General features: G+C 60.9%; 58 protein-coding genes (1 of these 58 cut by a window edge). 30 read left to right on the top strand and 28 right to left on the bottom strand.

Going from position 1 to position 55,309, the window contains the following annotated elements:
- Positions 1-971, top strand: partial view of a UV DNA damage repair endonuclease UvsE gene (uvsE, locus tag ACLEJQ_RS08785; RefSeq protein WP_440794075.1) — the 3' portion only. It extends 67 nt beyond the left edge of the window; 971 of the gene's 1,038 nt are visible here — the last part of the coding sequence; its start codon lies beyond the left edge, outside the window; its stop codon occupies positions 969-971.
- A gap of 114 nt (positions 972-1,085) precedes the next feature.
- Positions 1,086-1,586, top strand: coding sequence for a nuclear transport factor 2 family protein (locus ACLEJQ_RS08780; RefSeq protein WP_440794073.1), 501 nt, complete (start codon positions 1,086-1,088; stop codon positions 1,584-1,586).
- Between the two features lie 11 nt (positions 1,587-1,597).
- Here ACLEJQ_RS08780 and ACLEJQ_RS08775 read toward each other — a convergent pair whose 3' ends face one another.
- Together ACLEJQ_RS08775 and ACLEJQ_RS08770 are read right to left on the bottom strand one after the other, a co-directional pair.
- A complete protein-coding gene (locus tag ACLEJQ_RS08775; protein WP_440794071.1) occupies positions 1,598-2,413 on the bottom strand; it encodes a DUF1206 domain-containing protein in 816 nt (271 codons plus the stop codon).
- An 89-nt stretch (positions 2,414-2,502) separates the two neighbouring features.
- A complete protein-coding gene (locus tag ACLEJQ_RS08770) occupies positions 2,503-2,817 on the bottom strand; it encodes a DUF2388 domain-containing protein (protein ID WP_440794069.1) in 315 nt (104 codons plus the stop codon).
- A gap of 201 nt (positions 2,818-3,018) precedes the next feature.
- Here ACLEJQ_RS08770 and ACLEJQ_RS08765 point away from each other — a divergent pair, with 201 nt between their 5' ends.
- Complete coding sequence (locus ACLEJQ_RS08765; RefSeq protein ID WP_440794067.1) at positions 3,019-3,810, top strand: MipA/OmpV family protein; 792 nt, start codon at positions 3,019-3,021, stop codon at positions 3,808-3,810.
- Here ACLEJQ_RS08765 and ACLEJQ_RS08760 read toward each other — a convergent pair whose 3' ends face one another.
- From ACLEJQ_RS08760 to ACLEJQ_RS08750, 3 genes are all read right to left on the bottom strand, one after another.
- The gene (locus ACLEJQ_RS08760; RefSeq protein ID WP_440794065.1) at positions 3,811-5,097 is read right to left on the bottom strand and encodes an ATP-binding protein; all 1,287 of its coding nucleotides are present in this window, start codon (positions 5,095-5,097) and stop codon (positions 3,811-3,813) included. It abuts the gene before it with no gap.
- Entirely contained in the window at positions 5,098-5,805 is a 708-nt protein-coding gene (locus tag ACLEJQ_RS08755; protein ID WP_440794063.1) for a response regulator, read from the bottom strand. It abuts the gene before it with no gap.
- A 92-nt stretch (positions 5,806-5,897) separates the two neighbouring features.
- Positions 5,898-6,830 (bottom strand): helix-turn-helix transcriptional regulator, encoded by a 933-nt coding sequence (locus ACLEJQ_RS08750; RefSeq protein ID WP_440794061.1) that lies wholly within the window; start codon positions 6,828-6,830, stop codon positions 5,898-5,900.
- Positions 6,831-7,392: 562 nt separating this feature from the next.
- Here ACLEJQ_RS08750 and ACLEJQ_RS08745 point away from each other — a divergent pair.
- From ACLEJQ_RS08745 to ACLEJQ_RS08720, 6 genes are all read left to right on the top strand, one after another.
- Positions 7,393-8,742, top strand: coding sequence for an MFS transporter (locus ACLEJQ_RS08745; protein WP_440794059.1), 1,350 nt, complete (start codon positions 7,393-7,395; stop codon positions 8,740-8,742).
- A gap of 111 nt (positions 8,743-8,853) precedes the next feature.
- Positions 8,854-9,546, top strand: coding sequence for a fumarylacetoacetate hydrolase family protein (locus tag ACLEJQ_RS08740; RefSeq protein ID WP_440794058.1), 693 nt, complete (start codon positions 8,854-8,856; stop codon positions 9,544-9,546).
- Positions 9,547-9,586: 40 nt separating this feature from the next.
- Positions 9,587-10,345, top strand: a complete 759-nt coding sequence (locus tag ACLEJQ_RS08735; protein WP_440794056.1) for an SDR family oxidoreductase — start codon at positions 9,587-9,589, stop codon at positions 10,343-10,345.
- Positions 10,346-10,377: 32 nt separating this feature from the next.
- Positions 10,378-11,334: a 2-hydroxyacid dehydrogenase gene (locus ACLEJQ_RS08730; RefSeq protein ID WP_440794054.1), complete on the top strand. Its 957-nt coding sequence runs from the start codon at positions 10,378-10,380 to the stop codon at positions 11,332-11,334.
- A 173-nt stretch (positions 11,335-11,507) separates the two neighbouring features.
- Positions 11,508-11,795, top strand: a complete 288-nt coding sequence (locus tag ACLEJQ_RS08725; RefSeq protein ID WP_440794052.1) for a type II toxin-antitoxin system Phd/YefM family antitoxin — start codon at positions 11,508-11,510, stop codon at positions 11,793-11,795.
- Positions 11,785-11,925: a type II toxin-antitoxin system RelE family toxin gene (locus ACLEJQ_RS08720; RefSeq protein ID WP_440794050.1), complete on the top strand. Its 141-nt coding sequence runs from the start codon at positions 11,785-11,787 to the stop codon at positions 11,923-11,925. The genes ACLEJQ_RS08725 and ACLEJQ_RS08720 overlap by 11 nt, the downstream gene beginning before the upstream one ends.
- A gap of 47 nt (positions 11,926-11,972) precedes the next feature.
- Here ACLEJQ_RS08720 and ACLEJQ_RS08715 read toward each other — a convergent pair whose 3' ends face one another.
- A complete protein-coding gene (locus ACLEJQ_RS08715; RefSeq protein ID WP_440794048.1) occupies positions 11,973-12,938 on the bottom strand; it encodes a DMT family transporter in 966 nt (321 codons plus the stop codon).
- Positions 12,939-13,161: 223 nt separating this feature from the next.
- On the opposite strand from ACLEJQ_RS08715, the gene ACLEJQ_RS08710 reads away from it, so the two are divergent.
- Positions 13,162-13,746, top strand: a complete 585-nt coding sequence (locus ACLEJQ_RS08710; protein WP_440794046.1) for a GNAT family N-acetyltransferase — start codon at positions 13,162-13,164, stop codon at positions 13,744-13,746.
- Entirely contained in the window at positions 13,737-14,534 is a 798-nt protein-coding gene (gene dapF, locus ACLEJQ_RS08705) for a diaminopimelate epimerase (protein ID WP_440794044.1), read from the top strand. Before ACLEJQ_RS08710 ends, dapF begins: the two co-directional genes overlap by 10 nt.
- An 81-nt stretch (positions 14,535-14,615) precedes the next feature.
- On the opposite strand, the gene ACLEJQ_RS08700 is transcribed toward dapF, so the two are convergent.
- Positions 14,616-15,137 carry an NUDIX hydrolase gene (locus tag ACLEJQ_RS08700; protein ID WP_440794042.1) on the bottom strand — a complete coding sequence of 174 codons (522 nt, stop codon included), beginning with the start codon at positions 15,135-15,137 and terminating at the stop codon, positions 14,616-14,618.
- 211 nt (positions 15,138-15,348) lie between these two features.
- Positions 15,349-15,957, bottom strand: coding sequence for a LysE family translocator (locus tag ACLEJQ_RS08695; protein ID WP_440794040.1), 609 nt, complete (start codon positions 15,955-15,957; stop codon positions 15,349-15,351).
- Between the two features lie 112 nt (positions 15,958-16,069).
- Between ACLEJQ_RS08695 and ACLEJQ_RS08690 the strand changes: the two genes are divergently transcribed.
- From ACLEJQ_RS08690 to ACLEJQ_RS08660, 7 genes are all read left to right on the top strand, one after another.
- A complete protein-coding gene (locus tag ACLEJQ_RS08690; protein WP_440794038.1) occupies positions 16,070-16,933 on the top strand; it encodes a LysR family transcriptional regulator in 864 nt (287 codons plus the stop codon).
- A gap of 551 nt (positions 16,934-17,484) precedes the next feature.
- On the top strand, positions 17,485-19,677 hold the full coding sequence (locus ACLEJQ_RS08685) for a response regulator (protein ID WP_440794036.1): 2,193 nt from the start codon (positions 17,485-17,487) through the stop codon (positions 19,675-19,677).
- Positions 19,678-20,335: 658 nt separating this feature from the next.
- Positions 20,336-20,746: a glycine zipper domain-containing protein gene (locus ACLEJQ_RS08680; RefSeq protein ID WP_440794034.1), complete on the top strand. Its 411-nt coding sequence runs from the start codon at positions 20,336-20,338 to the stop codon at positions 20,744-20,746.
- 283 nt (positions 20,747-21,029) lie between these two features.
- Entirely contained in the window at positions 21,030-21,188 is a 159-nt protein-coding gene (locus ACLEJQ_RS08675; protein ID WP_440794032.1) for a hypothetical protein, read from the top strand.
- Between the two features lie 29 nt (positions 21,189-21,217).
- Positions 21,218-21,418, top strand: coding sequence for a hypothetical protein (locus ACLEJQ_RS08670; protein WP_440794031.1), 201 nt, complete (start codon positions 21,218-21,220; stop codon positions 21,416-21,418).
- Positions 21,419-21,507: 89 nt separating this feature from the next.
- On the top strand, positions 21,508-21,894 hold the full coding sequence (locus tag ACLEJQ_RS08665) for a hypothetical protein (RefSeq protein ID WP_440794029.1): 387 nt from the start codon (positions 21,508-21,510) through the stop codon (positions 21,892-21,894).
- A gap of 181 nt (positions 21,895-22,075) precedes the next feature.
- Positions 22,076-22,771, top strand: coding sequence for an HAD-IA family hydrolase (locus ACLEJQ_RS08660; protein ID WP_440794027.1), 696 nt, complete (start codon positions 22,076-22,078; stop codon positions 22,769-22,771).
- A gap of 67 nt (positions 22,772-22,838) precedes the next feature.
- Here ACLEJQ_RS08660 and ACLEJQ_RS08655 read toward each other — a convergent pair whose 3' ends face one another.
- On the bottom strand, positions 22,839-23,585 hold the full coding sequence (locus ACLEJQ_RS08655; RefSeq protein ID WP_440794025.1) for a 3-oxoacyl-ACP reductase family protein: 747 nt from the start codon (positions 23,583-23,585) through the stop codon (positions 22,839-22,841).
- Between the two features lie 126 nt (positions 23,586-23,711).
- Between ACLEJQ_RS08655 and ACLEJQ_RS08650 the strand changes: the two genes are divergently transcribed.
- Positions 23,712-24,635, top strand: a complete 924-nt coding sequence (locus ACLEJQ_RS08650) for a LysR family transcriptional regulator (protein ID WP_440794023.1) — start codon at positions 23,712-23,714, stop codon at positions 24,633-24,635.
- A gap of 144 nt (positions 24,636-24,779) precedes the next feature.
- Here ACLEJQ_RS08650 and ACLEJQ_RS08645 read toward each other — a convergent pair whose 3' ends face one another.
- The 3 genes from ACLEJQ_RS08645 to ACLEJQ_RS08635 all read right to left on the bottom strand — a co-directional run bounded on the left by ACLEJQ_RS08645 (position 24,780) and on the right by ACLEJQ_RS08635 (position 28,294).
- Positions 24,780-25,508 (bottom strand): aspartate/glutamate racemase family protein, encoded by a 729-nt coding sequence (locus ACLEJQ_RS08645; RefSeq protein WP_440794021.1) that lies wholly within the window; start codon positions 25,506-25,508, stop codon positions 24,780-24,782.
- A 61-nt stretch (positions 25,509-25,569) separates the two neighbouring features.
- On the bottom strand, positions 25,570-27,099 hold the full coding sequence (locus tag ACLEJQ_RS08640) for an NCS1 family nucleobase:cation symporter-1 (RefSeq protein WP_440794020.1): 1,530 nt from the start codon (positions 27,097-27,099) through the stop codon (positions 25,570-25,572).
- Positions 27,100-27,550: 451 nt separating this feature from the next.
- The gene (locus ACLEJQ_RS08635) at positions 27,551-28,294 is read right to left on the bottom strand and encodes a phosphoadenylyl-sulfate reductase (protein WP_440794018.1); all 744 of its coding nucleotides are present in this window, start codon (positions 28,292-28,294) and stop codon (positions 27,551-27,553) included.
- 174 nt (positions 28,295-28,468) lie between these two features.
- On the opposite strand from ACLEJQ_RS08635, the gene thrH reads away from it, so the two are divergent.
- Positions 28,469-29,086, top strand: a complete 618-nt coding sequence (gene thrH, locus ACLEJQ_RS08630; RefSeq protein ID WP_440794016.1) for a bifunctional phosphoserine phosphatase/homoserine phosphotransferase ThrH — start codon at positions 28,469-28,471, stop codon at positions 29,084-29,086.
- Positions 29,087-29,195: 109 nt separating this feature from the next.
- Here thrH and pabB read toward each other — a convergent pair whose 3' ends face one another.
- From pabB to rloA, 4 genes are all read right to left on the bottom strand, one after another.
- Positions 29,196-30,539: an aminodeoxychorismate synthase component I gene (gene pabB, locus ACLEJQ_RS08625; RefSeq protein ID WP_440794014.1), complete on the bottom strand. Its 1,344-nt coding sequence runs from the start codon at positions 30,537-30,539 to the stop codon at positions 29,196-29,198.
- A gap of 170 nt (positions 30,540-30,709) precedes the next feature.
- Positions 30,710-31,696 carry an alpha-L-glutamate ligase-like protein gene (locus tag ACLEJQ_RS08620; RefSeq protein WP_440794012.1) on the bottom strand — a complete coding sequence of 329 codons (987 nt, stop codon included), beginning with the start codon at positions 31,694-31,696 and terminating at the stop codon, positions 30,710-30,712.
- On the bottom strand, positions 31,696-33,228 hold the full coding sequence (rloB, locus tag ACLEJQ_RS08615; RefSeq protein ID WP_440794010.1) for an osmotic stress tolerance membrane protein RloB: 1,533 nt from the start codon (positions 33,226-33,228) through the stop codon (positions 31,696-31,698). Before rloB ends, ACLEJQ_RS08620 begins: the two co-directional genes overlap by 1 nt.
- A 5-nt stretch (positions 33,229-33,233) precedes the next feature.
- Positions 33,234-33,770, bottom strand: a complete 537-nt coding sequence (rloA, locus tag ACLEJQ_RS08610) for a retropepsin-like aspartic peptidase RloA (protein ID WP_440794008.1) — start codon at positions 33,768-33,770, stop codon at positions 33,234-33,236.
- 281 nt (positions 33,771-34,051) lie between these two features.
- Between rloA and ACLEJQ_RS08605 the strand changes: the two genes are divergently transcribed.
- The 5 genes from ACLEJQ_RS08605 (at position 34,052) to prpF (ending at position 40,891) form a co-directional block, all read left to right on the top strand.
- On the top strand, positions 34,052-34,765 hold the full coding sequence (locus ACLEJQ_RS08605) for a GntR family transcriptional regulator (protein WP_440794006.1): 714 nt from the start codon (positions 34,052-34,054) through the stop codon (positions 34,763-34,765).
- Positions 34,762-35,652, top strand: a complete 891-nt coding sequence (gene prpB, locus ACLEJQ_RS08600; protein WP_440794004.1) for a methylisocitrate lyase — start codon at positions 34,762-34,764, stop codon at positions 35,650-35,652. Before ACLEJQ_RS08605 ends, prpB begins: the two co-directional genes overlap by 4 nt.
- Positions 35,653-35,707: 55 nt before the next feature.
- A complete protein-coding gene (gene prpC, locus ACLEJQ_RS08595) occupies positions 35,708-36,835 on the top strand; it encodes a bifunctional 2-methylcitrate synthase/citrate synthase (RefSeq protein ID WP_440794002.1) in 1,128 nt (375 codons plus the stop codon).
- A 200-nt stretch (positions 36,836-37,035) separates the two neighbouring features.
- Positions 37,036-39,627 carry a Fe/S-dependent 2-methylisocitrate dehydratase AcnD gene (gene acnD / locus ACLEJQ_RS08590; RefSeq protein WP_440794000.1) on the top strand — a complete coding sequence of 864 codons (2,592 nt, stop codon included), beginning with the start codon at positions 37,036-37,038 and terminating at the stop codon, positions 39,625-39,627.
- Positions 39,628-39,697: 70 nt separating this feature from the next.
- On the top strand, positions 39,698-40,891 hold the full coding sequence (gene prpF / locus ACLEJQ_RS08585; protein WP_440793998.1) for a 2-methylaconitate cis-trans isomerase PrpF: 1,194 nt from the start codon (positions 39,698-39,700) through the stop codon (positions 40,889-40,891).
- A 260-nt stretch (positions 40,892-41,151) separates the two neighbouring features.
- Here the strand turns inward: prpF and ACLEJQ_RS08580 are convergent, their stop codons facing one another.
- From ACLEJQ_RS08580 to soxR, 10 genes are all read right to left on the bottom strand, one after another.
- The gene (locus ACLEJQ_RS08580; RefSeq protein ID WP_440793996.1) at positions 41,152-42,054 is read right to left on the bottom strand and encodes a metal ABC transporter solute-binding protein, Zn/Mn family; all 903 of its coding nucleotides are present in this window, start codon (positions 42,052-42,054) and stop codon (positions 41,152-41,154) included.
- Positions 42,055-42,954: a metal ABC transporter permease gene (locus ACLEJQ_RS08575; RefSeq protein WP_440793994.1), complete on the bottom strand. Its 900-nt coding sequence runs from the start codon at positions 42,952-42,954 to the stop codon at positions 42,055-42,057.
- Complete coding sequence (locus tag ACLEJQ_RS08570) at positions 42,954-43,706, bottom strand: metal ABC transporter ATP-binding protein (RefSeq protein WP_440793992.1); 753 nt, start codon at positions 43,704-43,706, stop codon at positions 42,954-42,956. Before ACLEJQ_RS08570 ends, ACLEJQ_RS08575 begins: the two co-directional genes overlap by 1 nt.
- Entirely contained in the window at positions 43,703-44,632 is a 930-nt protein-coding gene (locus tag ACLEJQ_RS08565) for a metal ABC transporter solute-binding protein, Zn/Mn family (RefSeq protein WP_440793990.1), read from the bottom strand. Before ACLEJQ_RS08565 ends, ACLEJQ_RS08570 begins: the two co-directional genes overlap by 4 nt.
- A gap of 34 nt (positions 44,633-44,666) precedes the next feature.
- Entirely contained in the window at positions 44,667-45,242 is a 576-nt protein-coding gene (locus tag ACLEJQ_RS08560) for a DUF6162 family protein (protein ID WP_440793988.1), read from the bottom strand.
- On the bottom strand, positions 45,239-45,565 hold the full coding sequence (locus ACLEJQ_RS08555; RefSeq protein ID WP_440793986.1) for a hypothetical protein: 327 nt from the start codon (positions 45,563-45,565) through the stop codon (positions 45,239-45,241). The genes ACLEJQ_RS08560 and ACLEJQ_RS08555 overlap by 4 nt, the downstream gene beginning before the upstream one ends.
- A complete protein-coding gene (locus ACLEJQ_RS08550; protein WP_440793984.1) occupies positions 45,562-46,104 on the bottom strand; it encodes a thiamine pyrophosphate-binding protein in 543 nt (180 codons plus the stop codon). The genes ACLEJQ_RS08555 and ACLEJQ_RS08550 overlap by 4 nt, the downstream gene beginning before the upstream one ends.
- Positions 46,101-47,315, bottom strand: coding sequence for a PepSY-associated TM helix domain-containing protein (locus ACLEJQ_RS08545; protein WP_440793982.1), 1,215 nt, complete (start codon positions 47,313-47,315; stop codon positions 46,101-46,103). The genes ACLEJQ_RS08550 and ACLEJQ_RS08545 overlap by 4 nt, the downstream gene beginning before the upstream one ends.
- Positions 47,316-47,628: 313 nt before the next feature.
- A complete protein-coding gene (locus ACLEJQ_RS08540; protein ID WP_440793980.1) occupies positions 47,629-48,087 on the bottom strand; it encodes a VOC family protein in 459 nt (152 codons plus the stop codon).
- Between the two features lie 104 nt (positions 48,088-48,191).
- Positions 48,192-48,644, bottom strand: coding sequence for a redox-sensitive transcriptional activator SoxR (soxR, locus tag ACLEJQ_RS08535; RefSeq protein ID WP_440793979.1), 453 nt, complete (start codon positions 48,642-48,644; stop codon positions 48,192-48,194).
- Positions 48,645-48,739: 95 nt separating this feature from the next.
- On the opposite strand from soxR, the gene ACLEJQ_RS08530 reads away from it, so the two are divergent.
- The 5 genes from ACLEJQ_RS08530 to ACLEJQ_RS08510 all read left to right on the top strand — a co-directional run bounded on the left by ACLEJQ_RS08530 (position 48,740) and on the right by ACLEJQ_RS08510 (position 53,382).
- The gene (locus tag ACLEJQ_RS08530) at positions 48,740-49,105 is read left to right on the top strand and encodes an antibiotic biosynthesis monooxygenase (protein ID WP_440793977.1); all 366 of its coding nucleotides are present in this window, start codon (positions 48,740-48,742) and stop codon (positions 49,103-49,105) included.
- A gap of 115 nt (positions 49,106-49,220) precedes the next feature.
- Entirely contained in the window at positions 49,221-49,487 is a 267-nt protein-coding gene (locus ACLEJQ_RS08525; protein ID WP_440793975.1) for a hypothetical protein, read from the top strand.
- A 100-nt stretch (positions 49,488-49,587) separates the two neighbouring features.
- Positions 49,588-50,202, top strand: a complete 615-nt coding sequence (locus ACLEJQ_RS08520) for a LysE family translocator (RefSeq protein WP_440793973.1) — start codon at positions 49,588-49,590, stop codon at positions 50,200-50,202.
- Positions 50,203-50,361: 159 nt separating this feature from the next.
- Positions 50,362-51,528, top strand: coding sequence for a cysteine desulfurase family protein (locus tag ACLEJQ_RS08515; protein ID WP_440793972.1), 1,167 nt, complete (start codon positions 50,362-50,364; stop codon positions 51,526-51,528).
- Between the two features lie 45 nt (positions 51,529-51,573).
- A complete protein-coding gene (locus ACLEJQ_RS08510; RefSeq protein WP_440793970.1) occupies positions 51,574-53,382 on the top strand; it encodes an aminopeptidase P family protein in 1,809 nt (602 codons plus the stop codon).
- A 247-nt stretch (positions 53,383-53,629) separates the two neighbouring features.
- Here the strand turns inward: ACLEJQ_RS08510 and ACLEJQ_RS08505 are convergent, their stop codons facing one another.
- Both ACLEJQ_RS08505 and rhtA read right to left on the bottom strand, forming a co-directional pair.
- Entirely contained in the window at positions 53,630-53,911 is a 282-nt protein-coding gene (locus tag ACLEJQ_RS08505; RefSeq protein WP_440793968.1) for a hypothetical protein, read from the bottom strand.
- A 167-nt stretch (positions 53,912-54,078) separates the two neighbouring features.
- Positions 54,079-54,966: a threonine/homoserine exporter RhtA gene (rhtA, locus tag ACLEJQ_RS08500; protein WP_440793966.1), complete on the bottom strand. Its 888-nt coding sequence runs from the start codon at positions 54,964-54,966 to the stop codon at positions 54,079-54,081.
- Positions 54,967-55,309: the final 343 nt, after the last annotated feature.

Genomic DNA, 55,309 nt, shown 5'->3' with positions numbered 1-55,309 from the left:
AGTTGAAGGGCATCGAGGGGCCGTTCAATCCTCGTACCACCACGTTACGCTGGATGGAGACTGTGGCGCCCCACGTGGCTCGCGATAAGCTCATCGAGATCACGAATCACAATCTCGATGCCCAGTTGCGCTTGATCGCCTATGTTGCCGATCTCCCGCCCACCCTGCGCATGCTGCGATTGAGCAGCGACTTGCTGCCGTTCTACAGTCATCCCAAGGTGCGTGGGTTCTATCAGGATCCGGTGGTCCGGCAACCACTGGAGGATCGCTTCGCCGCGATCGGCGAGCTGGCGCGTTCGGCAGACGTCCGGTTGTCGTTCCATCCGGGACAATATTGCGTGCTGGGCTCGGACAAGCCAGCGGTGGTGGAAAACAGTGTTGCCGAGTTCGAATACCACGCCGACATGATCAGGATGATGGGTTTCGGCCGGCGTTTTCAGGATTTCAAATGCAACGTCCACATCGCCGGACGCTTGGGGGGCGAGGGGATTCGTTCGATTTGGCCGCGGCTTTCAGAGGTGGCGCGTAACTGCATTACCTTCGAGAACGAGGAAAAAACCTATGGCGTGGACGACTGCCTTCAACTGGCCGATCTTGCGCCTGTGGTGTTGGATATCCACCACTGCTGGATCAACGAGAACGACTACATCGCGCCCGACTCGCCACGAGTCGAACGCATCCTGGAAAGTTGGCGTGGGGTCCGGCCCACCATGCACTACTCGCAACCGCCAGAGAGCCTGCAAGCGCTGGGTTTTGACGCCGATCAGCGCCTGGAGATGGACGCCTTGCTTAAAGTGGTCTCCAAGCGCGACCTGTATGCTCACAGTGCACAAATGTGGAACCGTTGGACCAACGAGTACGCGCTGCTGTTTCTTGACCGTTTCGACATCATGCTGGAAGCCAAAGACAAGAACCTGGCGGCGCTGGCGTTCTATGAACGATTCGTCACGGCCCGTCGCCACGTCACGTGAGCGGTCTTCGCCAAACAGCATCAGACAAACGCGCAGCAGTATCGAGCAAAAATTTCCGGACCCGGGCCGTTAAGGTTTCCCTACTGAAATTTCTTTGAACGGTGAGTAAACATCATGACCTTCTGGATGAGTTCGGCGATGCGTCTTCAGGTTTTTGCCTTGTGCCTGGCGCTTTCAATAAACCCTGTTTCAGCCTCGCAATCCGCTACCCAGGACACCAACGCGCAACGAGTCCATCAGGCGTTCAGCAACTGGCAGCAAGGCACAGGTACGGTGTTCGACCTACTGGCGCCGGACGCTGTGTGGACGGTGGCCGGATCGAGCCCGGTCTCGGGCGTGTACCGCGGCAAGGCGGATTTGCTCGATAAAGCCGTACGGCCTATCACTGCGCGACTGGCAACGCCTATTTCCCCCACTGTCCAGAGCATCGTGGCCCAGGATGACGTGGTGGTCGTGCTGTGGAGCGGGAAAGCGACCGCGCTGGACCAGCAGCCCTACAACAACACCTACTTGTGGCACATGACGTTCAAGGACGGGCAGATCCGCGCCGTAACGGCTTTGCTGGATACCTATGTACTCGACGATCTGATGCGCCGGGTCACGCCTGCACGGTAAGTGTGGCAGGGCTATGTCCCTGGCACGCCAGGGACATCCATGTTTATTCTGCGCCAGGCGGCTTCGGCAAAGCTGTACACGGAAAACGCAATCAGCCCCAACGCCATCACCATCAACACCACGCCGCCCGCCGGCAGATTCTGCAGCGCATCGAGGGCGTCTTTCAGGCCGGGCGGGTCCATGGCTTTATACGCCGAGCCACTGACTGCCAGCAGCACGGCGATCTCGATGAAGACCACGCCGCGGGCAATGAGGCCGAACCGCGAGACCGGACGCACGTAGCGCATGACGTCCTCGTCGGCCTCGAAGTATTTCTCGAAGGTGGCTTTCCAGCCTTTGATGATGTGAGCGATCCCCACGCCGAAAGGAATCAGTGCGATCAGGTAGAGCAGCAGGTTCGAATGATCCCAGGACAGCAGACGCGCCAACAGGTCTTGAGTCTGCCCACCGCCCGAGTCGCCGGAGCTTTTGAGCCCGCTGATAAGCAAGCTCAGCGCAAAGAACGCCAGTGCACCGTTGATCAAACCGCCCGCCAGCAAACCTGCGCGAATCACCAGCCCCTTGAGTTCTTTACCGTGATGGTCCACATCCCGGGTGGCCTGCAAGACCCGCCAACCGGCAAAGGCCAGTAACCCGGCCACCACCAGACCAACCAAGGCATGCCCGAATGGTTGGCTGAGCAGCAGCTCCAGGCTGCTGTGGCTGTCTTTCGGTTTGCTGGAATCGCGGGCCGCCAGCAGGGCAAAGAGACCGATGATCAGGTAGATGACGCCTCGGGCGGCATAACCGCCCCGTGCAAGCAGGACGAGGCTCTGGTGTGGGGACATGCTTCAAGCTCCAGAGAAGTGTTAAAGGAGCAGACCGATAGCGCAGCGAGGGGTTCGATCAGGTTCTGCCCCTCGCCGGCAGGCGCGTGTCAAAGCGCCAGAATCGCACTCGCCAATTGCTGGTCGGTGACGTTGGGATCTTTCAGTACATCGCGAATCCGGGCAAACGCGGCCTCCATGCGAGCGCCGCGGATCTCGCCGTTGCTTGCGACGAAGGCGGCCGCATCGTCTTTGGCCGCCAATACAATCTTGTCGTCCTTGAACGAGCTGCTGGTGCCTTTGCTGGCGCTCATGCTCAGGCTTACGGTGAGGTCGGTGGTCATGACGAAACTGGTGGCCTGAGCCTGGGCGCCGGTCAGGCAACACACCAGGCACAGCAGGCGAAGCGGGTATACGGTTTTCATATGAAGCTCGAAGCGTTGCAAATGGGACGCGCACCCTAACAAGCGTGATCGCGCGGCAACTTCATGAGCTTTGCAAAGTATTGTTAAAAAGCGCGTGGCGCCGCTATTTACAGTCTTTGACAATTTCCCGACAAAGCTGCCAAAGATTCCCGTCCAACCCCCGCCTAGCATGGGCGCATCTCAACCCCATCGGATGCCACCATGTCTCTATCGCTTCGTTTGTTGTGTCTGTCTTGCACCTGGCTGCTCCTGCCCGCGACCGCTGTACGCGCCGAGGACTGGCATTACACGCTAAAAGCCGGTGCCGCCAGCGCGCCGCGTTACAGCGGTGCCAGTGAGCGCGCAGTGGTGCCGTTGCTCGGCGTGGGAGTGACCAGTCCCGGTGGCTTCTTCCTGGACATCGAAAAGGGACTGGGGTGGGCTTACGAAGATGACGATTTCGGACTCAGCGCCTACGTCAACGGCAGCGCCTCGCGCAAGGATCGCCGCTCCGGATTCAAAGGCTCGGACAGGCTCAACGGCATGGGCTCCATCAAATCCCGGCCCGTGGTCGGCCTCGATGGCACCTATCACATGGGCCCGCTGATCCTGGGGGCCAACTTTGAACATGCGTTGGAGGAGGACGAAGACGAGCCGGACACCGGTTCAGCCTACAACCGGCTGAAACTGAGCCTGAGCCTGCCACTGTACAAGGGCCGTTTCGGTGAGCTGGTCGGCAGCATCAATAGCCAGTTCGGGGACACGGATTACCTGCGCACCTGGTACGGCGTCAGCGAGGCCCAGGCGTCGCGCAGTCGATTCCGCACTCACGACGCCAGTGGCGGCATGTTCAGTCGCGGAGCCGAGCTGACCTGGACATTGCCGATTGACGAGCGCTGGAGCCTGTCGGCCGTCGCGACGGCGGACTATCTGGCCAATGATGCGGCTGACAGTCCGATCGTCGAACGCCGTTTGCAAACCTCGTTAGCCGCGCAGGTGATCTACGCCTTCTGATTACCGCCGCGCCGGCCAGGCCATGCGCAAGGACGCGCCGCCCCAGGCTGACTCCGAGACTTGCACTTGCCCACCGTGGGACTGTGCCACACGGCGCACCAGGGCCAGTCCCAGGCCGAATCCTCCGGTGCGCCGGTCGCGACTGGTGTCCAGGCGCGCGAAGGGCTCGAAGATCTTTTCTCGTCCGTCGACCGGTACGCCGGGTCCATCATCGTCGACAAGCAACTGATATTGCCCCGCGTCGCACAGCAATGACACGTGAACGTTTGCTTGAGCGTAGCGAATGGCATTTCGCAGCAGGTTGATCACCGCCCGGGCCATGAAGCGTGGCTCAATATCGAAGGTCTCGACCTGACACTCCACCAGCCGGACCTCCACCCCGGCGGCCTCGGCTTCCAACGTCACGCTGGCCACCACACTGTCCAGCCAACTCCCGGCTTCGATGGGTTGCAGGCTGATCGCTGTCGCACCGTGCTCCAGGCTGGCGTAGGTGAGCAACTCGGAAACCATGTCCTCCAGCTCGCCGAGGTCGGCATACATGTCCTCGATCAGTTCCCGGGCATTGGCCGGATCGGGCAGTTGCTTGAGTTGGTCGAGTTCAAAGTTCAGTCGTGCGATGGGTGTGCGCAATTCATGGGACACGGCATTGGTCAGCTCCCGCTGATTGGCGATCAGGCCCTCGATGCGTGCCGCCATCAGGTCGAAATGCCCGGCCACTTCGCTGATGCTTGAGCGCCGGGACATGCCGATGCGCACCGACAAGTCATTGTTGCCAAAACGTTGTGCGGCCAGGCGTAGCCTCTCCAGGTCTCGCCAATGAGGACGCACCCAGAAGAACAGCACCACACCCACCAGCAGCGCCAGCATCAGGTAGGCGGCCGCGATATAGAACGTTACGAGACTGGGCTCCAGCGGCAGCTTGAGGCTGAGCAATTGGTCGCCGCCATCGATGGGACTGAAAATGCGCGTGTACTTGTCCCGCAGCACCAGCTTGCCCTCGGCCAGCAAGGCTTTTTCACGTTCGCTCAGGCCCAACTGGTCGCTTTGCACCAGCGACAGCTCGATGCCGTAGTCGGCGCGCAGGGCGGCCAGTCGCTGTTGCCGTTGTTCGCCTTGCAGCCCGCGCAGTTGCTCGACCAGCGCGTGCGCCTGGCCGCGATACGTTTCGCGGTTGTAGGCTTGCATCTGCTCATCCAGCAGGGCATCGAACGTGTGCTCCACCGCTTGCATCGCCGCTATCAGGCCGACCGCCAGCACCAGGTACAGGCCCAGGAAAAGCCGCAGCATTCAAAGCTCCCAGGCAAAAGGATTGAACAGGTAGCCCTTGCCCCAGATAGTCTTGATGCACACCGGTTCACGCGGGTTGTCCTTGAGCTTGCCGCGCAGTTTGCTGATGTAGACGTCGACGCTGCGGTTCATGCCGTCGAAGGCAATACCGCGCATCTGGTTGAGAATGTCGTCGCGCGACAGGGTCGCCCCGGCGTTGCCCGCCAGCAGCCAGAGCAACTCGAACTCCATGGTGGTGAGCTCTATCAGCTCGCCGGCCAGGCGCACTTCGCGACGGGTACGGTCGATGCTCAGGCGGCCGAATTCCATGACATTGCCGACATGGTTCTGGGGTGTATGTCGGCGCTGCAAGGCGCGCAGGCGGGCAAGCAGGACCGGCGGCTTGATCGGCTTGATCACGTAGTCGTCGGCGCCGGACTCCAGGCCGAGGATATGGTCCAGGTCATCTTCCCGTGCAGTGAGAATCACCACGGGAGTATCGCTCAGCGCACGGATCTCGCGACAGATGTGCAAGCCGCTCTGGCCCGGCAGCATCAGGTCGAGCACCACCATCGTCGGTTTGAACTCGACAAATGCAGCCAGCGCCAGATCGCCTCGATGCACTTCACACACTTCAAAGCCATGTTGGCCGAGGAAATTGGCGATCAGCCCACAGAGCTTTTCGTCGTCCTCCACCAATAGCACCTTGCCCGAACCCGAGTCTTCCATTGCCAACTCCCACCCTGAACCAAGAGCGGGGCATTATGGCGTCCAGCCTGTGTCACGACTATTGCGCAGCTGCAATAAATCGTCGTGGATGGCTAGGTGTTCAACGGTGACTGTGGCGTGTCCGGATTGAGCTGCTGACGCCTGAACTGCCCCGGCGGCTGTCCATGGATCTGGCGAAAACGCCGAGAAAAATAAGCCTCATCGGCGAACCCGCACAACCTTGCCACTTCGCCCACCGGCCGTGTCCCATTGAGCAGGTAATTACGCGCCGCGTGCATCCGCCGTTCGAGCACCAGTTCGGTGAAGGTCTTGCCGATTTCCTTGCGCAACCAGTGGGTCAGGTAGGTTGGCGCCAGGTAGGTGGCGGCCGCGACTTTGATCAGGTTCAGGTCGGGGTCGGCGATGTTCTTGCGCAGATACTCGGACATCCGGCTCAGCGCATCGCGCCGGCTGACCTCGGCGGCGTTTTCCTCGGCCAGCCGCTTGAGTGGCTCGGCGTACAAGGCGCAGACGCTGCCGATCAATTGCAGCAACAAGCCTTTGAGCATTTCCCGGGTGCCAAACTGGCGGTTCACGTCCAGCACCCGCATCTGTTCGATCAGCGCACAGACCTTGCTGAAATCCTCGTCGCCCAGGATGAAGTCCAGGTGTTCCTGGAAACGGAAGGGCGACAGCTCCGGTGCCAACAGAATCGAGACTTCTTCCAGGTCCATCGGGTCGCATTGCAGGTGCGGCAGCAGGAAGGTCTGGGAAAAATTGATCACCATGAAATTGCTGTCGACCGGGTGCGGGATCACATGCACCCGGTGAGGCAGGATAAAGGCCAGGGTGTTGCGCGGAAACGGACGTTCGACGTTGCCGATGTGTTGCACGGTATCGCCACCGAGGTTGATCTGGATCTGGAAGTACTCGTGGCGATGGGGGCTGGTTTCGGCGCGCCGACCCTTTTTGTCGCGGATGTAGAAGTCAGTCAATTCGCTGCGTTGCTGCATGACGTAGGTGGGGACGCGGCTCGGTGATGACATCTCCTGGAATCCTCTGTGGGGGGCAGGGTGATGACGGGATTGTGAAGGCGCATCTTGTCGATTATCAAGGGGTTATACGACGACGAGTCTGGCGTGGCATTTTCTCCCCACGGCGGGCCGAAGGCGGGTGTCCAAAAACTGCTTGCCGGCTAAGAGTTAAAATTCATATTAAAAACAATAAGTTATGTATGTATGAAAAAAGCCGGTCGAATGCCTTCGGCTTTGACTTTTTTTGGACAGGTTTCTCCACCGCTGTTTTCACTGGGAAAAATGATCTAACGCCTTGGTTGATTTTGAGTGGTTGTACGACCACTGTGGCGCCACGCAACCCCAACCCTGTCCAAAAACAATCCAAAGGTGCGCACATCATGATCCTGTTCCCGCTCGTGGCTGACCCTCCCGACCGCTCCCTTGGCAGGCCCTGTTGCAAGGCGTTTTCCAACCCCTGACAGCGCCGTTCGCGCCGCTCATTCCAGTAGCAAATGTTTTGCCCCGGCATCGAGGGCAATGGTTTCGGCTGCTCGTAGACATTTCGACGCCCCTAACAATAACGAGGTTTTTCATGTCGAATTCCCACACCTCCCAGACCACCGCTGCGCCGGCGATTGCCGGCGCCCTGGACGCAGCCGTGCCGACACGCCTGCCATCGCGTCGGCGTTGGTTCATGCTGTCGCTGCTGTTGATCGCGACGATCATCAACTACATCGACCGGGTAAACATTTCGATTGCGGCGCCGTTCCTGTCCAAGGACCTGGGCCTGGACAAAATTGAAATGGGCCTGATCTTTTCCGCATTTGCCTGGACCTACGCCATCGCATTGGTGCCCGCCGGCTTCATCGCCGACCGGTTCGGTTCCCGGTTCACCTACGGGGTGTCGCTGATCAGCTGGTCGACGGTCACTGTGTGCCAGGGCTTCGCCACCGGCTTCGCGTCGCTGTTCGGGCTGCGGCTGGCGGTGGGTGCGATGGAAGCACCGGCGTTCCCGGCCAACAGCCGTGCGGTCACGGTGTGGTTCCCGGCGCGGGAGCGTGGCATGGCCAGCAGTATTTACGTCTGCGGCCAGTACCTGGGCACGGCGCTGTTTACCGGTGCGCTGCTCTGGCTGGCGACCACCTTCGACTGGCGCCATGTGTTCTACAGCACCGGTGCGCTCGGCATCGTTTTCGGGGTGGCCTGGCTGTACCTGTACCGCGACCCGATGGACTGCAAGAAGGTCAGCAAGGAAGAATTGAAATACATCGAGGCCGGGGGCGGGCTGGTCAAGAGCAGCCAGGAGCGCACCCGGTTCAACTGGCGGCAGATCGCCGAGCTGTTCAGCTACCGGCAGGTCTGGGCGATTTGCATCGGTAAGTTCGCCAGCACCTCGGCCCTGTATTTCTTCCTCACCTGGTTCCCCACCTACCTGTTCGAAGAGCGCCAGCTGACAACGATCAAGGCCGGGATCTTCGCTGTCATGCCGTTCGTGGGCGCGACGGTGGGCATCCTGCTGGCGGGGATCGTTTCCGACTTGCTGATCCGCCGTGGCTACTCGATGTCCTTCGCCCGCAAGTTGCCGCTGGTGGTCGGGTCGATGCTGGGCATGTCCATCGTCCTGGTGAATTTCACCGATTCGAACGCGATCTGCATCGCTGTGCTCACCATTGCCTTTTTCGCCCAAGGCATCGCTTCGTCCTCCTGGGCGGCGGTGTCGGAAGTGGCGCCCAAGGAACTGATCGGCTTGACCGGCGGCATCACCAGCCTGGCGGCAAACATCGGCGGCATTGTCACGCCCATCGTGATCGGCGCGATCGTTCACAAGACTGGCTCGTTCGCCTTGGCCTTCTGGTTCATCGGAGGCGTGGCGCTGATCGGCACCTTGTCTTACTCGTTGCTGCTGGGGCGCCTGTATCGCATTGAGCTCAAGGCGCGCTGAGCCCGAGTAGCTGAACAAGAAAACGGATTAATCCAACACGAGGCGGCATTCCTCCAACTTCACACAGGCTTGCCGCCGTACGCTGATATTTCCAACAGGACTTTTACCAGGATGAACATGCTCGAATACGTCTTTACTCCGGACCTGCCAGTGACCTTGCCCGTAGTCGGCACCGAGCAGCGTTTTCCCGTCGGCCGGGTCTTTTGTGTCGGCCGCAACTATCCATGGCCGGACACCCAGGGCCAGTCCCGACAACCACCGGTGTTCTTCATGAAGCCGGCAAGCTGTGTGGTGGACGCGGTCGGGGAGGTGGCGTATCCGCCGGTCAGCGAGGAGTTCGTGCACGAAGTCGAGCTGGTCGTCGCCATCGGCGAGGGCGGCGCCAACATTCCTGAAAGCCAGGCGCTGGCTTACATCTGGGGTTACGCGGCGGGCCTTGACCTGACCCGACGTGATGTCCAGCGCCTGGCCAAGCGCAACGGCCTGCCCTGGGAGGGCGCCAAGGTGTTCGACGGTGCCGCGCCGATGACGCCCATCGTACCGGTTTCGCGAGGGGGGCATCCCGAGGGTGAGTTGTGGTTGAACGTGAACGGCGAAGAGCGCCAGCGCGACAGCCTCGACAGCCAGATCTGGTCGGTCAGCGAAATCATCAGCCGTATCTCGCAGTCGGTGGCGCTGCGGGCCGGCGACCTGATCATGACCGGCAGCCCGGCGGGCGTCGATCTGCTGTTGCCAGGAGATGTCATCACCGCGGGCATCGACGGCATCGGCCAATTGGAAATGCGCGTCGGTCCACGACCTTGAGCCCGGCGCGGGTCTTAGTGAATTGAAGAAGGAAAACAACATGTCCGACACATTGAAAGTGGCGCTGGTGACCGGTGCCGGCAGCGGGATTGGTCGCGCCGTGGCCCTGGGTCTGATGGAAGATGGCTACACACTGGTGTTGGCCGGCCGCCGGCCTGAGCCGTTGCAGGCATTGGTGGAGTTGGCGGCCGGGCAGGGCCGCGAAGCCCTGGCGGTGCCCACCGATGTGCGCGATCCGGCCAGTGTCGATGCGCTGTTCGCCAGCATCGCCGAAGTCTATGGACGCCTCGACGTGATGTTCAACAACGCCGGGGTCAACGCACCCGCCGTGCCACTGGATGAACTTACGTTCGAACAGTGGCGCAACGTGATCGACACCAACCTCAACGGGGTTTTCCTCTGCGCCCGTGGCGCCTTCGGCCTGATGCGCCGACAACAGCCCCAGGGCGGGCGCATCATCAACAATGGTTCGATCTCCGCGCATACGCCACGACCGCTCAGCAGCGCCTACACCGCTAGCAAACACGCGGTGCTGGGGCTGACCAAATCCCTGGCCCTGGATGGGCGTGAATACAACATCGCTTGCAGCCAGATCGACATCGGCAACGCCCTCACCGAAATGTCGGTGCGCATGACCAAAGGCGTGCGCCAGGCCAACGGCACCATCGCGGTAGAGCCGATGGTCGACGTCAAGCACGTCGCCGATGCGGTGTGCTACATCGCCGGCCTGCCGCTGTCGGCCAACGTCCTGAACATGACGGTCATGGCCACGGCCATGCCTTTTGCCGGCCGCGGTTGAGTCGGCGTTTTCATTCGCTACATGAGGTTTTTATGAAGCCAGAAGTCTTACAGCTCAGTCCGATCCTGATCCCGGAAATCAACACCCGGCTCAACGAGCTATTTACCATCCGTCGCTACTTTGAACAGACTGACAAAGCGGCGTACGTGCAGGAGCACGGTGCCAACATCCGCGGCGTCATCACCGGCGGGCACACCGGTATCAGCCAGGCGCTGATGGCCCAACTGCCGAAACTGGAAGTGGTCGCGGTCAACGGCGTAGGCACCGATGCCGTGGACCTGGCCTACGCCAAGGATCGCGGCATCCGCGTCACCGCCACCATCGGCGCGCTGACCGAAGACGTCGCCGATCTCGCCATCGGTCTGCTGATCGCCGTTTGCCGCGGCCTGTGCACCGGGGATCGCTACGTACGCTCCGGCCAATGGCCCCAGAGCCCGACCCCGCTGGCACCGCTGCCATTGGCCCGCCAGGTGTCCGGCATGCGCATCGGCATCGTCGGCATGGGCCGGGTCGGCCGCGCTGTCGCCACCCGCGCCGCCGCGTTCGGTTGCCCCATCAGCTATACCGACCTGCAGTCGATGAACGACCTGAACCACACCTTCGTCGCCGACCTCAAACAACTGGCCCGCGACAGCGACGCCCTGATCCTGGCCGCCGCCGCCGACAAGGGCGAAGCCATCATCAACGCCGAGGTGCTGCAGGCGCTGGGCAAGGGCGGATACCTGATCAACGTCGCGCGGGGCAAACTGGTCAACGAGACCGACCTGGTGGCGGCACTGACCGCTGGCGACATCGCCGGAGCGGCGCTGGATGTGTTCGTTGATGAGCCAAACGTGCCCGAGGCGTTGTTCGACAACGAGCAAGTGGTGCTGCAACCGCACCGCGCCAGTGCAACGTTGCAGACCCGCACGCGGATGGGGGAGATGGTGGTGGCGAGTCTGGTGGATAGCTTTGCGGGGAAGGTTCCGCAGGGGTGTGTGGTGGGTTGAATATTTAGCCGTTGTAGCGAGGTGCCTCGACTTCTGCCCTTGCGGGTGGAGTCGAGGCATGTGTTGCGCAGAGCGAGAAAGGGGTGAGGTCTTAGGTGGTGCGATGGTCCGTGCTTGCCCGTCGCATCAAAAAAAGTCCAAAATAACGACCTATTTCTGAAGGAGACATCTCCATGCAACTCGTTCTGGCTGATGTGGCCGTCAGCGTATCCGAGCTCAAAAAAAATCCTTCCTCGGTCCTGAGCGGTGCTAATGGGGCGCCCGTGGCTGTATTGAACCATAATCGGGTCATGGGCTACATGGTACCGGCAAGTGTCTACGAGGCGATGGTCGAGCGTTTGGATGAGCTGGAACTGGCACAGGTCGTAAAGGCGCGGCTCGAAGCCAACGAAACGCCTGTCCGAGTGTCTCTTGATGAACTCATTAGCGAGGCTGAGGCAGATATCGCTGATGGGCGTTGATTACGGTGTCGAGTGGGATCCGAAAGCCCTGAAGGAACTTAGAAAACTGGACGGCGCTATTCGTCTGCAGCTTCTGAAAAAGCTTCAGGAGCGCCAGAGTCATCCCCGGGTGCCAGGCGACGCGCTTTAAGCCATCACGATGGAGGCAAGCGCCATTGGTGAAGTAGCGCCCACTGGTCAGGCCGAAGAACGGAGTTTTGATTCAGCGGCGTTCCGGATGATACGAACCGCCATGACCACTCCAACCAGCACTGCGGCAAGGCCCGATGTTTCCGAGAGGGTCGGTAGCCGGTGATGAAACCACAAGCCAAGCAGCGTAGCGAACAGCGACTCCAGAGCGATCAATTGCCCGGAAAGCACCATGGGCAGGCGACGAGACGCGGCGTTCCAAGCCCAGGCCCCGACGACAGACGACATCAGTGCAATCACGAAGCCCCAAAGGTATAAACGGCCAGCAACGTCAAGACTGAAGCCCAGGCTTGGCAGTTTCAGCAGATCGAGCGCTTGCACCGCCGGTAACAAACACAGCGTACCCAGTCCGGCGCCCGCCATCATCAGCCCTGTCCATGCTCCGGATGCGCTGCTCTCAAGCTTGAGCAAGGCTTGCTGATTCAACCAACTGAATGCCAGCCACAAGGCCACGGCACCCATCGAAAATACCAAGCCCATCAGCCACGAGCCGTTGTCTGCAACAGGCTGGTGGACAGCGCCGAGATTCGACAGCACAAGCCCGACCGTTAAAAAAGCCAGGGGGATTGCCAGCTTGCGCCACTGAATGGTTTTGGCGGTGGCGTTGCCGAGCAGCGCCAGCAAGACCGGCACCATGCCGATAAAGGCTGGCGTCAGCACCGGTCCGCCAAAGATGATGCCGGCGGCGATGCATGCGCTATAGCCCAGATAACCGATGACGCCCAAGCCTGCCGCTAGAAGCACCTGCTCACGGCGCAGCAGGCGAAGCTGGGCGCGATAAAGCAGCACGACACCCAAGCCCAACGTACCGGCGATCAGGAATCGAACGATCATCAGATCGTAAATCGTGTACGCACCGGTGACGTGGGGCGCGATGAAGTTCAAAGCCCAGCTCAACGTCGCGACCACCGCCAGGATGAGTCCGACGATAAGATTGGAGCGAGGCTTGTCCATCAAGCGGCCTCCTCGATACACCACCCATGCACATCGACTTCGTCATCACTCTGGGGCAAAGGAAGGTCCTCATGTCGTCCGGTTTTTCCGGGTATGAGCTTGCAATGCGGATAGCGAAAAGTCAGCCTTCACCATTGAAGGAAAACAAACTGTGCAGGGTTACAGATAACCTTTAGAGCAGAAGTTCGCCAGGACGCAATTATGTTTGAAAAGGATCTTCACAATGCAAACCCTCCAAACCCGACGCCTCATGCTCACGCCCTTGGCGTTGACGGACGCACCGGCTATCCAGCGGTTGTTTCCTCATTGGGAAGTGGTCCGTTACCTGGACAGCCGCGTGCCCTGGCCCTACCCGGATGACGGCGCGCTGACCTATATCCGTGATCACGCGTTGCCCGCTATCGCCGCGGGACGTGAATGGCACTGGATGATCCGCCGGTGCGAAGAACCAGCGCAAAGCATTGGGAGTATCAGCCTGTACGACCAGCCGGGGAATAATCGCGGCTTCTGGTTGGCGCCTCAGTGGCAGGGAAGGGGATACATGCGCGAGGCGTGTGAGGTCATCAACGCTTATTGGTTTGAAACGTTGGAGCGCCCGGTGATGCAAGTGCCCAAGGCTGTGGGCAATACTGCATCGCGCAAGGTTTCGGAATATGAAGGCATGCGCATGATCGGGACGCAGGAGGGCGATTTTGTTTGTGGGCGGTTGGTGAAGGAGATCTGGGAAATGAGGCGTGAGGATTGGTTGCAGAGAAAGCCTGACGGGAACTTCACTCCAATCTTCGATGGCGTGCCCATATGCCGTTGAACTTCCAAAAAATGCACGCCAATGGCGATGACTTTGTCATCGTCGACTCGCGAAACGCGGCCAATCCGATAACCAGTGCCGTGGCGCGGCGGATGGGCGACCGGAGTCGAGGCATCGGCTTCAATCAGCTCGCCGTGTTGCTCGATTGCGACGACGCCGACGCCCGCGTGCTGTTCTGGAACGCCGATGGCACTGCGTTGGATGTCTGCGGCAGTGCAACGCGTGGGGCGGCGGATGTGCTCATGCGTGAATCCAATGTCACGTCGATAACGTTGCGCACCAACCGTGGTTTGCTTACTTGCGAGCGAACGGCAACCGGCGAGATTTCCGTCGACATGGGACAACCGCTTTTCGGCTGGCGAGACATCCCCTTGGCTCGTGAACTGGACACCGCTGTTTTGCCACTTGCGGGTGGTCCGGCAGCGTGTAGCATGGGTAATCCACATTGCACTTATTTTGTGGATAATCTGGCAACCATGGATATCGCAGCAATCGGCGCGGCCATCGAAACCAACGAGCTGTTTCCTCTCAAGACCAACGTACATTTCGTCCAGATCCTAAAGCGTAATCACATCCGGCTGCGTATCTGGGAGAGGGGCGCTGGTATTGCGCTCGGTTCGGGGTCTTGCTCTTGTGGCGCTGCGGTTAACGGGATACGGCGTGGCTTGCTTGATAGCTGTGTCGAGGTGGAGTGCGATGGAGGAAGCGTGACGGTTCGATGGGATGGGGTGGGCCCGGTCTTCCTTAGTGGGCCGGTGGAGATGAGTTTCTGCGGGAGGGTGACTTGAGAGCCAGGTGCGCGATCCGCACTAGCTGAGCGGTATGTTCATGTACGCGGGAATATCCCGGATCTGGACGCCTTAAAGGCCTCAGTGATCATCAAGATCGGCAGTTTCATAGGGATCATTGAAATACAGGTCCAGTGGATCGGCGAACCAGTCCGTATGATGCGCTGCCGTCATCTGCGTGTTGTGATGCGCATTGAAATCCGTGGCGCTCACCCAGATCACGTCGTTGAATGGCTCGTCGAGCGGGTGGGCCGGGCGCCTGATGGACCTCATGAGGCGCGCCCGTTGAGCAAAACTCGCGTCAATTGCCGTGTGATGCTGGGACAATGTCAATATCAGAAACGAGCGGTTGTCATTGGCATTATGCTGATCATAGTAAGAGGCGTGCTGTACAGGTCCATTCACGTGGGCTTTAGGCAGCGTCTTGATGGGATAGCCGGTTTCTTCGGCACACTCGCGCAAGGCGGCTTCCGCCGCGGTCTCGCCCTGGTTGATTGTTCCCCCTGGGAGATGCCAACCCTGGCGTTGAGCCCCCGCGCTTGAGCCTCCCCGGCCAATCATTACGTGTTGGCTGTTGTCCAGGACAATCAGATAAGCCTTCATGCCAGCTCCAACTCAGGGTAGCCAGACCAACCCGCTCGCTGCAATTGCCAAGCAAGGGAATGAATGCGACAGGCCAAGGGAATTCAGTATCAACTGGAATCTAGTACAGTCTGGACAAAGTTCAACCTCCTATCACTTGCCCGTGCTTGCGGCGCACTTTTCAAAAGCATGACGGACAGGCATTACGCGCCGTATGAGGTCGTTCAGCACGTCAAGAATGCACGGGCAACGCCAAGCCAAACGCTATGAAGAAACCTCCACAGACCTTATTGAACCGACGCCCAGCCCGAGCCAACCAAGGCCTGACCCGATACGCGGCGCTGGCCACCAGGTATTCCACGATGAACTCCACGACTGCATAAGTCAGCGCGATGGCCGCCGTCTGGGCGATCAGGTTTCTGCTGGGGTCGAGGAACGGTGGGATAAAAGCCGTAAACAGCAGCAGCGCTTTTGGATTGGAAATCGCTGACAGCAAACCCTGGCGAAAGAGTGACCATGAATTGGAGCCTATGGCATTAGTCACGTCCAAAGAAACAGGTGCAGACCGCCACAGCCCCAGGCCTAACCAGATCAGGTAAAGCCCGCCGACGATTTTCAGGACCGTGAACCAGGTCAATGAAGCCTGGATCAACGCCCCCAACCCCAGGGCACAAAGCGAAAGCATCACGATGAAACCCAATACACCGCCGCTGATGGTAAACAGGGTCTTGCGGTTTCCATGAAGCGCGCCGTGGGTCAGGACCAGCAGCGCGTTGGGCCCTGGCACTACCGCGATGCCGAAGCATGTCAGCAGGTAAAGCAGCCAGGTATCGAAAGGCATGTGATTCCCCTGAAGAGACATTGGTGATGCCTGATGTTGCTAATGAACCGGGGTAAAGAGAAGCGCATAATTCACGCGTTAATCATTCGATAATCGAATATAGGATTGAGCGATGCCTGCCGGCGATTTGCAAATTGATTGGCTCAAGTGCTTCGTCGCGGTCGTGGACGCAGGTTCGCTTTCCGGTGCATCCCTGGAAATCCACAGGTCGCAGTCCGCTGTGAGTATGCAAATGAAGAAGTTGGAAGCGGCGCTTGGACGACAATTGTTAAGTCGTGGCCCGAGGCACTTGCAGCTCACCGCAGACGGACAAACGCTTCTGGGTTACGCACGACGCATGGTTGCGCTGCATGCCGAGACGCAAGCCGCTTTTCATGGGGAAGCGTTATCCGGACGCATTCGCCTGGGTGTCGCCGAGGACTATGCAGCCAAGTACCTCACACCTGTTCTCAAGCGCTTCGCCCCTCGCTACGCCGGCGTTGAAATAGAACTGGATTGCGAGCAGTCGACCGCGTTGATTCCGCGTGTGGCCAGTGGTGATCTGGATTTGGCACTCATCTCCCGAGATTCGACCCAGCGCGGCACCTTTCTTTTCAAGGAGCCCATGGTGTGGGTAGGGTCGCCTCAGTTCGAGCTTTGGCGGCGCGACCCGATACCGATTGCCGTTTATGAAAGCGCCAGCCTGGCCCGGCGCTATGCGGTCAACTCGCTGGTGTTATTGGGGCGCGAGTACAAGGTGGTCTACAACAGCTCCAGTCTTGCTGGGCAAATCGCGGCAGTTGAAGGCGGTATTGCGATTGCGGCGATTACCCAGTGCACTGTGCCTTCTTCATTGCAGGTCCTGGGCAGTGATCAAGGGCTCGGGCATATAGATCCGATGGATGTTTCAGTGCTTCGAAGCCGCGCATCTCGCGGTTCCAAGGCAGTCGATAGCCTGCATGCCTTTATCATCAGTGCATTGAGGGGAGCTCGTTAGTCAAGGTGCTGGTACCGGCCACCACGAGTCGGGTGCACTTCGTGGAAAAAGTTGCCGAGACACTTGGCGTCACCAGCGACGCGCCCCGGTCATTTCAACCGCAATTTCGGTGTCAACCTGTCACTGTGGGACTGGCTGTCCGGCACGTCTACGTCACTGGCCCCAGCCTGAGGACCTTCGCTCTGGCACGGGTGAGAGAAGTGCACAAGAGAAATCTGTGGTAACGCAATCCCCGTGGCGAGGGAGCTTGCTCCCGCTGGGCTGCGAAGCGGCCCCTCTAAAAGTTGATACTTCAATCAGGCCGCGTTGAGGCTGTTCGGAGGTTGCTGCGCACCCCAGCGGGAGCAAGCTCCCTCGCCCCGGAGAGTTTGGCGCTTATGTAGGACGTTTCCGTAGCCCATCCGCCATTTCCCCTCTACAACGCTCATTTACCCCCGGACTTATCCCACAATCCGGTCGCCCATCCCCACCTCATACGGGATAATACGCCGCGGCTTGAGGTCACAAGCGCTACCTCCGATGGTATTGGCGACTCAGAAGGATCGATCGCAATGACAGACTGGCTGCAAAGCAACGCGCAGATGGCCGAACGGATGCGGCGCCATCGTTGGGAGGACACGCCGCTCGGGCCGCCGCGGGGCTGGCCGGATGTGCTGAAGACGACAGTGGCCTTGAGCCTGGCGTCGCATTTTCCCCAGGCCATTATCTGGGGACCGGAACTGGTGACGCTGTATAACGATGCGTTCCTGCCGATCCTGGGCAACAAGCCTGAAGCGCTGGGGCGCAGGTTCGATGAGGTCTGGCAGGAGGCCTGGAGCGACATCGGGCCTATCGTGCGCGCGGCATTCGACGGGCAAGCGACCTATATCGAGAATTTTCCGTTGGTGGTCGAGCGCGGTGGCGGGCCGGAGCAGGCTTACTTCACGTTCTGCTACAGCCCCATCCGCGACCAGTTCGGCAAGGTCGTGGGCATGTTGGACACCGTTACCGAGACCACCTCGACGGTACTGATGACCCAGCGCCTGGCGGTACTGGATGCCATTGGCAATGCCGTCGCCAATGTCACCGAGCCGCAGGCCATCATGGCGACTACGGCGCGGATCCTGGCGGCGCATCTGAACCTGTCCAATTGCGCCTATGCGGACATGGATGAGGACGAAGACGGTTTCACCATCCGCGGCGATTGGGCCAGGGCCGGTTCGCCGCATATCGTCGGGCATTATCGGCTGGCGGATTTCGGTCGGCTGGCGGTCGCCAATCTTCGGTCCGGCAAGCCGTTGGTGATCAACGACAACCTCAAGGAACTGGCGCCGGATGAAGCGGCGACATTCCAGGCCATCGGAATCGCGGCCACCATTTGCGTGCCGCTGATCAAGGGCGGGCGATTGACCGCGCTGATGGCCATCCACGATAAAACCCCTCGGGTCTGGTCATCCAACGATCTGGCGTTATTGATGGAGGTCACGGAGCGGTCCTGGGCTCACATTGAGCGCGCCCGTGCCGACGTCGCCGTGCGCGATGGCCTGGCGGCGCTGGCCGAGCTCAACGCGACCCTGGAGCAACGGGTCGAGGAACGCACCACGCGCCTGCAACAGACCGAGGCGGCGCTGCGCCAGTCGCAGAAACTCGAAGCCATCGGCCAGCTCACCGGCGGCGTGGCCCATGATTTCAATAATCTGCTGACGATCATCCGCTCGTCCGTGGACTTCCTGCGCATGCCCAATTTGTCCGAAGAGCGCCGGCAGCGCTATATGACCGCGGTTTCCGAGACCGTGGAGCGCGCCGCCAAATTGACCAGCCAGTTGTTGGCCTTCGCCCGACGCCAGCCGTTGAAGCCGCAAGTCCTGGAAGTGGGCAAGCAGGTGCAGAGCCTGGGGGACATGCTGCAGACCGTCACGGGGGCGCGTATCCAAGTGGTGGTCGAGCTGGATGATCGGCCCTGTTACATTCGTGCGGATTTGAGCCAGTTCGAAACCGCCATCATCAACATGGCCCTGAATGCCCGGGATGCAATGAACGGCCAAGGCACACTGTGGCTCAGGCTCAAGTGCGCCCAGGGCATGCCGCCGATCCGGGGTCATGCCGGGGCCGGGCGGACGTTCGCGGCCATTTCCCTGGCGGACACGGGGACCGGGATCAGCCCTGAGGTACTCGAGCATATTTTCGAGCCGTTTTTCACCACCAAGGAGGTCGGCAAAGGCACGGGGCTGGGGTTGTCCCAGGTATTCGGCTTTGCCAAGCAGTCTGGCGGCAACGTCGACGTCTCGACCGTGGTGGGCGAAGGAACGGTGTTTACCTTGTACCTCCCCGAAGTGGAGGCCGAAGTCATACACGAGCCCGGCAAGGAGGACGCTACGCAGCTGCTGCTGGAAAAAGGCAGCCGCCGACGGGTATTGATCGTGGAAGACAACCTGGAAGTCGGGCGTTTCGCTACCCAGATCTTGCAGGACCTGGGCTACGAAACGTGCTGGGCAACCAACGCCGAGGAGGCGCTGAAGTTGGTCGGCCCGGACGCGATGGCGTTCGACGCGATATTTTCCGACGTGGTGATGCCCGGTATCAGCGGTGTGGCCTTGGTCAAGGAACTGCGCCAGCGTCGCCCGGATCTGCCGGTCGTACTGACCTCTGGCTATAGTGAAGAGCTGGCCCACAGTGGATACGAAGGGTTTGAATTCTTATCCAAACCCTATTCAGCCGACCAGGTGGCACGGGTTCTGAACCGTACGATGAGTGGTACTCAGTGAGTGTTTCCTTTATGAAACAGTAGCTTCCATTCGTCGGCCAAGCAGTGCAAGGACCGGCAGTCTGTAGATGACCGGCTAGTCTCATGGCTGGAAGGCCAATATTTTTGAGGCAATGGGTTATTGCCGGTAGCGGCCTCGACAATAGGGGAAAGGTAATGGGAGCACCGTACAGCGAGGAGCACGGAGCCGCGTATCCGATCAATGAAGGATTGCAATGTGGTCAGTCGACCTACCGCTCTGATTTTGGCGGCGAGCCGATTCCGTCAATCAAGACAAAAGTGGCGAAAGTGCAGCGAGGAGAGAAGGCCAAGTTTTTGCCCAGGATTCCAATCAAGAAATAGCCGCAAGCACAGCCCCGTCACCGAATGGGGCTTTTTTTACGCGGTTTTTTTCCTTCAAAAAAATGGCCACGGCGAAAATATTTTTCATCTTTTTTCAACGACCGGTTTCTTTCACGTTTCTTTCACAAGCGGCCACGTAGTCTGAACTCATCCGTTAGAAAGCAGTACCTGCCCGTTTCCCCAGCGGGCTTTTTTTTGCCTGTCATAAAATAATTCCTGTATCCGCTGTCCAACCGGCATGGCCTGGCCGTTTGGCGTAAACTCGCGCCCGCGCGCAGCGGCCGTCTTTCCGATGCGGCATTCTTGAGGTTTTTATCATGCGTTTGACGTTGTCCACTCTTGTCCTTGGGTTGCTGGTTGCACAAGGCGCAATGGCTGCCGGTGACGGGACCGCTGCGGTTGGCGGTGGCCTGGGCGGTGTGTTGGGGAATGTGGTCGGCCAGCAGATAGGCGGCAGCACCGGCGCAGCGATTGGCGCGGGTGTCGGCGGCGCGGCCGGCAGCGCGGTAGGGGCTCGCAAGGGCAGCCGTACTGAAGCGGCCATCGGCGGTGGTCTGGGTTCGGCCGGCGGTTCAATTGTCGGAAACCGCCTGGGTGGCTCGACCGGTTCTACCATCGGTGCGGGCATCGGCGGCGCGGCCGGTGGTGCGTTGGGTAGCAATCTGTCCGATGACGATGACAGGCATTCAGGTGGCAAGAAGCACAAGCATAAGCGCAAGCATCGTTAAGCGGATGCTTGCCTGAATAGATCCGGCCTGGTGCCCAATGCTGTTCACTTAATGATGTCGCCGCCCCGTGGCGAGGGAGCAAGCTCGCTCGCCACGACCAGTGATAAATCTCAATTAAGCAGCATTAGGCCTGGTGCCGGTTTTTTTGTTTTTCCGCTCAGGACCGAGATCACCGTTAGTGTGTTGGCGGTTCCCAGGCCTATGCGTTCCAAGACATTTCTTCGGAACGTTCACCGTTCTCCCGCCTCGAATTCATACATCCACCACAATCACGAGGTGTGTCATGACGCCTGAAACCGAAGGCAAGGAAGAAAAAGGCCCGACGGGTGTTCCGTTCGTCAATGACCCAGGTAATGAAGATCCCGGTTCGCTGATGGACGATGCCCAGGTACCTCTGATCGACGATGAAGACGCCGAGCTTGAGGATGAGTCCTACGAATGAGGTCGGGAATTCCCACTCAGGAGGTTGTAATGACTGCCGATTCGCCTGTCCCCAATGATGAAACCCCGGAATATCCACTGCCATCGCCCACCAACCCGCTGAGCCGCGACCAGTTGCCGCCCGACGATGAGGCCGGAACGGAGCAAGCCCCGAGTGATGATGACGATATCGAAGCCGCGCCGGATGACCCGGACATTGCCGGTGACGACGCGTCGGGTAAACCGAGCTGATCATCAGCGCCGCCTGTCGATCCACAGGCACCATCAGCGCGTCATGATTGCCACACATCAGGTAGGTACCATGAAAAAGGAGATCCACCATGATGAAATCCAACGTGACAGCGCTGACGCTCGCCGGGATTCTTTCGGTCAGTTCCGTGGCTACTTTCGCACAGACTTCAGGCGGCAATGCCCCTGTGGATAAAGGCGGAATGCCGCCGTCGACACAAATGGATGCGGGAGGTACTTCGGACGTCGGCGGTAACGCCTTGCCCCCTGGCTCCGTGGGCGGTGGTAATGGAGGCGACGCCAGTGGCAGCAGCACCAGCCCGGGTACGGGGACGGGTTCGACCAGCGGTGGCAGCACGATGGGTGGTGCACCTGCCGGGGGCAGCACCAACGGCGGGACCGGCACTAGCGACAGCGGCGGTGCCGGAGGCTCGGGCGGTGGCTCCGGTTCTGGAGGCTCTGGCAGTTCGGGCCAATAAAATAACCGGACCGATCGATGTTACGGAGAGGGACTACGCTCCCTCTTCACATCGGATTGCATGACATCTGGATTTCTCATTGCCTGTTTCAGGGCGCTGTCGTTATTCTGCTGAATCCTTTAAGGCAAACATCCTGCGCGGGATTTCCCTGCATGGGGGTGTTGATGACGGATCCGATGCGATGAAACCACCGCACAAAGAGCTAGGCCCTATCAAAGCAGTGATTTTCGACATGGATGGGCTGCTGCTGGACACCGAGGGGATCTACACCGAGGTGACTTCCATCATCGCCGAGCGCTACGGGCGCACCTTCGATTGGAGCGTGAAGCAAAACATCATTGGTCGCGGTGCCGCAGACCTGGCCAATTACGTGGTCCAGGCGCTGGAACTGCCGATCACTCCGGAGCAGTTCCTGGAGATCCGCGAGCCGCTGATGCGCGAGCGTTTTCCCCGTGCGCTGGCGATGCCCGGCGCTCAGGAACTGGTACGGCACTTGAAGGCCAGCGGCATTCCGATTGCGGTGGGCACCAGCTCGTCGAGCCAATCGTTTGCCCTGAAAACCACCCTACATCGCGACTGGTTCGCGTTGTTCGACTTTATCGTGACGGCGGACGACCCGGAAGTTGGCGCAGCCAAACCGGCACCGGACATCTTCCTGACTGCTGCACGTCGCCTCGGCGTTGCGCCTCGCGATTGCCTGGTGTTCGAAGATTCGCCGTTCGGGGTCACGGCCGCGAAAGCGGCAGGCATGACCGCCATCGCGATTCCGGACCCGGCCATGGCCGATGAGAAATACGCCCACGCCGACGCGATCATCCGTTCGTTGAAGATGTTCCAGCCGGGTCTATGCGGCCTGCCAGAGCTGGAATGGGCCTGACAAAGAAGCGCGACACAACACAACGCCGGTCATGGTGATCCATGACCGGCGTTTTTTTATGCATGGATCAAGCGCCGAAACCACCGTCGATGGTCAGGCTGGCACCGGTGATGTAACCAGCTTCCGGGCCTGCCAGGTAGGCGACGAAACTGGCGATTTCATCCGCCTTGCCGTAGCGTCCGACGGCCATCAACGACATCAGGCTGGAGGCGAAGTCGCTGTCGGCCGGGTTCATGTCGGTGTCTACCGGGCCGGGCTGCACGTTATTGACGGTGATGCCCTGAGGGCCCAGGTCACGGGCCAGGCCTTTGGTCAGGCCCACCAGTGCGGCCTTGCTCATGGCGTAGGGGGCACCGCCAGCGAAGGGCATGCGGTCGGCGTTGGTGCTGCCGATGTTGATGACCCGACCGCCTTCAGCCATGTGCCGGGCAGCCGCCTGGGTGGCGATGAACACGCTGCGCACGTTGATGGCCAGGGTCTGGTCGAAATCTTCGAGCTTGAATTCGTTCAGCGGAGCCATTGCCAGCACGCCGGCGTTATTGACCAGGATGTCCAGCCGGCCGAAGGCTTCGACCGTGGCTTCCACCGCATTGCGGATCGCGTCAGCGTCGGCGCTGTCAGCCTTGATCGCCAGGGCCTTGCCACCGGCCGCAGTGATGGTGTTCTGCAGTTCTTCCGACTTGGCGGCCGAGCTGACGTAAGTGAAGGCCACCGCTGCGCCTTCGGCTGCCAGACGTTTGACGATGGCGGCGCCGATACCGCGTGAACCGCCCTGGATCAGGGCGACTTTACCGCTCAATGCTTGAGTACTCATGGGATTCTCCAAAACTGCCGAGGCGGGATGCCGCGGTTGATGGAGGCGAGTATCAGCAATTGTCGATCGGCTGAGTAGACGTCAGCTGATACAGTCTGTGTAAACCAAAAGTTTAGAGTGGCGCTTATGGAAACCTTCAGCAGTATCGAATGCTTTGTTCGCAGTGCCGAAGTCGGCAGCTTTGCCGAGGCCGCGCGCCGCTTGAGCCTGACGCCTGCAGCCGTGGGTAAGAGCGTCGCCAAGCTCGAGGCGCGGCTGGGAGTGCGGCTGTTTCAACGCAGCACCCGCAGCCTGACGCTGACCGAAGCCGGGCAACTGTTTCTGCGGGAAGTCGGCAGCAGCTTCAGCACCATCCAGAACGCGGTCGCCAATCTGGCAAGTGCCGGCGGGCAGCCTGCGGGCACGCTGAAGGTGAGCATGGGCACGGCATTTGGCCGGTTGTACGTGGTGCCTTTGCTGAGTGACTTCCTACAGCGCTACCCGGCGATCAGCCCGGATTGGCATTTCGATAACCGCCAGGTCGATCTGATCGGCCAAGGTTTCGATGCGGCCATCGGAGGCGGTTTCGAACTGCCTCAGGGCGTGGTGGCGCGCAAGCTGGCGGTGGCGCATCGGGTCCTGGTCGCCTCCCCGGACTACTTGCAAAACCATGCGCCGATCATCGAGCCTGAAGACCTGGCGTATCACCAGGGCATCCTGATCCGCTCACCGCAAACCGGGCGGATTCGCTCCTGGCAATTGACCAGTCGCACGCGCCAGCACAGTCCACTCATGCTCAAGGCGCGCATGACCATGAGCGACTCGGAAGCCGACTGCGCGGCGGCGGCCCAAGGGTTGGGCATTGGTCTGGTCAGCATGCCGGTGGCCGTGCCTTACCTCGACTCCGGCGGGTTGCTTCGGGTGCTGCCGGACTGGTACGTCGATGATGGCAACATCTCGATTTATTACGCCGAGCACAAGCTGCTGCCGGGCAAGACCCGGGCGTTTGTGGATTTCATCATCGAGCGGTTTGCGCAGCTGGGATGGGGGGAGCGGTTCAGTGCGGTTTGAGCTTGGCTTGGGACCGAGTCGCGCCTATCGCGAGCAGGCTCGCTCCCACCCTGTTTTGTGGTGACTGTAATGTTGCGGTCACTGCAATCCCTTGTGGGAGCGAGCCTGCTCGCGATGAGTGCAACTCGGTCTTGAGCGAACAGCTCACCGCCCAAACCGCCCCGGCCAGCCAATGATGGTCTTGGGCCGAGGCGTTGCATAAGTGCGCACCTTCGACGTCGACAACCCCAGCCGCACCAGGGATTCGGCAACGGTCACCGCCGCAGTCACGCCATCCACCACCGGCACTCCGGTGCGTTGGCGGATCTGTTCATCGAGCCCGGCCATGCCGCCGCAGCCCAGGCAAATGACCTCGGCCTTGTCCTGGCTGACCGCCAATTCGGCCTGCTGCACCACCGCTTCAACCGCTCGCTGTGGATCCTGCTCAAGTTCCAGCACCGCCAGGCCACTGGCCCGCACCGAGGCGCAGCGGTCGAACAGGCCGGATAGTTTGAGGCGGTCCTCGATCAACGGTACGGTGCGATCCAGGGTCGTGACCACCGAATACGCATGGCCGAGGAACATCGCGGTGCTGGCGCCGGCATCGGTGATGTCCACCACCGGTACGTTCAGCAGCTCCTGCAAACCTTCGCGACCGTGCTCGCCGTAACCGGCCTGGATCACTGCTTCGAATGGCTGGTCGTAGGCCATCACTCGGTCCATCACCGCGATGGCCGCCAGGTAGCTTTCAAAATTGCCCTCGATGGAATCGGCACCGAAATGCGGCGTGAGCCCGACGATCTCGGTGCCAGGGGCCGCAACGGCTTGGGCCTGCCGGGCGATGGCCTGGGTGATGGATTCGGTGGTGTTGACGTTGACCACGAGAATTCGCATGAGCATTTTCCTTGATTCACAAAAAGTTAAGCGGCCCGAACGCAGCGGGCCGCCTGAACAATCAATGGCTGACATTATCCACAGCTATGGATTCACCGCTGACGTCCTCGTAGTACGGCTGGCGCTTGGCGATGATCAGGTAGAGCAGCCCTGCAATCGACGCGCCGATCAGCCAGGAAAACGGGGAAACACTGTCGAAACCGGGCACCAGCGCGAGGATGATCGCGATCAGCGCCGCCGGAATGAACGCCGCCACCGCCCGCAGGTTTACCCCGTTACTATAAAAGTACGCACCGTTCGGGTCTTCGCTATACAACTGCGGCACGTTGATGCGGCCTTTTCGCAGCAGCCAGTAGTCGACCATGATCACGCCGTACAGCGGCCCGAGCAGCGCGCCGAGGCCGGACAGGAAGTACACGATCACCAGCGGGCTGTTGTAGAGGTTCCACGGCAGGATCAACACAGCGATGGCGGCGCTGATCAGCCCGGCGCGGCGGAAGTTCAGGTATTTGGGGGCCAGGTTGCTGAGCACGAAGGCCGGCGCGACGAAGTTGGCCATGATGTTCACCGCCACAGTGACGATCAGGAAGGCCAGGCAGCCGAGCACCAGAAAGAAGGTGTTGGGAATCGAGGCAATGACTTGGGTCGGGCTTTCGATGATTTGCCCGTTGATCTGGAACTGCGCGCCGCAGAGCAGGATGGTAATCCCGGCAAACACCAGAATGTTCACCGGCAGGCCCCAGAAATTTCCCACGACGATGGTCCGCCGGCACGGCGAAGAGCGGGCAAAGTCGCAAAAGTTAAGGATCAACGTGCCATAGATCGCCAGCCACAATGCGCCGCCGGCAAAAATGTTGCGCCACATCTCGCCCCCGGTCAGCGGCTCGCGGATCGACCAGGCGATGGTGGCGCCGGCCTGGGTGTACATCCACCCGGCGAGAGCGGCGACGGTGACCAGGATCACCGGCCCGGCAAACCCTTCATAACGGCGCACCGTTTCCATGCCGTAGGCCAGGATCACCAGTTGCACGAACCAGATCATCACGAAACACACCCAGCCCAGGCTCGACAGGCCGAGGATCGAGTTGTGGTCGTAATCGGCGAAGCCAGGGTGGATCGCCACCAGCAGCACCCGGAACACCACCGAGGCCAGGTAGGTCTGGATGCCGAACCAGGCAATCGCGATGACCGCGCGGATCAATGCAGGAATCTGCGCCCCGTGGATTCCGAAGCTGATCCGGCTGATCACTGGAAACGGTACGCCGGTCTTCTGCCCCATGTAGCCGGACAGGTTCATGAAGCCGTACACCAGCGCGGCGCCGATGCCCAGCGACAGCAAGATCTGCCAGCCGCCCAGGCCCAGCGCATACAAGCCGATGGCAAAGGAGTAGTTGGCGATGTTGTGTACGTCATTGGTCCACAGGGCAAAGATGCTGTAGCGGCCCCAGCGGCGGCCTTCGACCTTGGTCGGCGCTAGGTCCTTGTTATGCAACCTTGGGCTCAAGGCCAGGGAAACCGCGCCTTTGTCTTCGAGGGCAGTAGGAGAGGAAGGTAGATCCAGCGCAATGTTATTGGAGAGACTTGTACGCATTCCGGCAGGCTCCTGATTCTCGGCGCCGCGATGACTGTGCATGAGCGCCAGGCTCGGCAATCTTCGTCGTGGCGGGGCGAGCAACCATTGGTTACGGGGCATCTGCAGCCTGTACGGGATAGGGCGCTTCAGGCTTGCGGATCTAAAGTGTGTGTAGGTTTTATAAATGTTGTATACAAAACACTTGTCGACTCAAGCCAGATTTATGCCACTTACGGATCTATCCAGCTCCGCGATAATTTCGTTTTGTTATGAATTTTTGATAAGTAACTGAAAATCGGCGCTTTAAAACTGACCGATTAAACAGGTATTTTTTTGTCCGAACGCCAAGGAGGGCAGAAGGGGCGGGCGGGGTGGGAAGATCGATGTAACTTTAAGGGGCAATGAACAGGTAAGTGCACACAAAAATGACACTTATAGTGACATTTTTGTGTACAGGTGCGGTGGTCGCTTAGACAGTCTTGGATTTGGCAATGATGTTCCCGGCGTGCAGCCCGCATTCTTTCTGCGTGGCTTCTTCCCACCACCAGCGACCTTCACGTTCGTGCTGGTTCGGCAGCACCGGGCGCGTGCAGGGCTCGCAGCCAATGCTGATGAAGCCGCGTTCGTGCAGGCTGTTATAGGGCAGCTCCAGCATGCGGATGTAGCCCCAGACTTCCTCGCTGGTCATTTGCGACAACGGGTTGAATTTATACAGAGTGCGCTCGGGGGTAGAAAACGCCGTGTCGATTTCCAATACAGCCACCTGGCTGCGGGTGCCGGGGCTTTGGTCGCGACGCTGGCCGGTGGCCCAGGCGCGTACGTCGGTGAGCTTGCGGCGCAGCGGCTCGATCTTGCGAATGCCACAGCACTCGCCGTGGCCATCCCTGTAAAAACTGAACAGGCCTTTTTCCTTCACGAACGGGTCCAGCTTCGTATGGTCCGGGGAGACCAGTTCGATATCGATCTTGTAGTGCTCGCGCACCTGATCGATGAAGCGGTAGGTTTCAGGATGCAGGCGACCGGTGTCGAGGCTGAACACCTTGACGTTCTTGTTCAGCTTCCAGGCCATGTCCACCAGCACCACATCTTCGGCGCCGCTGAAGGACAGCCACAGGTCGTCGCCGAATTCGGCGAAGGCCAGCTTGAGGATGTCCTGGGGGGACTTGTTGGCATAGGTCGTGGCGAGTTCCACGACGTCAAACGATGGGCTCATCAGGGCGGTTTCCTACAGGTCGGTGGCGCTGGGCGCTCTATATGGGGCTGATGGTAACAAAAGCTGTCGGGGCTGGCGCGCTCCTGTGCGTTGCGCAGGTTCGGACGAATGGCTAGAGTCGGCGGGGCTTTTATTCGCTCAACCGATAAACATCAGAATAAGTGGGAGTGTCTTGTGGAAATTGCCTGTCTCGATCTGGAAGGTGTGCTGGTCCCGGAGATCTGGATCGCCTTCGCCGAAAAAACCGGGATTGAATCCCTCAGGGCGACCACTCGGGACATTCCCGACTATGACGTGCTGATGAAGCAGCGGCTGCGCATCCTCGATGAGCACGGCCTCAAGCTCTCCGATATCCAGGAAGTCATCGCCACGCTCAAGCCCCTGGAAGGCGCCATCGAATTCGTCGATTGGCTGCGCGAACGCTTCCAGGTGGTGATTCTATCCGACACGTTCTACGAATTTTCCCAACCGCTGATGCGCCAGCTGGGTTTCCCGACGTTGCTCTGCCATCGGCTGATTACCGATGACAGCGGGCGCGTCACCGGCTACCAACTGCGTCAGAAAGATCCCAAACGCCAGTCAGTCCTGGCCTTCAAGAGTCTGTATTACCGGGTGATTGCGGCGGGGGATTCCTACAACGACACCACGATGCTCGGCGAGGCCGATGCCGGAATTCTGTTCCATGCGCCGGAGAACGTGATCCGCGAATTCCCGCAATTCCCGGCGGTGCACAGCTTTGCCGAGTTGAAGCAGGAATTCATCAGGGCGTCGAAGCGGATGTTGAGCCTGTAAACCACATCCTCTGTGGGAGCGAGCCCGCTCGCGATAGCGGTGGTTCAGTCACCATGGATTTTGCTGACAAACCGCTATCGCGAGCAGGCTCGCTCCCACAAAGGGCCGGTTACAAGCTCTGCAATGTGTCCAGCAGCACCTTCACCTTGGTGATCGATTCCTGGTACTCCGCCTGCCAGTCCGAATCCGCGACAATCCCGCCACCGCCCCAGCAACACACCTGCCCATCCTTGACCAGCAGACTGCGGATGGCGATGGAGCTGTCCATCTCGCCACGCACGTCCAGGTACAGCAGCGATCCGCAATACAGTCCGCGTCGGGTCGGTTCGAGTTCGTCGATGATCTGCATCGCGCGGATTTTCGGGGCGCCGGTGATCGAGCCGCCGGGGAAGCTGCCGGCGATCAGGTCCAGGGCATCTTTGTCCTCGGCCAGTTCGCCGGTCACGCTGCTGACCAGGTGGTGGACGTTCGGATAGCTTTCCAGGCTGAACAGTTCCGGCACACGCACCGAGCCGATACGGCAGGTGCGGCCCAGGTCGTTGCGCAACAGGTCGACGATCATCAGGTTTTCCGCTCGGTCCTTGGGACTGGCCAGCAGCTCGGTCGCGTGGGCGGCGTCTTCGGCGGGCGTAGTGCCGCGGGGGCGGGTGCCTTTGATCGGTCGGGTTTCCACATGACCGTGGCTGACCTTGACGAAGCGTTCCGGCGACAGGCTCAGCACCGCACCGCCATCAGCCAGGCTCTGGAACCCGGAAAACGGCGTTGGGCAGGCTGTCCGCAGTGCCTGGTAGGCGGCCCAGGCATCGCCCCGGCACGGTGCGCGGAAGCGCTGGGCAAAGTTGACCTGATAACAATCGCCGGCCCGGATATACCCCTGGATGCGTTCGAAAGCCAGTCGATAGGCCTCGGCGCTGAGGTCGGGCGCCATCGGTCGTTCCAGGCTGAAGTCGTTGAGCGGCGGCGTCTGCGGCTGGTTGAACAGCTCGATCAGTCTCTGGCGTTCGCGCTTGGCGCATTGGGGGTGGAACACCAGTTGGCTGGTGGCTTCCTGGTGATCGCTGACCAGGGCCCAGTCGTACACGCCGAAACGGGCATCGGGCAGGTGCAGGTCGTCGGTGGCGTGGGTCGGCAGGGCTTCCAGGTGTCGACCGAAGTCGTAGCTCAGGTAGCCAATCAGGCCGCCGGCGAAGGGCAATTGCACCGAAGAGGGCAGTTCCGCAGGGCCCAGCTGTGTCAGGTGGCTGCGCAAGCGTTGCAGGAAGTCGGCACCGCGTTCGTCCGGCAACACCGCCAGTTGCGCCAGGGGCCAGGCGCTTAGCAGGTCATAACGCCCGCGCTCGGCGCTCGGCCGACCGCTGTCGAGCAGCACGCTGCCGGGGGCATGACGGATCGCCGCAAAGTACTCGGCGGGGTTGGCGCGGTAGGGCAGCGGATGTACGGAACAGGTTGGCATGGGCGAGGCGGGTCAGCCGTTCAGGCGGGGCAGCGATTGTAATCTCCTGTAGGATTTGCTCCTAGAGGGATGTCGGAGATGGGTACGTCAGGCGACAGAAATAGCCCCGCTCAACCCTGTGGCGAGGGAGCAGGCTCCCTCGCCACAGGGGGCATTTCAGTCTTCAGGGTTTACCCTTCAACCGGCGGAATATGCCCGAACAACTCCTGGGCAAACGCCACGCGTTCTTCCACGGTTTCCACTACGCCCCGAGTCTTGAGGTCTTCGAGGCGGGCTTCCACGGCGTGGGTGCGCAGGGTCAGGCCGCAGTCGTTGGCGATCTGGATGTTCAGTCCCGGGCGGGCGTTCAGCTCCAGGATCAACGGGCCTTTTTCCTGATCCAGCACCATGTCGACGCCGATGTAGCCCAGCCCGCACAGCTCATAGCAGCCGGCGGCCAGTTTCATGAAGCCGTCCCAGTAGGGCAGTTGCACGCCGTCCACGGCGTTGGTGGTGTCGGGATGCTTGGTGATGATGTTGTTCAGCCAGGTGCCGCGCAGGGTCAGGCCGGTGGCGAGGTCGACGCCCACGCCGATGGCACCCTGGTGAAGGTTGGCCTTGCCGCCGGACTGGCGGGTCGGCAACCGCAGCATCGCCATCACCGGATAGCCCATCAGGACGATGATGCGGATATCCGGCACGCCTTCATAGCTGATGCTCTTGAAGATCTGGTCCGGCACCACGCGGTATTCGATCAGCGCCCGGTCGCGGTGGCCGCCCAGGGAATACAGGCCGGTGAGGATGCTGGAGATGTGGTGCTCGATCTCTTCGTGACTGATGATCTTGCCCGACACCGTGCGATAGCGGCCCTCGAAGCGGTCGGCAATCACGATGATGCCGTCGCCGCCCGCGCCCTGGGCCGGTTTGATCACGAAGTCGGTGCGTCCGCCGATGATCGAATCGAGTTTTTCGATTTCTTTTTCGGTGGAGATGATCCCGTACAGCTCCGGCACATGGATGCCGGCCTCGATGGCCCGCTCCTTGGTGATGATCTTGTCGTCGACGATCGGGTACAGGCTGCGCTTGTTGTACTTGAGCACGTAGTCGGCGTTACGCCGGTTGATGCCCATGATGCCCCGGGCCTCCAGGGCCTTCCAGGTCTTCCAGAAGCCGAACATTACGAGTCAGCCTTTAGAAAGGCCTTGAACCGTACCAGCTCGGTCAGGCGGTAGCCGCGATAGCGACCCATGGCCAACATGAAGCCCACCAGGATCAGCAGGATCGCCGGGAAGGTGAAGACGAAGTACACCAGTTCCGGCACGCTCATGATCAGGTGCGCCAAGGAGGCGGCGAACAGCGTGCCGATGGCGACTTTCATGGCATGGCCGGCGCCACGCTCTTCCCAGGTGATGGACAGGCGTTCGATGGTCATGGTCAGGATCACCATCGGGAACAGCGCCACCGACAAGCCGCGCTCCAGGCCCAGCTTATGGCTGAACAGGCTGATGGCCGCGATCAGCACCACCACGAATGTCAGCACCACCGACAGCCGTGGCAGCATCTGCAGCTTGAGGTGCTCCAGGTAGGAGCGTAGCGACAGGCCCAGGGTGGTGATCACCGTGAACAGGATGATCCCGAAGCCCAGCTGGGTTTCGCGAAAGGCCAGGGCGATCAGCACCGGCGTAAACGTACCCAGGGTCTGCAAACCGATCAGGTTGCGCAACACCAGGATCACCAGCACGCCAATCGGGATCATCACCATGATCATGAACGTCTGCTGGGTTTGCAGTGGCAGGCCGTAGAGCGAGTATTCGAGGAAGTTGGCGTCGGTGTTCTCGTCGGTCAGCTTGGCCAGGCGAATGGCGTTCATTTCACTGTTGTTCATGCTGAAGGTGACGGTGGCTTTCTTGCCGCCATCGACGGTGATCAGGTTTTCATCGCCGGTCCACCACAGCAGGCGGTCGGTGGGCAGGCCCTGTTCGCCGGTGTCCGGGTTGAAATACAGCCAGTCGGTGCCGTTGAAGCTGCGCAGCCACAGTTCGGGTGTCTGCGGTTGGTCGGCGACCAGGCGGATGGTGTGGACTTTCTCCACCGGCACGTGGGCGATGGACAGCACCAGTTCGACGATCCGGGCTTTGTTGCTCGACGACGGATCACCGGCCAGCAGCAGCTTGACGTTGTCGTCATTGAGATTGTTGACACGCTTGATGGCTTCGCTGATGAAGGTTTCCACGTCAGCCGAGTGCTGGCGGATCGGCGCGAGCAGCGCTTCGGCGGCGAGCTTCTCCGGGCCTTCTACAGCGATGCTGTCGCGGAATGTCGGGCCCTTGACCTTGGTTTTCTCGGCGCTGTAGCGCTTGGTCAGCACCAGGCGGTAATACAGCGTCTGGTTGCCCTTGGCCCGGCGTGCCGACCACGTTACCTTGCGGTTGCCATCGACCCGGTTCACCGCCACACCGTAGTTGTTGGAGATGAAGCTCTCGTTGAGGCTGACATAGTCGCGGCTCAGCGGCGGGACGAACATCTGGATCTTCACCGGATCCTTGGCGTTGGGCACGAACTCGACCTTGGCGTCGATGTTCCACAGGTCATCGGTGGCGTCTTCGGTCACCGGGATGCCGAGCACGAAAATCTGATAGGCCGTTACCGACAGGCCCAGCACCACCAGGATGGCGATCAGCACTTTCAAATGGAGGGTCAGGGAGCGCATTGGAATTACTCTGCGGTTTGAGCGGCATTGGCGCAGGCGGGTTTGCCGGCAGCGTATTTAAGACTGGGGTCGACCAGCGCATCGAAGCGCTTGAGCGCCTCGGAACCGATCAGCAACGGGTATTGGAAGGCGCTACGGTCGGTCAGGTTCACTTCAATGCTGCGCAGGGCCGAACCCATGCAGATATCCAGTTCGATGACCGGCCTGGCCGTGTACTTCTTGCCTTCTTCCGGGTCGTAGTCACCGGCGCGGCGCTTGATCTTGCTGACCCGGGCCAGCGGACGTTCGATAGGGTGCGAGTGGGCGGCGTCGATGGCCAGGAAAAAACGCACCCAGGATTCACCGTTGCGCTTGAAGCGCTTGATGTCGCGGGCGCTGAGCGAAGCGGTCTTGGCGCCGGTATCGAGCTTGGCGGCAACCTCCAGGTCGATGCCCTGCAAGGTCGCGTATTCGTTGAGGCCGTACACGGTTTTTTCACCCGCCGCGGCGAGGCCGGGCAGGCATATGAAATAAAGAACGGCAGATAAGGGCTTGAGTGTCATAGATCCTGGTGCACGGCGTTCCGTTTATCGGTTCAGGCCCTGGCATTACTGCACAAGCTCCTTCGGTAGCCTTCTCTATAAATAGAAGAGCAGTAAACAGCGGCGCATTCTAGCACGGTGGTTTTCTGACGCCACCGCTGGCCGGAGGCTACGAGTCATCCCGGCGTCGCCTGGGCATGCTACCCATTATTAGATGATTGTCGACAATTTAGATTTTTGCTTTGACGTTTACCCTGCCATTGGTTAGTTTTTGCTTCATTGATTTTAAAGGTGTCGACAATATGCTCGAACAGCTCGATTCACCGGTGGCGGCTCAAGATGACTCGGAGACACTCTCCGAGAACGTCTTCCGGCGGATCCAGGCGGCCATCGTCAAAGGTGAAATCGCCCCCGGCAGCAAGATTTCCGAGCCCGAGCTGGCCCGTACCTACGGCATCAGCCGCGGGCCGTTGCGCGAGGCGATCCATCGCCTGGAGGGTCAGCGCCTGCTGGTGCGCGTGCCCCACGTCGGTGCCCGAGTGGTGTCGCTCAACCACGCCGAGCTGCTGGAGCTCTACGAGATCCGCGAGTCCCTCGAAGGCATGGCCTGTCGCCTGGCGGCCGAGCGCATGACGCTCGAAGAAATCGACGAGTTGCGCCGGGTTCTGGAAACTCACGAGCGCGATGCGGCGTTCCAGGCCGGAGTCGGCTATTACCAGCAGGAAGGCGATTTCGACTTCCATTACCGGATCATCCAGGGCAGCGGCAACCGCACCCTGACCCAGATGCTCTGCGGCGAGCTGTATCAATTGGTGCGCATGTACCGCATCCAGTTTTCCACCACGCCCAACCGTCCGCGTCAGGCCTTTGCCGAGCACCACCGGATTCTCGATGCCATTGCCGACCGTGACGGTGAGCTGGCTGAGTTACTGATGCGCCGGCACATCGGCGCCTCCAAACGCAATATCGCGCGTCATTACCAGGACAGCGCCACCACTGAACGAGGTGAGTCATGAGTTCCAGCAACAGCACGCCAGGCCAGCGATTCCGCGATGCGGTCGCCATTGAGCATCCGCTGCAAGTGGTGGGCACGATCAACGCCAACCACGCACTGTTGGCCAAGCGCGCCGGTTTCAAGGCGATCTACCTGTCGGGCGGCGGCGTCGCCGCTGGTTCCCTCGGCGTGCCGGACCTGGGTATCACCGGCCTGGACGACGTGCTGACCGACGTGCGGCGGATCACCGACGTCTGCGACTTGCCATTGCTGGTGGACGTGGACACCGGTTTCGGCTCTTCGGCGTTCAACGTGGCCCGCACTGTCAAGTCGATGATCAAGTTCGGCGCGGCGGCGATTCACATCGAGGATCAGGTCGGCGCCAAGCGTTGCGGCCATCGCCCGAACAAGGAAATCGTGTCGCAGCAGGAAATGGTCGACCGCATCAAGGCCGCCGTCGATGCCCGCACCGACGACAGCTTCGTGATCATGGCGCGCACCGATGCCTTGGCCGTGGAAGGGCTGGACTCGGCCCTGGACCGCGCCGCCGCGTGCATCGAAGCCGGGGCCGACATGATTTTCCCCGAAGCCATTACCGAGCTTGAGATGTACAAGCTGTTCGCCAGCCGCGTGAAGGCGCCGATCCTCGCCAATATCACCGAGTTCGGCGCCACACCGTTGTACACCACCGAGCAGCTCGCCGGCGCCGATGTATCCCTGGTGCTGTACCCACTGTCGGCGTTCCGTGCCATGAACAAGGCGGCCGAGAACGTCTACACCGCGATCCGCCGCGACGGCACGCAACAGAACGTCATCGACACCATGCAGACGCGCATGGAGCTTTACGATCGCATCGACTACCACACCTTCGAGCAGAAGCTCGACGCGCTGTTCGCCGCGAAGAAGTAAGGCGCGACCCTCTAACTTGCCGATTCCCTACAAATTCAAGAACTGGAGACAGCAAATGGCCGAAGCAAAAGTACTCAGTGGCGCCGGGCTCCGTGGCCAGGTGGCCGGGCAAACCGCATTGTCCACCGTGGGCCAGTCCGGTGCCGGCCTGACCTATCGCGGCTACGACGTCCGCGACCTGGCGGCGCAAGCGCAATTTGAAGAAGTGGCCTACCTGCTGCTGTACGGCGAGCTGCCGACCCAGGCGCAGCTGGATGCCTACACCGACAAACTGCGCCAGTTGCGCGACCTGCCCCAGGCGCTCAAAGAAGTGCTGGAGCGCATTCCCGCCGACGCCCACCCGATGGATGTGATGCGCACCGGCTGCTCGTTCCTGGGTAACCTGGAACCGGAGCAGGATTTCACCCAGCAGCATGACAAGACCGACCGCCTGCTCGCCGCGTTTCCGGCAATCATGTGCTACTGGTACCGTTTCAGCCACGAAGGCCAGCGCATCGAATGCGTCACCGACGAGCCGTCCATCGGTGGTCATTTTCTACACCTGTTGCACGGCAAGAAGCCGAGCGAGTTGCACGTCAAGGTGATGAACGTGTCGCTGATCCTCTACGCCGAGCACGAATTCAACGCCTCGACCTTCACCGCACGGGTCTGTGCCTCGACCTTGTCGGACCTGTTTTCCTGCATCACCGCCGCCATTGGTTCGCTGCGTGGTCCGCTGCACGGCGGCGCCAACGAAGCGGCGATGGAAATGATCGAGCGCTTCGACTCGCCGGAGGCGGCGATCAAGGGCACCTTGGGCATGCTTGAGCGCAAGGACAAGATCATGGGCTTCGGCCACGCGATCTATAAGGACAACGACCCGCGCAACGAGGTGATCAAGGGTTGGTCGAAGAAGCTCGCCGCTGAAGTCGGCGACACGGTGCTGTTCCCGGTCTCCGAAGCCATCGACAAGACCATGTGGGAACAGAAGAAGCTGTTCCCCAACGCCGACTTCTACCATGCCTCGGCGTACCACTTCATGGGTATCCCGACCAAGCTGTTCACGCCGATCTTCGTCTGCTCGCGCCTGACCGGCTGGGCCGCCCACGTGTTCGAACAACGCGCCAACAACCGCATCATCCGCCCGAGCGCCGAATACACCGGCGTCGAACAGCGCAAGTTCGTGGCAATCGAACAACGCTGAGCTGGAGGGCGCTGACGCTGCAACTGAAGAAATCTAAAACCCCTTGTGGGAGCGGGCTTGCTCGCGAATGCGAACTGACATCCAACATTGATGCCGATTGATACACCGCCTTCGCGAGCAAGCCCGCTCCCACAGTGGACCGAGTTCACTTCGGTAGCTGCGCCAACCCCTCTGAAACCACCGTGACCCGAGTCCTGACGATGAACACAGAATTTCGCAAACCGCTGCCCGGCACTTCGCTGGATTATTTCGACGTTCGCGGGGCCGTGGAGGCCATCCGCCCTGGCGCCTATGACGGCCTGCCGTACACTTCCCGCGTGCTGGCGGAGAACCTGGTGCGTCGCTGCGACCCGGCCACGCTGAACGAATCGCTGCTGCAACTGATCGAGCGCAAGCGCGACCTGGACTTCCCGTGGTTCCCGGCCCGGGTGGTCTGCCATGACATCCTCGGCCAGACCGCACTGGTGGACCTGGCCGGCCTGCGTGACGCCATAGCCCAGCAGGGCGGCGACCCGGCTCAGGTCAATCCGGTGGTGCCGACCCAACTGATCGTCGATCACTCGTTGGCGGTGGAAAGTGGCGGTTTCGATCCTCAGGCGTTTGCCAAGAACCGCGCCATCGAAGACCGGCGCAACGAGGACCGTTTCCACTTCATCAACTGGACCAAGAAGGCCTTCAAGAATGTCGACGTGATTCCGCCGGGCAACGGGATCATGCACCAGATCAACCTGGAAAAAATGTCGCCGGTGATCCAGCGGCGCGATGGCGTGGCATTTCCCGATACCTGCGTCGGCACCGACAGTCACACCCCCCATGTTGATGCTCTGGGCGTGATCGCCATCGGCGTTGGCGGCCTGGAAGCCGAAAGCGTCATGCTCGGCCGCGCCTCGTGGATGCGCCTGCCGGAAATCATCGGCGTCGAACTGACCGGCAAGCTGCAACCGGGCATCACCGCCACCGACATGGTGCTGGCGCTGACCGAGTTCCTGCGCAAGCAAAAAGTCGTCGGTGCCTGGCTGGAGTTCTTCGGCGAAGGCGCCCGCGCCCTGACCCTGGGCGACCGCGCGACCATCTCCAACATGGCCCCGGAATACGGCGCCACCGCAGCGATGTTCCATATCGACCAGCAGACCATCGACTACCTGAAGCTCACCGGCCGTGAAGACGCCCAGGTGCAGTTGGTGGAAACCTACGCCAGGCAGGTGGGCCTGTGGGCTGACAGTCTGCAAGGGGCCCAATATGAGCGTGGCCTGACGTTCGAACTGTCCTCGGTGGTGCGCAACATGGCGGGGCCGAGCAACCCGCACGCCCGCGTTGCAGTTTCGGATCTGGCCGCCAAGGGGATCTCCGGTCAGTGGGACGATGTGCCGGGGCAAATGCCCGACGGCGCCGTGATCATCGCCGCCATTACCAGTTGCACCAATACCAGCAACCCGCGCAACGTGATCGCCGCAGGCCTCTTGGCGCGAAACGCCAATCGCCTGGGCCTGGCCCGCAAGCCGTGGGTCAAGTCGTCGCTGGCGCCGGGTTCCAAAACCGTGGCGCTGTACCTGGACGAAGCCGGCTTGACGCCGGAGCTGGAGAAACTGGGCTTTGGCGTGGTGGCGTTTGCCTGCACCACCTGCAACGGCATGTCCGGCGCGCTGGACCCGGTGATCCAGCAGGAAATCATCGACCGCGACCTGTACGCCACCGCCGTGTTGTCGGGTAACCGCAACTTCGACGGGCGTATCCATCCGTACGCCAAGCAGGCATTTTTGGCCTCGCCGCCATTGGTGGTGGCCTACGCCATCGCCGGGACCATCCGCTTCGACATCGAGAAAGATGTGTTGGGCGTGGTGGACGGTCGGGAAATCCGCCTCAAGGACATCTGGCCGAGCGACGAAGAAATCGAAGCCGTGGTCAAGGCTTCGGTGAAACCAGAGCAGTTCCGCCAGGTGTACATTCCGATGTTCGCCATTCAGGAAGACACCGGACCGAAAGTCACACCGCTGTACGACTGGCGCCCACAAAGCACCTACATCCGTCGCCCGCCGTATTGGGAAGGCGCGTTGGCCGGTGCGCGGCCGCTCAAGGGCATGCGTCCGCTGGCGGTGCTGCCGGACAACATCACCACCGATCACCTGTCGCCTTCCAACGCCATCATGCTCGACAGCGCCGCCGGCGAATACCTGGCGAAAATGGGCCTGCCGGAAGAGGACTTCAACTCCTACGCCACCCACCGGGGCGATCACCTGACCGCTCAGCGTGCCACTTTCGCCAACCCGAAACTGTTCAACGAAATGGTCCAGGAGAACGGCAAGGTCAAGCAGGGTTCGCTGGCGCGGGTCGAGCCGGAAGGTAAGGTGATGCGTATGTGGGAAGCCATCGAAACCTACATGGAGCGCAAGCAGCCGTTGATCATTATCGCCGGTGCCGACTATGGCCAGGGTTCGTCCCGCGACTGGGCGGCCAAGGGCGTGCGCCTGGCCGGTGTCGAAGCGATTGCCGCCGAAGGTTTCGAGCGTATTCACCGCACCAACCTGGTGGGCATGGGCGTGTTGCCGCTGGAATTCCTGCCCGGTACCAATCGCAAGACCCTGGGCATCGACGGCAGTGAGGTCTATGACGTGATCGGCGAGCGTACGCCGCGTGCGACGCTGACCCTGGTCATCACCCGCAAGAATGGCGAGCGCGTCGAAGTGCCGGTGACCTGCCGCCTCGATACCGCCGAAGAGGTATCGATCTACGAAGCGGGTGGTGTGTTGCAGCGCTTTGCCCAGGACTTCCTCGAATCGGCGGTTGCCGTCTAAATCCATCAGGCTGCCAGGGATGCATGAATCCTTCGGTCGCCTGCTTTTGCGTCAAAGGAGCAAGAGCACCATGGGTCACTCGCCTCAAATCAAAATTCCCGCCACTTATATGCGTGGCGGCACCAGCAAAGGCGTGTTCTTCAGCCTGCAGGACCTGCCCGAAGCGGCTCGCGTGCCCGGTCCGGCGCGTGATGCCTTGCTGCTTCGGGTGATCGGCAGTCCCGATCCGTACGAGAAGCAGATCGACGGCATGGGCGGCGCGACGTCCAGCACCAGCAAGACCGTGATCCTGTCCAAGAGCACCCGGGCCGACCACGATGTCGACTACCTGTTCGGCCAGGTGTCCATCGACAAGCCGTTCGTGGACTGGAGCGGCAACTGCGGCAACCTGTCGGCGGCGGTGGGTTCGTTCGCCATCAGCAGCGGCTTGGTCGACGCCAGTCGCATTCCGCAGAACGGCGTGGCCGTGGTGCGGATCTGGCAGGCCAACATCGGCAAGACCATCATCGCCCATGTGCCGATCACCGATGGGGCGGTGCAGGAAACCGGCGATTTCGAGCTCGACGGCGTGACCTTTCCGGCGGCTGAAGTGCAGCTGGAGTTTCTGGATCCGGCGGCTGACGAGGAGGGCGGTGGCGGTTCAATGTTCCCCACGGGCAATCTGGTGGACGACCTGGACGTGCCCGGCGTCGGCACACTGAAGGCGACGCTGATCAACGCCGGGATCCCGACCATTTTCATCAATGCCAGGGACATCGGTTACACCGGCACCGAGTTGCAGGGCGCCATCAACGGCGATCCCAAGGCGCTGGCAATGTTCGAAACCGTCCGCGCCCACGGTGCCTTGCGCATGGGCTTGATCAAACACCTGGACGAAGCCGCCCATCGCCAGCACACGCCGAAAGTGGCGTTTGTCGCACCGCCGACGGACTATGTTTCGTCCAGCGGCAAAGCGGTAGCCGCGAGCGATGTCGACCTGCTGGTGCGGGCGCTGTCCATGGGCAAGCTGCACCACGCCATGATGGGCACGGCCGCGGTGGCCATCGGTACGGCGGCGGCGATTTCCGGCACCCTGGTGAACCTGGCCGCTGGCGGCACCGAGCGCAACGCCGTCCGCTTCGGCCACCCGTCCGGCACCCTGCGCGTCGGCGCCGAGGCCAGCCAGGTCAACGGCGAATGGACCGTGAACAAAGCCATCATGAGCCGCAGCGCACGGGTGTTGATGGAAGGGTTTGTGCGAGTGCCTGGAGATGTCCTGAACTGAGCGCCTGAACATCCACAATCAAAACCTGTGGGAGCGAGCCTGCTCGCGATGGCGGTGGTTCAGGCAATGAGATGTCGACTGGCAGGCCTCTTCGCGAGCAAGCTCGCTCCCACAGGGATCGGCAGGTGGCCACAGGACTGCTGTTCGCCACAGAACCAATGTGGGAGCGAGCTTGCTCGCGATAGCGGAGGGTCACGCGATGAGGTGTCGACTGGTAAGGCCTCATCGCGAGCAGGCTCGCTCCCACAGGAGGGTGTGTTTCAGGCGGCGGTCAGTGCGGTGACGATCTGTTTCACATTGCTCTCCAATTCCGCCACCGGATCGGCTGCATCGGTGCTCAGTATCAGCAACCGGCTGCCGCTTTCGGTGATTGCTGCTTTGAGTGCGTCCGAGGGTTGGCGATGGTGCAACACCAACGCGACGTCGTGATCTTTTAAGGTGGCGGTCAGTTGTTGGAGGGCTTCGGGTGTCCACTCGGCGTCGGGACGGGCGTCGGTGCTGATGCCGTCCAGGTTGAGCCCGCTGATCAGGTAGCCGAACTGTTCGCTCAGGCTGACCACGCTCAAGTTGTCGGCAGTGGCGAGCTGCTTTTCGCTGTCGGCGCTGAGTTTGAGCAGGCGTTGCTTGAGCGCCGCCAGGTTGGCGTCGACCTTGGGCTTGGCGGACGGGGCCAGGCGCACCAGGTCGGCCGCAATTACATCCGCCATCCGCCCCAGGTTATGGCTGGCCATCCACGGCTGGCTCGCCAGGCCGTCGGCCATGCCCGGTTGCAGGGCGATGCCGGGCAGGGCGCCGTCCACCGGGCGTGCGGCATCCACTTCGACAATGCGGATATTGCTGCGCCGGGCCATGGGGTACAGCGGATCATCCGGCCATAGCGAGCGCAGGCCAATCACCGCGTCGGCCTCGGCGGCCAGCTTGCCCAGGGCCGACGCACCGCGACCGCTGAAATAAGCGCTCTGGCGGGTGCCCGGCAGGTTGGCCGGTGCTGCCCGTTCCAGGCTGACGTCGGTGTCCTTGAGCAGGATTTCACTCAAGCCATAGGTGACCGACAGCGAGGCCAGTAGACGCACCGGGCGATTGCCATCGATGGCGAACGAAGGGCTACTCAGCACGCCGCACAGGGCCACGACCGAAGCCAGTTGTCGCAATGAAAAAACCATTTATCCAAGATTCCCTTTGAGACTGGGTACGACCCCGCGTGCGATGGCCGCGAGGGCAAAGGCGATACCGGCCACGAGAATGATTGCGGCACCGGACGGGATCGGCAGGTCGAACACGATCGGCGCGAGAATTCCGCACAAAGTGCTCACGGTGGCGATCAATACCGAACACCAGAAAAAACCTTTCAATGACTGGCTGAGCAGGCGCGCCGCCGCAGCCGGAATCACCAGCAGCGCACCCACCAGGATTGCGCCGATGACTTTCACCGCCGCCACGGTGATCAACGTCACCAGGACCACGAACAGATAGTCCAGGGTTTTCACCGCCACCCCGCGCACCGCCGCCAGTTGCGGATTGAAGCTGGCGAGCATGATGCGGTTGTACAGCGGCAACGCCAGGGCCATCACCAGCGAACCGACCACCGCCAGCACCAGCAGGTCGTCGCCGTTGACCGTCAGCACCGAGCCAAACAGCACGTTTTCCAGGATGTGCACATTGATCTTGCCCGCCAGGATCAGCAAAAGGCTGGCGCCCAAAGCCAGGGACACCGAAAGAAACACACCAATCAGCGTGTCCGGTGCCAGGCCCGTGCGGTTGCGCAGGTAATTGAGCAGGATGCCGAACAGCAGGCAGTAGCCGAACAGGCTGCCGTACGGCCCGGTATAGGGTTCGCCGAGCAGGATGCCGATGGCCACGCCGGTCAGCGCCGCATGCCCCACCGCCTCGGAAAAAAACGCAAACCGCTTGACCACCACCAGCGTGCCGAGGCCGCCCAGTACCGGGCCGATCAACAGTCCGGCCAGCAATGCGTTGACTACGAACCCGTAGGCCAGCGCCTCGGGCAGATAACCGGACGAGGCCCAGCCCTGGATCATCAGGCGAAATGTTTCATAGCTCATCAGGCTGCGCTCCCGTTCGTCCGTGGATGGGTAGAGAACAACGACAGCAAGCGCTCCGGAGTCAGCGTCTGGCGCGGCGCGCCGTCGAACAGCACCCGGCGGTTCAGGCCGGTGACACGATCCGCCAGGCGTCCGACGGCCTCCAGGTCATGTTCGATCCACAGCACGGTGATTCCGGCGTGGCGCCAGTCCTGCAGCAGGCGCCCGAACACCTGGATGCCGGCCTCGTCCAGCGCCGACATCGGTTCGTCCAGCACCAGCAATCGGGGGGACGGAATCAAGCCTTGGGCCAGCAGCACCCGTTGGCGCTCACCGCCCGACAGAGCACCCATGCGCCGCTTGCGTTTGTCCTGCATGCCGACCCGTTCCAAAGCCTCGCCGATGGCGCCCGCGTACTGCTTGCTAAGGCCAAGAAACGCCGGCCGCCGCTGACACATCGCCCCCATGAAATCATCTACGGTCATGGGCAGGCCCCGGTCGAACTCCAGCGCCTGGGGCACGTAACCGACCACACCGGGCTCGCCCGGCCATTGCAGGCTCAATCGCCCCTGGTGCGGCGTCTGCCCGAGCAAGGTCTTGATCAGCGAACTCTTGCCACCGCCGTTGGGGCCCACCAGTGCGTGGACGCTTCCGGGTTCCACCTGGAACGTTACGTTGTCGAGAATGGTGGTGCGGCCCAGGGTCAGGTTGACGCCGGCAAACTCGATCGAAGGACCGGTGGCCTGCCGGGTGAGGGTTTGCTGGACGGTCATGCGCCGGACTCCTGGATCGCCCGGACCACGGTGTCGAGGTTGCCGGTCATTTCCTTTTCGTACTTTTCGGCGCTGTAGTCGCCGTAGGAAATGTGTGACAGCGGGTAGAGCTTCACCCCCGACTCACGCTGGATCGTGTCGACGTAGGTGGACGGAAAATCCATCTCCGAGAAGATCACTTTCATGTCCAGCTCCCGCAGTTGGTCGATGGTTTTCTTCAACTGACTGGGGCTCGGTTCGATGCCGTGGGCCGGTTCCACCACGGCGGTGACCTCCAGGCCGAACTCGCGCAATAGATAGTCGTAGGCGGCATGCACCGTGGCGACCCGCAGCTCGGCATTGGGCGCCTGGGTCAGTTTCGCCAGGGCGGCGGCGCGCATCTGCCGCAGGCGCTTGCCGTAGGCACGGGCGTTCTGGGTGTAGGCCTTGGCGTTATCCGGGTCGAGCTTGCCCAGCTCGCGAGCGATGTTGTTGACCTGGGCGATGGAGGCACTGATGGACAGGAACGTGTGCGGATTCACCACCTTGCCCGCGCCGCGAGCGGCGGTGCCGGTGGCGGCCAGCAAGGGGACGTTCTCGTTGGCTTCGATGACTTTTACATTTGGGGTTTCGCTGGCGGCGATCATGCGGTCGGCAAAGTCGTCATGACCCACGCCGTTGAGCACGATCACGTCCAACCCGCCGATGCGCTTGATGTCTTCGGCCCGGGGTTCGTAGGCATGGGGATTGAAACCGGCCGGGATCAGCGGCACCACCTCGGCCTTGTCGCCGACGATGTTCGCCACGTAGCTGTAATACGGATGCAGGGTGATGCCGATGCGCAGGCGCTTGGCGGTTTCGGCGCTGGCCTGGGTGGTGAACAGGCAGGCCAGGAGGCTGACCAGCAGCAGGTGCAGTAGAGGGCGGCGTTGAGGTGCAATAGACATGGGCGCAGGAGCTTCTCTTGAATAAAGCGTGGGTTCAGTGGCGGTGCTGGCGGGTGACGCCCGCATCGAACTGCGCGACGATCTGCTGCCAGCCGGCGGCGGACAACGCGGCGGCGTCCAGTGCGTTGGGGACGGCAACGGCGGTGCCGCGGTTGAGCCAGATGTCCGGTGCTGCGTCGGACGCTTCGCTGACACGCATCAGAAACGAACCGGCGATGGACGGCTCTGCACTGATTCCGAAGTAGGCTTTTTCCTGAAGCAACTGCCAGCTGTGTCCGCCGCGGCTGGTGGCGCTGGCATCCTGCGCGAATGGGGCAAAGCCTTCGTCAGCCAGCGTTTGCGGGGTGGGCAGGACCTGTTGCTCTTGGCGCAGCAGGTGGATTTCATCCAGGGTCACCCGCAGGTCCGCATAGATACCTTGTTCGGCGGCGCCCAGATCGCGACGTGCGTCGAGTTGGTTCGAGGCCAGGTGAGCGGTGTCTTCGGCTTTGCCATGCCAGGCCACCACTGTGCCGCAGACCAGCACGATGACCAGGCACAGCAGCAGTACATAAAGGGTTTCATGACCGGCACCGGCGGGCCGGATGACTTGGGTGGTGGGGCTGTTCATGGGGCCTCGATGTCGGCTTGGTCGATTTCCACCACGTGGCCGGGGCCGGCGTCGAAGAGTACGTAGAATTCGGCGTTGGGCTTCTTGAAGGTCAGCGTCGAGTCGGCGCCGAGCTTGCCGGGCACCAGGATGGTTTCGTCGTAGCCGATCACGTCCAGGGTCACGCCGGGCGCGCCGCTGCCGTCGGAAAATCCTCCGGTGCATTGGATCTGCTCGGCATCGATGGCCTTGCATTGACACATCGGGTTGTGCGCCAGGGCGCTTGTGCTGAGACCGGCGCAGAGCAGCAGCGCCACGCTATTGAAGAAGGCGCGGGAGATCATGGTCGAGGTCCTTGGTTATTCAGCCAGTCGACGGTGGCCGGCGAGGCTTGACTGAGGGGAATGGAAGCCTGGTGCATCGAGCCGTCCCAGCCCTCAAGGGTTATCCACAGCTCGGCGTCGGATGGGGTCTTTTGTGGGACAGGCAGCAACGCGCCCATGCGATAGGGCGAGCCGAAGAAAATCACCCCGGCGGCCCGCAGGCTGCGGGGCTTGCCGATGCGCAGGTAGGTGGCTTTGACCTCACCGATGCAGCGTTGGCAAAGGGCGGCGTTGAAGTGCTTCATATACCCGGCCGGGCCCTGCTGGCGCGGGGCTTCGTTGCGAAACTCGGCCAGGCGCAGGCTCCATGGCCCCACCTGGACCTCGCCGATCTGGCGCTCCCCGAGCCCGGCGTCGCCGCGAAACAACGCTGCTTCGGAGAAATACTTGGGCATGAAGCCCAGGGGGATCAGCAACAGCAGCACGTTGAGGTGAAAGCGCCATTTGTGCCAGAACTGGCCCAGGCGGGATGGTGACGAGGCGGTGTTGGACGCGTTCACAGGCTGCCCTCCGATGATTCGCGCTGGATGGACGGCTGCAGTGGCCGGGCAATCCGGGTTTCACGGACGGGTTTCTGGCTGCGCTTGAAGGCATTGGCGGTGGCCAACGCCGTGCGCTTGGTCCAGATCAGCAAGCCGCTGAGGACCATCATGCTCAGCAGCAAACCAAAGAAAAACCAGATGAGTTTGATCCACAAGCCGCCGAGATCCCCGGTGTGCAGCGGGCGCATGGATTCGGTGACGAACTCCAGTGCCGTGCGGTCCGACAGTAGCCGTGAAGCGGCCACGTCACCGTTGTAGGGATTGATGGTGGCGGTCTGGAACATCAGCGGATACCAACCGCGCCCGCCGATTTGCAGATGGCTGTAGGCATTGCCGGGCAGGCTGACGAAGCTCGCCTCCAACCCCGGGATACGTTGCTGGGCGATATCGATGGCCCGATCCAGGTTCAGGGTGGGCGGCGCAGTGCCATCGGCCGACACGGGAACGCTCTCGCGGGCAACCACTGGAATGACTGGCTCGCTGGAGATGGAAATCTGGTTATCGGCCAGCAAGGCCTGGATCAGGAACCAGGTGCCGGTGATGGAAATGACCGCGATGAACCAGATCGACCAGATGCCGCTGAGCCGATGAAAATCGCCCCAGAATATCCGCGCACCGTGGCGAATCCGCAGGGTAGGGCGCAGGAAGCCTTTCCAGAAACGCTTGTAGACCACCAGCCCGGTGATCAGTGATGCCAGTAGGGGCAGTCCGAGGAATGACACCAGGTACCAGCCCCAGCTGTAGCCATTGGTGAACGGCACCAACCACCAGCCATGCAGGGCCCGGGTGAAGGCCTGGAAGTTGAAGGTCGGCGCCGAGCCCTGGATGACGCCGCTGTAGGGATTGACGTAGACCGTGTCGGGGCGGCCGTCGGGGTAGGTCACGCCGACCTCCAGGGCAAAGTGCGACTCGTCCGGACGGACAACGCTTTGCACCTGGATTTGCGGCTGGGCTTGCCTGATTGCGGCAATGACCTGGTCGTAGCTGAGCAGCGGCGCGTCGTCCGACGGCTTGCTGGCGCGCATTTCCGGGTTGGCCAGCCAGACGATCTCCTGGCTGACGACCGCCAGGGTGCCGGTGACGCACACGATGAGCACGAAGAACCAGATGGGTAACGCCAGCCAGCTATGGACCAGGAACCAGAGTTTGGAGCGGGACTTCTTCGACATGATTGAACGTCTTGATTCGATGAAGGGGCCTGTATTACGGGCTTCGCAATACCGTGAACCCTGGAAAGACAGGCCGTGGCTTTTGCCGACGTGGCCTGCTGCATCTAATTAAGACGAACGAGAGGTGAAAATCCCGAAGGGAAAGATGAAAGAAAATGTTTCGCGTTTACCCATTTCTTTTGTGGCGAGGGAGCATGCTCCCGCTAAGGCGCGTAGCGGCCCTGGATTTCGAACCCAGGCGATGGAAGCCGTTGGGGCTGCTCCGCAGCCCAGCGGGAGCAAGCTGCCTCGCCACGATGGTTTCATGGGCCGGTTAGCCCTGTTGAAACATTTCCCTGGCCCGCTGCTCGATCTGTTCCTGAGTCAGGTCTTCCTTGTGTGTGGCCAGGAACCACACGTGCCCATACGGATCTTTCAAAGTGCCGGTCCGGTCGCCATAAAACTGGTCCTTGACCTCGGAAATGACCGTGCCGCCGGCCGCAATCGCCTGGGCATAGGTGCTGTCCACGTCTTCGACATATAGATGCAGGCCCACCGATGGCGACGTGTCCGGGTTGCTCAATGGGCCTTGATCGCACGGCGTGCCGAGCATGATCGGGAAACCGTTGATCCGCAGTTCAGCATGACCGACGCCGCCGTCGGGCATGGCCAGGCGCATGACCTCGGTGGCATTGAAGGCTTTTTTGTAGAAGTCGATGGCTTCGGCAGCTTTCTGAATGCCCAGGTAGGGTGTGATGTTGTGGAAACCTTCGGGAATGGCTTTGACGCCCATGACGTTTCTCCTTGTTGTTATGGGAGGCGAAGAGTGTCTTCGTCCATTTGCGTCCTCCACTATAGGTCAGGTGCCCTGTATCGGTCCGCGCGCCGACGAACGTCCTAAGGCTCGTCCAACAGGTGAGCCCCAGGTCCGCGTTCGCCCAGCACATCGCCCTGATTGCGCAGCGGACAGGCTTGCATCGATAGGCAACCGCAGCCGATGCAACCGTTGAGTCGATCGCGCAGGGCCATTAACCGATTGATGCGTTCGTCCAGCTCCCGGCTCCATTGCGTCGACAAGCTCGCCCAGTCGGCGGCCGTTGGAGCGCGGTTGTCCGGCAGGGTTCTGAGTGCCTCGCCGATTTCCGCCAAGGGAATGCCCAGGCGTTGGGCGACCTTGATCAGTGCCACCCGGCGCAATACACCCCGGGGATAACGCCGTTGGTTGCCCTGGTTGCGCGTGCTCTGGATCAGTCCCTTGGATTCGTAGAAGTGCAACGCCGTGACCGCCACGCCGCTGCGGGCGGCCACTTGGCCAACGGTAAGCTCCTTGTGGACATCTATCTGTGCCATCGCTGCATTCACCGCTTGACCTTGACTTAACTAGAGGTTTTACCCTGCACGCTTTCGGATCGCAAGATCCGTCTTACTGGCATCGGGGATTCTTCATGCAATCGTCAAGGAACAATCGCAGCTTCACCCAATTGATGGAGTTCGACATCGAGCCTCAATGGCAACAGGCATTGGTCACGGACCTGTCGGAGCAGAATGAACGCCTTGCCCGGGATCATCGGGGCTTCCTGAGCGCCAGTATCCAGGTCAGCGAAGACGGACGGCGGGTGCTCAATTACTTGCAATGGCACACCCGCGAGTCGGGCGAAGCGGCTTTGCGCAGCTTTGAAAACGGCCAGCAGGATTTCTGGCGGTTGCTTCAGGTCCACCGGGCCAAAGCCGTGACGTTTGGTTCGTTCCAGGTGCTGCGCAACATCGAGCGCAGCCCGGACGACGCGTTGCACTGCCAGTTGGTCTATTAAGCGCAACGGCTGATACAAGTCGCCAATACCCACTATCGAGAGGGTTGATTTCTGCCGTGCCGTGCCGGCGGGTAGCCTTTGTTCATCGCCCCACTTCAGGACAAGGACACTCGCCATGAACCGTATCTTCGCTGTTTTACTGCTGTTGACCGCCACCGTATTGAGCGGCTGCGCCAGCTCTTCTCCCGAGCTGCGCCCCTACACTGCCGACGAAGCCCGCGAGCTGGCCCTCGAAGCCTTGAATCGTCGCGGCTTGTCCTTTGATGAGTACCACGCGAAGAAAGTCGAATTGCTCGGGACTGCCGAGAAGAACGTCGGTTTCGACGATCGTGGCCAAATGAGCGCCGAACAGGTCGTACCACAACCCGGCCGTTCGAGCTGAGGACTGTACCGCTCGAAGTTTTGCCTAACTGTCCATGGGTTTGCGCCGGGACGTCGGGTAGGGTCGTGACTTGACCGACCGCCTCGATGGATTACCCGTCATGAACCTCTCGCTCGACCTTTTGCTGGGCTTTGCCCTGTTTGCCCTGGTGACATCGATTACGCCTGGCCCGAACAACACCATGTTGCTGGCCTCGGGGGTGAATTTCGGTTTCAACCGCACCATCCCGCATATGCTGGGCATTACCTGCGGCTTCTTTTCCCTGGTGCTGGCGGTGGGTCTTGGCCTGGGCGCGGTCTTCCAGACCTACCCGTTTCTCTACACTGCGCTGCGCTATATCGGCGCTGCGTACTTGCTGTACCTGGCGTGGAAAATCGCCCACTCCGGCCCGGTCGGTGATAGCCAGCCCGAGGACCATACGCCGATCAGCTATTGGGGCGCGGCGGCGTTCCAGTGGGTCAATCCCAAGGCGTGGATCATGGCTATTGGTGCCATCAGCACTTACACGCCGCTCCAGGGTTATTTCGTGAATGTAGTGGTGATCGCGGCAGTGTTTGCGCTGATCAACCTGCCAAGTGTCAGCCTGTGGGTCGTCTGCGGCACGCTGTTGCGCAACCTGTTGCGTGATCGTCGCTGGTTGCGGTTGTTCAACTGGGGCATGGCGTTGTTGCTGGTCGCCTCGTTGTACCCGTTGTTGCTCGAAAGCATCAAGTGAGGGCTGAGCTTCGACGCGATGCCTGCTAAGCTCGCTGTTCAGGAGCGTTCCTACGCACTTTTAAACGAAGTTCGACTTCTTTAAGGTCTTCGATCAGGTCATGCCAGTCTCGAACTCAACGAGGGCACCTGGTCCCGGAGCAGGCTCTGCGAGTATCCCATGAATAAACGTCCTTTATATTTCGACTACGCCGCCACCACGCCGGTGGATGAGCGGGTCATTCAGGTCATGGTCGAGTGTCTGGGCTTTGACGGCAATTTCGGCAACCCGGCGTCCAGCTCCCATGCCTTTGGCCAGGAGGCGCGACGCTCGGTGGAGCGCGCTCGCCAGCAGGTGGCGCAATTGGTCGGCGCTCAGGCAGGGGAAATTGTCTGGACCTCCGGCGCCACCGAGTCCAATAACCTGGCCCTCAAAGGCGTGGCCCAGGCGCGCAATGGCTCCGGTGGGCATGTCATTACCAGCCTGATCGAACACAAGGCGATTCTCGATACGGCCCGTCAGCTTGAGGAAAGTGGCGTTGCGGTGACCTGGCTGGCGCCGGATGACCAAGGCCTGATCAGTCCACAAGCGGTTCGCGAGGCCCTGCGTGAGGATACAATCCTGGTGTCGCTGATGTTGGTGAACAACGAATTGGGCACTGTCAATGATGTGCCCGCCATCGGTGAAATCGTTCGCCGGCACGGTGCGCTGTTCCATGTGGATGCCGCCCAAGGCGCTGGAAAGGTGAAGATCGACCTGGCCCGATGGCCGGTAGACCTGATGTCTTTTTCCGCCCACAAGATCTACGGCCCCAAGGGGATCGGAGCGCTTTACGTTGGCGAGCGAGCCCGGCCACGGCTGTCGGCGCAGATTCATGGCGGCGGTCATGAAGGCGGCTTGCGCTCCGGAACCCTGGCAACCCACCAGATCGCGGCCATGGGCGCCGCCTTCGAACTCGCCGCCCAGGCCTTCGATGATGAACTCGCTAAAATCGCCCGGTTGCGCAATCGTTTGCTGGAGCCACTGCTGGCACTGCCTGGGGTGCGTATAAATGGTTGTGCGACGCGACGGATTCCTCATACCTTGAGCCTCACGTTTCACGACGGTGAGTTCAACCCGGCGGCATTGGGCGCTTCGATTGCATTTTCCGCGACTTCGGCTTGCAATTCGGCGCACAACACCCCGTCGCATGTATTACTGGCCCTCGGGCTCGACGCACGAGCGGCGGGGCGGACCATTCGTTTGAGTTTGGGCCGCTTCACGACCGAACAGGATATCGATGAGGCGGTGCGCTTGATCAAGGCGGCGTGTATTACCGCGCCGGCGTTTTGGGCGACTACCTCTTAGGCCGAGTGTTCTCGGCATACAACAAAATAATCAGCAGGAGAAATGATGAGCACCGAGCCTTTGACCCATGGACTGGTTCCCCAACGCCTGGCCCGTATCCGTCAACTGATGAGTCGCGAGGGTATCCATGCGCTGCTGGTGCCGTCAGCCGACCCGCACCTGTCGGAATACCTACCGGGGTATTGGCAGGGCCGGCAATGGCTGTCGGGTTTCCATGGTTCGGTGGGGACGTTGATCGTGACTGGCGACTTTGCCGGTGTCTGGGCCGACAGCCGCTACTGGGAACAGGCCACCAAGGAGTTGGAGGGCAGCGGTATCGAGTTGGTCAAGCTCATTCCAGGCCAGCCCGGCCCACTGGACTGGCTTGCTGAACAAACCCCTGAGGAGGGCGTGGTCGCGGTCGACGGTGCGGTCATGGCGGTGGCATCTGCCCGAACGCTGCGCGGCAAACTGCAAGAGCGGGGCGCACGGTTGCGTACCGATATCGATCTGCTCCAGGAAGTCTGGACCGACCGCCCGAGCCTGCCAGATCAGCCGGTCTATGCGCACCAGGCGCCCCAAGCCACCGTCAACCGGACCGAAAAGCTCGCCAAATTGCGCGAAGTTCTCAAGGAGCGCGGCGCCGATTGTCATTTCATCGCCACGCTGGATGACATCGCCTGGCTGTTCAACTTGCGCGGCGCGGACGTTTCGTTCAACCCGGTATTTGTCTCCTTTGCCTTGATCAATCAACAGCAGGCGACGTTGTTCGTGGCCCTGGGCAAGGTTGACGCTGCGCTGCGTGGCGTCCTCCAACAGGACGGTGTGACCCTGCGTGACTACAACGAAGCGGCCGCGGCTTTACGCGAAGTGCCGGGCGGTGCAAGTTTGTTGGTGGATCCGGCCCGGGTCACGGTGGGTTTGCTGGATAACCTGGACAGTGGCGTGAAATTGGTGGAAGGGCTCAACCCGACGACGCTGGCCAAGTCGCGCAAAAGCCTGGCCGACGCCGAGCATATCCGTCGCGCCATGGAGCAGGACGGCGCCGCGCTTTGTGAATTTTTCGCCTGGCTGGAAAGCGCCTGGGGCCGCGAGCGCATCACCGAGCTGACCATCGATGAGCACCTGACCGCGGCCCGCATGCGTCGACCTGATTTTGTGTCCCTGAGCTTCAATACCATCGCCGCATTCAATGCCAACGGCGCGATGCCGCATTACCATGCCACCGAAGAGGCCCATGCGGTCATCGAAGGCGATGGTTTGTTATTGATCGATTCCGGTGGCCAATACCTCGGCGGCACCACGGACATCACCCGGATGGTGCCGGTGGGAACACCTACCGCCGAGCAGAAGCGTGATTGCACTCGCGTGCTCAAAGGGGTGATTGCGTTGTCTCGGGCCCGATTCCCTCGGGGAATCCTCTCGCCATTGCTCGATGCCATCGCTCGCGCACCGATCTGGGCCGAGCAAGTGGATTACGGGCATGGCACCGGCCATGGCGTAGGGTATTTCCTCAACGTCCACGAAGGTCCGCAGGTGATTGCCTATCAGGCCGTCGCTGCGCCGCAGACGGCAATGCAAGCGGGCATGATCACCTCCATCGAGCCGGGCACCTATCGTCCCGGCCGCTGGGGCGTGCGGATCGAGAACCTGGTGTTGAATCGTGAGGCGGGAAGCAGCGAGTTCGGCGAGTTCCTGGAGTTCGAAACCCTGACCTTATGCCCGATCGATACCCGCTGCCTTGAACCCTCGCTGCTGACCCAGGACGAAAAGGACTGGTTCAATGCCTACCACGCCGAGGTTCAACGTCGATTGAGCCCGTTGTTGGATGGCGCCGCCCTGCAATGGCTGAACCAGCGGACCGCAGCCATTTGACCATGGGACAGGCCAGGGCGTCACGGACGAAGTCCAGCCGGTCTGGCCGAAATACAGTCACCAACGAACGTGCTCGGCGCGCCGTACACCGCGCGCTGTGTGAGTCAGTGCCTGTGCATGAGTCACGTCGAGCAACCTGAAGCACGATGCGCATTGCCTGTACTGGGGACCCAGCGTGACGTGCTCAAATCCAACCAAGACGAGATCCGTCGCCGAATTGTTGAGCAGCCGTCCGACCAAACGTGCCCTATTTGCAGATGACAATCATGCTGCGGCTGGTATAGCCGGCTGGGTTGAGCCCAAAGGGATAATCCCCGGGCTCCTCGACGGCATCACCGGATTTGGCGACGACTTTGTAGCCCTTGGGGGCGCATGAGTTGGCGGCGCTGGCGGCGCACTGGTCCCAGGATGAGGACAGGCCTGAGCAGTTGATGTGAAGACCTTTTTTACCGCGTTTGACTTCGGTTTTCGATGTTGCCGCGCAGCCTGCAACAGCAAGTACGGCGATCAGTATCAAAATTCGTTTCATTCCCATCCTTATAACCGTCGTGGATCTTACGTCCACGTACGATTGTGCTCGCTCTTGCTTGAAGCGTTCATGACGTCCTGTATGAAAAATCCATGTCTGCCATTGGGTTACCGACCTAAACATGGCCTAAATGCGTGGCAATTACCAGACCTTCGTTAAATCCTGCTTCAATCTGCCGCGACGGCGGGCTTCACAGCGTTGCCCATGGTCAGCGTTGCGCCTACCGATGCCAGGATAATGCAGAAAATGGCGGACCATTGGGCGAATGACAGGCACTCCTGAAGAAACACCAGGCCGGACAGTGCACCGATGGCAGGTTCGATACTCATCAGGGTTCCGAAGGTACGGGCTGGCATCCGGGTCAGGGCAATCATTTCCAGGGTATAGGGCAGGGCGGTAGACAGGATGGCGACGCCAATCGCAACAGGGATCAGGCTGGGTGTGAGCAGCGCAGATCCCGCGTGGATGATTCCGATGGGGGCGATGAACAGGGCGGCGATCATGACCCCCAGGGCGGCGGTTTGTACCCCATTGTCCGCACCGGCCTTCTGCCCAAACAGGATGTATAGCGCCCAGCAGGCTCCGGCGCCCAGCGCATAACCTGCACCGGCCAGGTCGAGGCCGGCACTGGTGGCGCCGGTAGGAATCAACAGAATCAGGCCAATCACGGCCAGGGCAATCCACAGGAAGTCGATCGCCCTGCGCGAAGCATAAATGGCGACCGCCAGGGGACCTGTGAATTCGAGCGCCACCGCGATCCCCAGCGGAATGGTGCGCAGTGACATGTAGAACAGAAAGTTCATGCCCCCTAATGCCATTCCGTAGACGATTACGGTGCGCAGGGACTGGGCTGTCAGCCTGGCACGCCAGGGGCGCAGCAGTAAGAGCATGATGATGCTGGCGAAGATCAGCCGTAACGTTGTGGTGCCTTGCGGCCCTACAACAGGAAACATGCTTTTCGCGAGGGACGCGCCTGACTGGATGGAGGCCATGGCTATTATTAGCAGGGCAACCGGGTACAACGAGGAGGCCAGGCTGCGATGTGGGGAATTCATTACGCGGAGTCGTCCAGAAATGCAGATTGAGTTGAGCAGTATATTGCTCATATGCAGCGCTTCCGTCTATATGACGGCAGGAATTCAAGCCCTACTCGCCATCTGATAGAAAAACAAAATTAAGGGTTGACGGCAGATTTCAGATGTCTATAATTCGCCCCACTTCCGGCGCAGTCGAAACGGAAAACTCCTTGAGATTCAATGAGTTAGTTGGTTTTCGATCGCGGGCTGCTTCAGTTCATCGAAGCCTGGAAGGAGTCGACAGGGCAGTTGTAGTAGTGTCCATTGACGGTTCGATCTTCTCGGTCGAAAGCGGTGAAAAAAGAGGTGTTGACAGCAGCGG

The organism is Pseudomonas sp. SMV71, assembly GCF_052042015.1.
In the GTDB taxonomy this organism is placed as follows: Bacteria; Pseudomonadota; Gammaproteobacteria; order Pseudomonadales; family Pseudomonadaceae; genus Aquipseudomonas.
Note: the sequence above shows the minus strand (reverse complement) of the source record. Positions and strands in the feature narration are given on the sequence as shown.

Bases quoted from the DNA above. Each gene is read 5' to 3' on its own strand.
- ACLEJQ_RS08780 (WP_440794073.1), top strand. From the start codon at position 1,086: ATGACCTTCTGGATGAGTTCGGCGATGCGTCTTCAGGTTTTTGCCTTG.
- ACLEJQ_RS08775 (WP_440794071.1), bottom strand. From the start codon at position 2,413: ATGTCCCCACACCAGAGCCTCGTCCTGCTTGCACGGGGCGGTTATGCC.
- ACLEJQ_RS08770 (WP_440794069.1), bottom strand. From the start codon at position 2,817: ATGAAAACCGTATACCCGCTTCGCCTGCTGTGCCTGGTGTGTTGCCTG.
- ACLEJQ_RS08765 (WP_440794067.1), top strand. From the start codon at position 3,019: ATGTCTCTATCGCTTCGTTTGTTGTGTCTGTCTTGCACCTGGCTGCTC.
- ACLEJQ_RS08760 (WP_440794065.1), bottom strand. From the start codon at position 5,097: ATGCTGCGGCTTTTCCTGGGCCTGTACCTGGTGCTGGCGGTCGGCCTG.
- ACLEJQ_RS08755 (WP_440794063.1), bottom strand. From the start codon at position 5,805: ATGGAAGACTCGGGTTCGGGCAAGGTGCTATTGGTGGAGGACGACGAA.
- ACLEJQ_RS08750 (WP_440794061.1), bottom strand. From the start codon at position 6,830: ATGTCATCACCGAGCCGCGTCCCCACCTACGTCATGCAGCAACGCAGC.
- ACLEJQ_RS08745 (WP_440794059.1), top strand. From the start codon at position 7,393: ATGTCGAATTCCCACACCTCCCAGACCACCGCTGCGCCGGCGATTGCC.
- ACLEJQ_RS08740 (WP_440794058.1), top strand. From the start codon at position 8,854: ATGAACATGCTCGAATACGTCTTTACTCCGGACCTGCCAGTGACCTTG.
- ACLEJQ_RS08735 (WP_440794056.1), top strand. From the start codon at position 9,587: ATGTCCGACACATTGAAAGTGGCGCTGGTGACCGGTGCCGGCAGCGGG.
- ACLEJQ_RS08730 (WP_440794054.1), top strand. From the start codon at position 10,378: ATGAAGCCAGAAGTCTTACAGCTCAGTCCGATCCTGATCCCGGAAATC.
- ACLEJQ_RS08725 (WP_440794052.1), top strand. From the start codon at position 11,508: ATGCAACTCGTTCTGGCTGATGTGGCCGTCAGCGTATCCGAGCTCAAA.
- ACLEJQ_RS08720 (WP_440794050.1), top strand. From the start codon at position 11,785: ATGGGCGTTGATTACGGTGTCGAGTGGGATCCGAAAGCCCTGAAGGAA.
- ACLEJQ_RS08715 (WP_440794048.1), bottom strand. From the start codon at position 12,938: ATGGACAAGCCTCGCTCCAATCTTATCGTCGGACTCATCCTGGCGGTG.
- ACLEJQ_RS08710 (WP_440794046.1), top strand. From the start codon at position 13,162: ATGCAAACCCTCCAAACCCGACGCCTCATGCTCACGCCCTTGGCGTTG.
- dapF (WP_440794044.1), top strand. From the start codon at position 13,737: ATGCCGTTGAACTTCCAAAAAATGCACGCCAATGGCGATGACTTTGTC.
- ACLEJQ_RS08700 (WP_440794042.1), bottom strand. From the start codon at position 15,137: ATGAAGGCTTATCTGATTGTCCTGGACAACAGCCAACACGTAATGATT.
- ACLEJQ_RS08695 (WP_440794040.1), bottom strand. From the start codon at position 15,957: ATGCCTTTCGATACCTGGCTGCTTTACCTGCTGACATGCTTCGGCATC.
- ACLEJQ_RS08690 (WP_440794038.1), top strand. From the start codon at position 16,070: ATGCCTGCCGGCGATTTGCAAATTGATTGGCTCAAGTGCTTCGTCGCG.
- ACLEJQ_RS08685 (WP_440794036.1), top strand. From the start codon at position 17,485: ATGACAGACTGGCTGCAAAGCAACGCGCAGATGGCCGAACGGATGCGG.
- ACLEJQ_RS08680 (WP_440794034.1), top strand. From the start codon at position 20,336: ATGCGTTTGACGTTGTCCACTCTTGTCCTTGGGTTGCTGGTTGCACAA.
- ACLEJQ_RS08675 (WP_440794032.1), top strand. From the start codon at position 21,030: ATGACGCCTGAAACCGAAGGCAAGGAAGAAAAAGGCCCGACGGGTGTT.
- ACLEJQ_RS08670 (WP_440794031.1), top strand. From the start codon at position 21,218: ATGACTGCCGATTCGCCTGTCCCCAATGATGAAACCCCGGAATATCCA.
- ACLEJQ_RS08665 (WP_440794029.1), top strand. From the start codon at position 21,508: ATGATGAAATCCAACGTGACAGCGCTGACGCTCGCCGGGATTCTTTCG.
- ACLEJQ_RS08660 (WP_440794027.1), top strand. From the start codon at position 22,076: ATGAAACCACCGCACAAAGAGCTAGGCCCTATCAAAGCAGTGATTTTC.
- ACLEJQ_RS08655 (WP_440794025.1), bottom strand. From the start codon at position 23,585: ATGAGTACTCAAGCATTGAGCGGTAAAGTCGCCCTGATCCAGGGCGGT.
- ACLEJQ_RS08650 (WP_440794023.1), top strand. From the start codon at position 23,712: ATGGAAACCTTCAGCAGTATCGAATGCTTTGTTCGCAGTGCCGAAGTC.
- ACLEJQ_RS08645 (WP_440794021.1), bottom strand. From the start codon at position 25,508: ATGCGAATTCTCGTGGTCAACGTCAACACCACCGAATCCATCACCCAG.
- ACLEJQ_RS08640 (WP_440794020.1), bottom strand. From the start codon at position 27,099: ATGCGTACAAGTCTCTCCAATAACATTGCGCTGGATCTACCTTCCTCT.
- ACLEJQ_RS08635 (WP_440794018.1), bottom strand. From the start codon at position 28,294: ATGAGCCCATCGTTTGACGTCGTGGAACTCGCCACGACCTATGCCAAC.
- pabB (WP_440794014.1), bottom strand. From the start codon at position 30,539: ATGCCAACCTGTTCCGTACATCCGCTGCCCTACCGCGCCAACCCCGCC.
- ACLEJQ_RS08620 (WP_440794012.1), bottom strand. From the start codon at position 31,696: ATGTTCGGCTTCTGGAAGACCTGGAAGGCCCTGGAGGCCCGGGGCATC.
- rloB (WP_440794010.1), bottom strand. From the start codon at position 33,228: ATGCGCTCCCTGACCCTCCATTTGAAAGTGCTGATCGCCATCCTGGTG.
- rloA (WP_440794008.1), bottom strand. From the start codon at position 33,770: ATGACACTCAAGCCCTTATCTGCCGTTCTTTATTTCATATGCCTGCCC.
- ACLEJQ_RS08605 (WP_440794006.1), top strand. From the start codon at position 34,052: ATGCTCGAACAGCTCGATTCACCGGTGGCGGCTCAAGATGACTCGGAG.
- prpB (WP_440794004.1), top strand. From the start codon at position 34,762: ATGAGTTCCAGCAACAGCACGCCAGGCCAGCGATTCCGCGATGCGGTC.
- prpC (WP_440794002.1), top strand. From the start codon at position 35,708: ATGGCCGAAGCAAAAGTACTCAGTGGCGCCGGGCTCCGTGGCCAGGTG.
- acnD (WP_440794000.1), top strand. From the start codon at position 37,036: ATGAACACAGAATTTCGCAAACCGCTGCCCGGCACTTCGCTGGATTAT.
- prpF (WP_440793998.1), top strand. From the start codon at position 39,698: ATGGGTCACTCGCCTCAAATCAAAATTCCCGCCACTTATATGCGTGGC.
- ACLEJQ_RS08580 (WP_440793996.1), bottom strand. From the start codon at position 42,054: ATGGTTTTTTCATTGCGACAACTGGCTTCGGTCGTGGCCCTGTGCGGC.
- ACLEJQ_RS08575 (WP_440793994.1), bottom strand. From the start codon at position 42,954: ATGAGCTATGAAACATTTCGCCTGATGATCCAGGGCTGGGCCTCGTCC.
- ACLEJQ_RS08570 (WP_440793992.1), bottom strand. From the start codon at position 43,706: ATGACCGTCCAGCAAACCCTCACCCGGCAGGCCACCGGTCCTTCGATC.
- ACLEJQ_RS08565 (WP_440793990.1), bottom strand. From the start codon at position 44,632: ATGTCTATTGCACCTCAACGCCGCCCTCTACTGCACCTGCTGCTGGTC.
- ACLEJQ_RS08560 (WP_440793988.1), bottom strand. From the start codon at position 45,242: ATGAACAGCCCCACCACCCAAGTCATCCGGCCCGCCGGTGCCGGTCAT.
- ACLEJQ_RS08555 (WP_440793986.1), bottom strand. From the start codon at position 45,565: ATGATCTCCCGCGCCTTCTTCAATAGCGTGGCGCTGCTGCTCTGCGCC.
- ACLEJQ_RS08545 (WP_440793982.1), bottom strand. From the start codon at position 47,315: ATGTCGAAGAAGTCCCGCTCCAAACTCTGGTTCCTGGTCCATAGCTGG.
- ACLEJQ_RS08540 (WP_440793980.1), bottom strand. From the start codon at position 48,087: ATGGGCGTCAAAGCCATTCCCGAAGGTTTCCACAACATCACACCCTAC.
- soxR (WP_440793979.1), bottom strand. From the start codon at position 48,644: ATGGCACAGATAGATGTCCACAAGGAGCTTACCGTTGGCCAAGTGGCC.
- ACLEJQ_RS08530 (WP_440793977.1), top strand. From the start codon at position 48,740: ATGCAATCGTCAAGGAACAATCGCAGCTTCACCCAATTGATGGAGTTC.
- ACLEJQ_RS08525 (WP_440793975.1), top strand. From the start codon at position 49,221: ATGAACCGTATCTTCGCTGTTTTACTGCTGTTGACCGCCACCGTATTG.
- ACLEJQ_RS08520 (WP_440793973.1), top strand. From the start codon at position 49,588: ATGAACCTCTCGCTCGACCTTTTGCTGGGCTTTGCCCTGTTTGCCCTG.
- ACLEJQ_RS08515 (WP_440793972.1), top strand. From the start codon at position 50,362: ATGAATAAACGTCCTTTATATTTCGACTACGCCGCCACCACGCCGGTG.
- ACLEJQ_RS08510 (WP_440793970.1), top strand. From the start codon at position 51,574: ATGAGCACCGAGCCTTTGACCCATGGACTGGTTCCCCAACGCCTGGCC.
- ACLEJQ_RS08505 (WP_440793968.1), bottom strand. From the start codon at position 53,911: ATGAAACGAATTTTGATACTGATCGCCGTACTTGCTGTTGCAGGCTGC.
- rhtA (WP_440793966.1), bottom strand. From the start codon at position 54,966: ATGAATTCCCCACATCGCAGCCTGGCCTCCTCGTTGTACCCGGTTGCC.